We start from the raw sequence: 52,259 nt of genomic DNA, 5'->3' as shown, positions 1-52,259 counted from the left end.
CAAGGCGCCTCTTTTTATTAAGGGTTATTCCCTTAAAAATAGAGTCAACGATGAGCATTATTTGTTCAGGCATCCCCGTAGGGCCGGTTTAGCAACGCTTTATGTTACGTTATTGATTTCGACAATAGAATAACTATTTTCTTCAATCAATGCCTTACCTAAAGGCATTGCTAATTCCAGCTGAATCCTGCATCTTGAAGTAACATGGGTATATATAGTCACAGCGTTTGTCACCACAAAAGTGGATATCCTCATGCTGCAGTAACTTGTCCAAATAAAAGCTAATCGTTTGAGCTAAACCGTTACTGGCATTACTTTGATAAACGGTCAGTAGCATAACTAACCAATTTTCCATATAAGTAACCTGAACTCTGGATAAGCAGCACTTGCTCAATATTCCCCTTTATCCGATTCTCAGCGTTAACACGTCGATAAATAACCCGTTATTCATAAACGTGTTGCCTTGATAATCGAATAAATTGAAACATTGATAGTGTATATTGCTACTTAATCTTGTATATTTTGTTGTTAACAACCGTAAGTCGTTGTTTTTACTTAACCATCAAATACTCATTATCCAGAATTCAGGTTAAGTAACCTCTTTTGATGTGGCTAGGCACATAATTATGTTCTCCCTAGAGCACATCACTGTTGGTACTACTTGCTAGTAAGGTATGCCAAATAACAGCCTTGGCATTAGCATTTAAACATTTGCAGTCACCGCAGTGTAGTAAACCTGAATCGAGTAAATGAGTAAGTAGATTAGTTGATATCTCTACTTGTACTTTATCGGCATTATTAACAGCTATAGTGTTCATATCTATCCCCCCATGTTTATATTAAGCATAAACAAAGAAACCAATCAATGCAAATGATAATCATTATCATTTATCGGTTTTGCTTAAACTGATTGAAAGTAAATGTTATTTAGTTTTACTAACGCCCCTTAGTCAGTACAATATGGGTAGAAATTGAGCAATAGGGAGCAGTTATGATCGCCGCGGTAAGCGTACAGTCACTTAGTAAATATTATAAAGATGTTTGCGCCGTTGATAAGGTGAGTTTTGACGTATTACAAGGACACTGTTTTGGTCTTTTAGGGCCCAATGGTGCGGGTAAAACCACGACTATTGAAATTATGGAAGGCATTATTAGTGCCTCTTCAGGGCAAGTGCTTTATCAAGGTCAGCTGGTTGATAGCCAAATATCTCAACAAATAGGTATTCAATTTCAAAATACCGCCTTACAAGACTTTTTAACCGTTAAAGAAACCCTTAATTTATTTGCTGCTTTTTATCAAAATACTGTCGCGCAAGAGCAATTAATCGAATTGTGTGATTTAAAAGATTTTATCGATCGCGATAATCGCTTGTTGTCGGGGGGGCAGAGGCAACGATTACTACTGGCGTTAGCCTTGATCAACGATCCTAAAATTATCTTTCTTGATGAGCCAACGACCGGTTTAGATCCTCATGCCAGACGTAACTTTTGGCAATTGATCACAAATATTAAAGCGCAAAATAAAACCATTATTTTGACGACTCATTATATGGACGAAGCTGAACAGCTTTGTGACGATATCGTTATCATGGATAAAGGCAAGATAATTGCTGCAGGTACTCCACATCAATTACTTGCCAAACACTTCGACGATATTTTTATCTACCTTCCCCAAGCACAGGTCCCTCATGAACTGGTAAGCGAGTATGGCTGGACTAAATTAGCTGATCGCATTGAAATTACCAGTAAAAACGTTGAAAAAACGCTAAGGCTGTTGATGGCACAGGGGGTTTCTCTTGATGGCTTGCATGTTAAGTCAGCTAACCTCGATGATTTGTTTTTGAAACTTACCGGTCACTCACTACAGGCCTAGCTAATAGAGCACTATTACACTTTAGGAAAGCTTATGAATTTTAATCGTTTTTTTGCTGTTTTTAAAGCGCGGAATATTGAGTTTTTCCGTGATAAGTCATCACTTGGCTGGAACTTGTTATTCCCGGTTTTATTATTAGTAGGCTTTTCATTTATTTTTTCGGGTGACGGTCGACCAGCCTATAAAGTGGGTTTGCTTATTCAACCAGAGCAAAGACAAAACTCGGCTCAATCAGCACTGACTCAATTACGTTATATTGATTTTATTGACTATAGCGATGTGGCTTTAGCGAAAGAAAAACTTAGCCGCCATAGTCTTGATTTGTTAATAGACTATAACACTCAGCGTTATTGGGTAAATGAAGAGTCATCAAAAAGCTATTTAGTTGAAAAAATATTCCTTGGCCAGCAATCAGGTTTTACTCGCTTAGCAAGTAGCGGCATAAGTATTCGTTATATTGATTGGGTCTTACCGGGTGTTTTAGCGATGAATATGATGTTTAGCTGCCTATTTGGTGTTGGTTTTGTCATTGTGCGCTATCGGAAAAACTCAGTATTAAAACGGTTGAAAGCAACGCCGCTATCGGCTTTTGAATTTGTATCCGCACAATTGTTGTCACGTTTATTTATCGTGATGTTTATGTCAACGGTGGTCTATAGTGGCTGTAATGTCTTTTTTGATTTTTATATGCTGGGCAGTTATATCGATTTATTTATTATTGGCGTATTAGGCGCTTTGTGCTTAATTAGTCTCGGACTACTGGTGGCAAGTCGTAGTAAAAGTGAAGAGCTTATTGGTGGCTTATTGAATTTAACGTCTTGGCCTATGATGATGCTTTCTGGCGTTTGGTTCAGTTTAGAAGGGGCGCCTGATGCGCTGAAGACCTTAGCTGACTTTCTGCCACTGACCCATTTAGTTGCTGGCGCCAGAGCGGTAATTACCGAAGGAGCATCGCTCAGTGATATTAGTTTTCATGTTAATGCCTTACTGGCGATGACTAGTGTATTTTTACTGCTCGGGGCATATTTATTTAGTTGGAATACTGAACGTTAAATTATGGAACCTTAAGAGTAGCGCTTGAGTCGGCTAATTCATTTTTAAATAAAAATTGAACTGATGCTGTTGTTGTGTAGTATTATTGAATAAACAAGCAAGTAGCGTAAATCCGTTTGGTAGCTTAAGCCAAAGAGAACCATTGGCTGAGTACTTATCAAACCAGTATACTTGCATTGAATTATATCGTTGTAATAGTAACTACAATGGCATTTATCCCCTTATTTTAAGAGACCTATTATGGCAGTAGTGATTAGTGGAACCGGGTTGTTCACTCCAACACAGAGTATCTCAAATGATGAGTTAGTACACTGTTTTAACCAATATGTAGAGAAATTTAACCTTAGCCATAGTCAAGATATCGAAGATGGCAAGGTCACCGCGTTATCTCCTTCAGACAGTAGCTTTATTGAAAAAGCCTCGGGCATTAAAAGTCGTTATGTCATGGCGAAAGAAGATATTTTAAATGTTGATGTTATGGCGCCGCGCTTTACTGAACGCAGTAATGACCAGCTTTCCATGCAGGCTGAAATAGGAGTTGCCGCGGCTAAAGATGCTATGCAGGCAGCCAATAAAACACCGGCAGATATTGACCTGATAATCGTTGCCTGTGCATACACCCAACGCTCATATCCGGCGATGGCCATTGAAATACAAAAAGCTCTTGGTTGTGGTGGTTGGGGTTTTGATATGTTAGTGGCATGCTCTGCCGCAACGTTTGGCATTATCAATGCGGCCAATGCCATTCGTAGCGGCACAGCAAAAACAGTGTTGGTGATCAACCCTGAGATCTTATCACCACAAATTAATTATCGTGATCGTGATAGTCATTTTATCTTTGGTGATGTGGCTACAGCGTCTATTATTGAAGACGAAAGTACCGCCAATGGTGAGCACGTTTTTAAAATATTGAGTGAAAAACCCATCACCAATTTTTCCAATAATATCCGCAGTAATATTGGTTATATGAATCACTGCAGTCCTGATAAGGTTGATGATGTTGATAAGTATTTTATCCAACAAGGGCGTAAGGTTTTTAAAGAAGTTTTACCTATGGTATCTAACTTAATAATTAGTGAAATGGAAAAGCTTAACCTTGGCTCGGATGATATTAAGCGGCTTTATTTGCACCAAGCGAATATTAATATGAATAATTTTATTGTTAAAAAAGTCCTTGGTCGAGAAGCCCTTAGCAGTGAAGCGCCTATTATTTTGGATGAATACGCCAATACTAGCTCAGCTGGCTGTATCATAGCTTTGCACAAAAACAAGCAAGGCTTGGTCGCCGGAGATAAGAGTATATTATGTTCCTTTGGTGCGGGTTATTCTGCCTGTTGCTTAATACTGGAATATCTATAAATAATTAGTATCTGCGCCTTATGACACAGTCTAGCTTTTGGCAAAAACACACTGAGACCGGAGACTTTGCTGAATTATGCAATGGTCTTTATCAGCGAGAAATCGGCCTTATTGCTAAGGGTGATTATGCCAATGCTCAGGCTGTGCAGGCGCGTTTACAAAGTTTGCCTTATTACATTAATAGAACTGCACATGCCATGATAGAAGTTATCTATCAAGGGCTGTCGCCATTGCAACTGGACAGTCAAAATGCTACTTGGTCGGCAAAACAAAATACAAAAATACCTTTATCTGGTCAAGAAACGCCGCAAGAGCGTGCTAAGGTTTTTACCTGGTACTTACAAGAAGATATTAGTGTTGGGCTAGCTGTGCCGGTGTTGCTGGTTGATCATATTATTATTGATTGCATTGATCGCATCGATGTCGATAAGCAAAGGTTACGTACCAATGTTGCTGGCTGGTTTTCGTTAACCGCTTTCAATAGCGCGAATGAAGACAAGGGCGTCGGTAAACAGCTACTTAAGCCGAATAAAAAAATAATGGTCTCCGCTTGCGCAGGTCATTATTGGCAAAGAAATAGCAGGCAAGTTCCTATTATTCCTAGCTTGCGAGAATTACTATTATCTTGCTCTATTAACTGGAAAAACTTCAAAAAACCCTTGGCTATTTAACTCTGCCCTTAGTTAGGTATAATAACGGTAAAATTCTCTACTTTTTATATCTTATTTTAGGTTGTTATGCGCGTATTTACCGCTATTTTACTGATAATATTAGTTTTACTGCAATACCGACTTTGGTTCGGTAAAAATAGTGTGCCTGATTATCTGCTCTTGAAAGAAAATCTAGTCCGCCAGCAAAGTGCTAATGAAAAGCTACAGCAACGCAATAAATTACTTTATGCCGATACTGACGATTTGAAGTTAGGGCTTGAGGCCATAGAAGAGCGAGCTCGAAACGACTTGGGTATGATCAAAGTAAATGAAACTTTTTTCCGGCTAATACCGACAGAAAGTGGCAGTCGTCATGTAAGTAATAATATCAATGACAAGGTGATTCATTAATGGTAAAAATACAACAGTTTGTTGTCATTGTCCCTGCAGCTGGTGTAGGTAAACGAATGCAAGCCAATTGCCCCAAACAATATCTACGTATAAATAATAAAACAATTCTTAGCCATACTGTGATGCGGCTGTTAAGCCATCCGTTGATCACCCAGGTTATTATTGCTTTAAGTGAAAACGATGAATATTTTAGTGAATCCGATTTAGCTGACCATAAAGATATTATTCGGGTCAAAGGTGGCGCTGAGCGGGTAGATTCTGTGCTCAGTGGTTTACAAGCGGTTGATGGACAAAAATATCCTTGGGTGTTGGTCCATGATGCAGCGCGTCCCTGTGTTAGTCACCAGGATATTGATAAACTCATCAATGAATGTCAAAAAAATGATTGTGGTGGGATTTTGGCGACAGCTGTTCGAGATACCATGAAACGAGGTATTGCTACAGCAGGTGGTATGTGTACGATTGAAAACACCGTCGATAGAGAGCAATTATGGCATGCTTTAACACCACAACTTTATAAAACAGAAGAATTAACTCATGCCATAGAGCAAGCAATGGCACTTGGTCTGCCAATCACCGATGAAGCCTCAGCAATGGAACATGCACATCATAAAAGCCTAATCGTTGTTGGCAGTAGTGAAAATATAAAAATAACTCACCCTAATGATTTAGCATTAGCTGAATTTTATTTAAATAAGCAAAGAGCTAGATAAAGGACGACACAATGCGAATAGGTCATGGTTTTGATGTACATAAATTTGGCGGTCAAGGGCCTCTAGTGCTCGGTGGGGTGAAAATTCCCTTTGAACAGGGCTTTATTGCTCACTCAGATGGCGATGTCGCTATTCATGCTCTGTGTGATGCCATCTTAGGGGCATTATGCTTGGCTGATATTGGCAATCACTTTCCGGACACCGATGGCCAGTATAAAAATATTTCCAGCAGAATTCTCTTACGTCATGTGGTGGCGTTAATGACAGCTAAGGGTTTTCAACTAGGTAATGCCGATATTACCATTGTTGCTCAAGCACCCAAAATGGCGCCTCATTTATTCGCTATGCGTACCTGTTTAAGTGAAGACCTACAAACAAGTATTGGACAAGTTAATGTTAAAGCGACCACGACAGAAAAGTTGGGCTATACCGGACGAAAAGAAGGTATTTCAGTACATGCTGTGGTTTTATTGATGCCAATAGAGCAAGCACAGCCTCCTGTTGAGAACGAACAAGATATTTAGTTGGCTTTATGCCTTTTCAGCGAACTCATTACCACATTAGAAGAAGATTGATAACATGTTGACAGAACACGCCTACTTGTACGGAAAACCAGAATCGAGAGGTTTATTGCGTAGCCAAATAACAGACTTTAAAGTTTTTGAACAATTACCTTTTTTACCCTGTGGTGAAGGGGAACATTTATTTGTTCATCTTCGAAAAACAGGGGCTAATACCTTATTTGTCGCTCGAGAACTCGCTAAATATTTTCAAGTGAAAGAGCAACTTGTTTCCTATGCGGGCTTAAAAGATCGTTTTGCGGTTACAGAGCAGTGGTTTGGTGTGCATGTTCCGGGTAAAAAATCCTATAATTTAGACGACTTACGTATTGAAGGCGTTGAGATCCTGTCCTACCAGCGACACAATAAGAAATTACGCACAGGTGCATTAACAGGCAATCGCTTTGAATTGATTTTACGTGAGGTGAGCGCTATCAAAGCCTTGACAAAACGATGGCAAAAAATTGTTGAACAGGGTGTGCCAAATTATTTTGGCGAACAACGTTTTGGTATTGGTGGCGGTAATATAGAGCGTGCTTTAGCTTTATTTTCAGGTCAAAAAGTAAAAGATAAAAAAAAGCGTGGTATGTATTTGTCAGCAGCCCGCTCTCATATATTTAATGCTGTGCTGAATGAGCGTATAGAGCAACAATGTTTTGATAAAGTGGCGGTTGGTGACGTATTAATGTTAGCCGGTACTCAATCAGTTTTTCATCTTGATGAGCTGGATAACACGATAAAACAGCGTTTTGTTGATAAAGATATTGATATCACCGCACCTATGTGGGGCGCTGGTGAACTGATGACTAGCAATGAGCCGCTGCTCCTTGAGCAAAAAATAGCCCAAGAAAATGATGAGTTATGCCAAGGACTGCCACGTTTTGGTTTAAAACAAGAACGTCGACGTATTCGCTTAACTGTCAGTGAAACAGCGATTGAATTGTTGTCAGCAGAAGAGGCAACGAGCACAGTAAAAATTAGCTTCTTTTTACCTGCTGGCTGTTATGCTACCACCATTTTACGTGAGCTATTGAACTACCAAGATATGACCGCGCGCATTGATAAAAGAGAAAATAGTGCTAAGCCGGTAGCTGCAACGCCAGATAATAAGTAATGGATAGGAGTAAGATGAAAATATTATTGAGTAATGATGATGGTGTACATGCCTTAGGCATCAAGGTGCTTTATGAGGAACTGGCTAAGCACTTTATCGTTAATGTGGTTGCCCCAGATAGAAACTGTAGCGGTGCCAGCAATTCTTTAACATTACTGAACCCTTTACGAACCCAGCAGTTAGACAATGGTTTTACCTCGGTAAATGGCACACCAACAGATTCAGTGCACTTAGGGCTTAGTCAGCTTTATACCGATTGTGATTTAGTGGTTGCCGGCATCAATAAAGGCGCCAACTTAGGTGATGATACTCTGTATTCCGGCACTGTGGCGGCAGCAACTGAAGGGCGTCATATGGGCATGCCGGCTATTGCAGTATCCTTAGCCGGTAAAAACGAGCAGTATTACCAAACGGCGGCGATTGTTACCGCGAAAATAATCCAACGTCTGCGTACCCATCCATTACCAGCAGACCAAATTTTAAATATCAATGTGCCTGACATTCCTTTGACTGAGCTTAAAGGTATACAGGTAACACGTTTGGGGCACCGACACAAAGCTGAAGGTATGCAAAAAATGCAAGACCCATGGCAGCGAGATATTTATTGGTATGGCTTGTTAGGCGAGGAGTTAGACGGTGGCGAGGGAACAGATTTTCATGCGGTAGCTAATGGTTATGCTTCGGTGACGCCGCTCACCGTAGATATGACTGCTTACGCCAGTATTGAAAATATTAAAAGTTGGCTCACTGAGCTTAACTTATCAGCTTAAATCGAGATGTATTTTTATGATGTCTAGTCGTATAGGCGGAAAATCAAAACGCAGCGGTGAATTGCTGGCGAAAAAGTTACAAAGTGAAGGCATCAGTAATACTGCCGTTTTACAGGCTATTGCTCAATCACCGCGGCATATTTTTGTGCCTGAGATATTGGCACATAAAGCCTATGACAATACCGCCCTACCTATTGGTCAAGGGCAAACTATCTCACAACCTTATATCGTTGCTAAAATGTCTGAGTTATTACTGGCAGCAGGACGACCGAAATCTATATTGGAAATAGGTACAGGCTCGGGTTATCAAACCTCTATTTTAGCTCAGCTAACGGATAAGGTTTTTTCAGTTGAGCGAATTAAAGCCTTACAGTGGCAAGCTAAGCAGTGCTTGCGGGCAATGGATTTACATAATGTCGCGATGAAGCATGGTGATGGCTGGCAAGGCTGGCAGAGTAAGGGGCCATTTGAGGCGATTATAGTGACGGCGGCTCCTGCGAGTGTACCACCAGCATTACTAAGTCAACTTGCTGATGGTGGACGCTTAATAATCCCTGTAGGCGAACAAAGTCAAATTTTAAAAATAATCACCCGAGATGGTGATACTTTCAACGAAGAGCAAGTAGAAGCAGTGCGCTTCGTACCTTTAGTACCCGGAGATTTATTGTAGTGAAAATATTTTCTAGTCTTTATCAGTGGACTTTACGTTGGGCTGAACACAAGTTTGCACCACGAGTCTTAGCTGTACTTACCTTTGCAGAGTCCATCTTTTTCCCTATCCCACCGGATGTGTTACTTGCTCCTATGGTTTTAGCTAAGCCGCACAAGGCTTGGTATTTTGCCAGTTTAACCACCATCGCGTCTATTTTGGGCGGCGCTGTTGGCTATTGGCTTGGCTATTTAATGTTTGAACCTTGGATCCAACCGCTAGTAACAGAGTTTGGTTACCAAGACAGGTTTAATACCGCTATTAATTGGTTTAGTGAATGGGGTGTTTGGGTGGTATTTATTGCCGGCTTCTCGCCTATACCTTATAAACTATTCACCGTCAGTGCTGGCTTTTTACATATGGCTTTTTTACCTTTCTTTATTGCTTCAGCAATAGGACGAGGCTTACGTTTTTTCATGGTTGCTGGTCTAATAAAGTGGGGCGGCAATGCCATGGAGCAGAAAATACGTCAATGGGTTGATGTCCTAGGTTGGGGCTTTGTCGGTGCCATAGTCGTTGGCTATTTTGCTTTACGCTAAAGTGGGTTTTTATTCCATAATATGTATATGAATAATCAGCTGATCCGGTTGCTAAAGCAAAGGGAACTTCGTCAATGGGAGTATTTGTGAGTGTTTTTCGTACAGTAAAATACACATTTGCTTACTTTATATTTGCTATGACAATTTTTTCTTGTAGTAGCAGGAATACACCTGCGCCAGTCTCAAATATACACAGTACTAATATCTTAGGTGAACGTAACAGAGCTACGATAAAATCTACGCAATACACTGTAAAGAAAGGCGAAACTCTTTACTCCATCGCTTGGCGAGCAGACTCTGATGTGAGAAGAATAGCTCAGCTAAATAATATATATTCACCCTATCGAATCTACCCAGGACAAAAATTATTTTTAGTGGCACAAAACCTTAAAAAAACAACGAAAGTAAGCAAGGGTAAGGTGCCGAATAAAAAATGGACTAAAAGCTCTACCGCTAAGCAGGAATATAGTCAAAAAAATACGCTTGCATCTACCAAAAAGCAGGCGTATGGTGAAAATGTAAGCACTCGGAAATCATACCAAAACAGTACTTTACCAAGGGTTGATTTTTCACAAAAAATCAGTCGTTGGCAATGGCCCGTTAAAGGCAAAGTTGTTAAGTTGTTTTCTAATAGTGCTCAAGGTAATAAAGGCATTGATATTACTGGCCGCCGAGGCACTATAATTAAATCTTCGGCACAAGGTAAAGTGGTATACGCAGGGAACGCTCTTCGGGGCTACGGTAAACTCATTATTATAAAACATAACGATGACTACCTGAGTGCTTATGCCCACAACGACCGTATTCTCGTTAAAGAGCAACAACGCATTAACATAGGAGATGTTATTGCCACCATGGGAGATACGGATACCAACAAAGTAATGCTTCATTTTGAAATACGCTTTCGAGGAAAGTCGGTCAATCCTTTAAAATATTTACCAAAAAAATAATGTTATAAAATAATAGCAATAAATAATAAGTCTTAAGATAAATACTAAAAAAAACTGGAGTTACCGTGAATATTTAAATATTAAAACAAGCTTTGCCAATCTGGGAGAATAGCATGGTCAAATTACAAGAAGAACAAAGTACTGTAGAATCAAAGGAAGACGTATCATCTAATTTAGATGCGACGCAGATTTATTTAAGCGAAATTGGTTTTTCACCATTGTTAACCGCTGAAGAAGAAGTATATTTCTCACGTTTAGCCCTTAAAGGGGATGAGCCATCACGAAAACGTATGATAGAAAGTAATCTACGTTTAGTGGTTAAAATTGCCAGACGTTATAATAATCGGGGACTGCCCTTATTAGACTTAATCGAGGAAGGTAATTTGGGTTTAATTAGGGCGGTGGAAAAATTTGACCCGGAACGAGGCTTTCGCTTCTCAACCTATGCCACATGGTGGATACGCCAAACCATTGAACGGGCAATAATGAATCAAACCCGGACCATTCGATTACCCATACATGTTGTTAAAGAACTTAATATTTATTTGCGTGCATCACGTGAATTAATTCAAAAGCTTGATCATGATCCCACCGCAGAAGACATAGCCACTCACCTTGATAAACCGGTTGCTGATGTCAATAAAATGTTGCGGTTAAATGAGCGTATTGCCTCTGTCGATACACCTTTTGCTGGGGACTCTGATAAAGCACTACTTGATGTGATTGCGGATGAAAAAAGCGCTGGTCCAGAAGGTGACCTGCAGTCTGAAGATATGAGTAATAATATTATTCATTGGCTAAATGAGCTTAATACTAAGCAAAGAGAAGTGTTAGCAAGGCGTTTTGGTTTACTTGGCTATGAAGCCGCAACCTTAGAAGATGTAGGTTGTGAAATAGGCTTAACTCGTGAGCGTGTTCGCCAAATTCAAGTAGAAGCATTAAAACGATTACGTGATATTTTATCACAGCAAAATTTATCAATCGAAGCTATTTTTCAGGCCTAAGTAAAATCATAGTGGTAGTTAAGTAGTTAACATAGCCGAAGCCTAACAATAGCAGCAAGACGTTTAAAGCAGCAATATTCATTGCTGCTTTTTTGTTTATTAAATCGCATATGTACCGGTACTTATTGCAAAAATTCAGCTCTTATACTTTACTTAATTGACCTAGTATAAAAAGTGATCAATTAGAGGTGTGAGTTGAGCTTTAAGTTAGTCAAACCTTTCATGTATTACTTTATGCTTATGCTACTTTTAGTGTGGCAAACTGCTCATGCTAATTTAGCCTATAGCAGCTTTTTATCCCCCCAATATCATGTGCAAAGCCCGTTGGGATCTTTGCAGATTGAAAACCTGACCATCTTCACCATGTTTCAAGACCATCAGGGTTTTATTTGGTTGGGCACATCTGACGGGGTATTACGCTATGATGGCTATGAGTTTAAAAGTACCAGTAAAGACTTTGAGCAGTTAGAGGTTCGGTCTATCATCCAAGACGATAATAAAGATCTATGGTTTGGCACCCGTAATAAAGGCCTAGTAAAACTGGCCAGTAGCAATCAAAAAATAACACTATTTCAGCATGATAAAAATAATCCCCATAGTTTGAGTCATAATAATATTCGCAAACTGTTACTTTCCAAACAAGGGGAACTCTATATTGCCACCTCGGGTGGCGGTCTAAATAAATTCAATGCCGATAAAGATAATTTTCAGCGAATACCTTTAGGGGATAGCCAAAATTATTCAACATTATATTTACGTGATTTGGTCGAAAGTAACCAGGGTGATCTATGGATAGCCACTCGAGATTTCGGGGTAATAAAATTGCATAAGCGCACAGGCAAGGTAACTTATTATCAAACGAGTGCCACAGATAGCAGTACGCTGTCGAGTAATATGATTCAATCTTTGTCATTTGATGACAGCAACCATAAATTATGGGTTGGTACCTGGGGTGGCGGCTTAAATTTACTGGATATAAATACTGGTAAGGTGAGACGACTCTACCTCGACAGCGGCGATAAAAGAAAAGTTGGACCACAAACTATTGTTACTATGATGAGGGACAGAGAAAATATTTTATGGTTAGGTACACTTAATGGCGTTGTTTATTTTGATCTGACGGCAGAAAAGTTTTCTTATTTGAAAGACGAGTACCCAGATTTTTCTACGCTGGGGCATGCGGCTTATTATGCTTTGATGTGCGATGAATATGGTAGTATCTGGTTAGGTAGTTGGCGTGGTAAATTGCATTTTCTTGCTTTAGACGACCATAACTTTCATTTGGAAAATTTAACGCCATACTTTCCCGGCAGCAGGCATGAGAAATCGATATCATCGATTCTTACTGACAACTCAGGTGATATATGGCTGGGCACCGAAGCAAGCGGCGTGCTCCATCTAGATGCGAATATGCAACTGATTAAGCATTTTCAACACCACAAAACTGAAAAAAATTCTCTCTCGGATAATGCAATAACCACTATTAAGCAGCAAAAAAATGGTGATATTTGGATTGGCACTAGCAATGGTGGCCTAAATAAATACCAAAAAGAATCAGATGATTTTATTACTTTTACCCTAATTAATAAACATGGCGGTAGTAGCTCAAGCAATTATATCAGTGAAATATTTGAATTTAATGACAAGCTACTTATTGGTACTGCTAAAGGCTTATATGAATTTAATTTATCGAAAAAAGAAGTAACCCATGTAAATTTAGTTGGCAGGAGACAAACCGACTCGAGTAATGGCTCTGTTGATGCGATTTTTCTCGATAGCCGTTTAAGATTGTGGTTAGCGACGACTGAAGGGATATATTTAAAAACAAGTGATAGGCCATTTGAACTTGTCTTTAGCTTTAACGAGCAGCTGCCAGCGCGCAGTGTTCGTTTCTCTACTGTAAGCAAAATAGCCGAAGATGATCGGCAGAATATTTGGTTCGCCACCAATACCGGCTTATGGAAAATTGATCAAATTGAAAAGAATACCCATGGCTATACAGTATTAGTACTACACCAGCATTTATCAACTACCTTAGCTGGACTGCAAAAAGATAACGCCGGCATGTTTTGGTTAGCAAGTAATCATAATTTATATCGATTTTCACCAATTAGCTACCAACTTGAGACTTTTAGTCTATTAAATGGCATAAAGGGCAGTTTTAATATTGCGGCTCATGCGCTAGCGAGCAATAACTACTTATATTTTGGTTCAAACTATGGGCTACTATCATTTGACCCTACGAAAATTGAAGTAAAAAACCATCCAGTTAAAGTCACCATTGTTGATCTGCTACTAGCCAATAAGTCAGTACAGGCTAAGGAAAATAGTAATATTCTCACTAAACCTATTTATCAAACTCAACATTTAACACTTCAGCATAATGAAAATATAATTTCATTTGATATCTCTGCCTTGGATTATAGGCAAGCGAATAAGATTATTTATCAACATAGGTTACTTGGTTTTGATGAGGCTTGGGTAGAAAGCTCCGCTAAAAATAGGCGTATAACGTATACCAATTTAAACCCGGGGCAGTACACTTTATCAATTCGGGGAGCCTATAGCTTTAAGCCAATATGGGGCGAAAGCACTGACTTAGCTATCACGATATTACCACCTCTTTGGTGGGCATGGTGGGCGAAATTAATATATGCATTTATCGCATTATTGTTACTTAAAATTAGCTATAACTTACATAAACATAGAATTCTTTTTATCGCTTATGAGCAAGCGGCCTTAACCGATTCATTAACGGGTTTGAAGAATAGGCGCTTTTTAGAAAGTACCATCGATCAAGATATTTCTCAATCGATGCGCTTGAAAAAAGATAATACCCCCAATGCTGATGTGACTTTCTTTTTCGCGGACATTGATTTTTTTAAAGAGGTAAATGATAAATACGGCCATGAATCTGGTGATATGGTGTTGAAACAATTTGCCACTTTACTACAAGATGTTTTTCGCTCTTCTGATCATATTATTCGCTGGGGGGGAGAAGAGTTCTTAATCGTTTCACGTTTTACTCAAGCGAATAAAGCCCAAGAGATGGCCGAGCGTTTACGAACTAAAGTGAGTAATAAGTCTTTTGAAATAGCCAATGGTGAAAAAATCACTAAAACAGTGTCCATTGGTTTTACCACCATCCCCTTTGATCGCGCGGCAACTTGTCGCTTAAGTTGTTCACAACTCATTGAGGTAGCAGATAAAGCGCTTTATCATGTTAAAGATAATGGCCGAGATGGTTGGGCAGGTATTTCAGCAGGTGAAAATTTTGACTTGAGAAATTTTGAACATATTGGTGATTTTAATCTAATTGATAAAGTGGATAGTGGCGAGATTATCTTAGTGAGTAAGTTACTTCACCGCGAATGAAGATAAAATTAGTGGTTAATTTACGACGCTCATATCAACGGATTATTAGCTGATATATAAAAATATCACGTAATTATCAAAGCTTAATTCCAGCAGTAAAACGTAAGCATAACAGCTTAAATTCCGAGCAATAAAACCCCAGTAACGCGAATATTTTTCTATCTAGGTTTAGTTATCAGCAAAAACTAGGCAAAAAGTATATTAATAGACTAAATTGTAATGAAAAATAGCGAATGGTCGTAGAACAAAAAGGCCATTTTGTGCTAATATCGCGCCAGAAAATTTTAACTTAGAGCCAGTGGGTTTTTTTCTTTGGTGGTAACGCTAAAAATTAATTCTTCACTGAAATACACTGAAATTGGTGAATTAAATTTATCTAATTGATATTTATGCATTTACTCCATTTATATGGTTTAAGCGCCGATATTCATTAGATAAACTAACGAACTGATTTTTATACTCCCATCAAAAGTAGTGCAAGTGTTTATGATTACAATAAAAAAAGGCTTGGATGTTCCGGTAAAAGGCGCTCCCCAGCAGGTAATCCATGATGGTCCGTCCATCAAAACCGTTGCAACACTCGGTGAAGAGTTTGTGGGTATGCGTCCAACCATGTTTGTTAAAGTGGGTGATCGTGTTAAAAAAGGTCAAGTGATTTTTGAAGATAAAAAAAATCCTGGCGTTAAATTCACAGCTCAAGCTGCCGGTGTTGTTAAAGAAATTAACCGTGGTGAAAAACGTGTTTTACAATCAGTTGTTATCGATGTTGATGGCTATGATCAAGAAACGTTTACCAGTTACTCAGCCAATAAATTAGGTACTATCGCTCGTGCAGACGTAGTGAAAAACCTAGTCGATTCAGGTTTGTGGACTGCGTTACGAACTCGCCCATTCAGCAAAATTCCTGCCATTGATAGTGAGCCAGCTGCGATTTTTGTTAGCGCCATGGATACTAATCCATTAGCGGCAAATCCTGAAGTCATCATTAATGAACAAAGTGAAGCGTTTAAAAATGGTTTAACCATTTTATCTCGTTTAACGACAGGTAAAGTATTTGTTAGCAAAGCACCTGGGGCAAATATCCCAGTAGATGACAATGCCACAGTGACTGAATTTGCTGGCAAGCACCCTGCAGGTCTTGTCGGTACACATATTCACTTCTTAAAATCAGCGAGTGCCGACAGATTTGTTTGGCATCTTGGTTATCAAGATGTTATCGCCTTTGCCAAATTATTCACTACCGGTGAACTTGACAATAATCGTGTTATTTCACTTGCTGGCCCAGCCGCCACTAACCCACGTCTAGTACGTACGGTGTTAGGTGCAAGTACTGCTGAATTATCAGCGGGTGAAGTCATTGACGGTGAACTACGTGTTGTTTCTGGTTCATTGCTAATGGGCTCTACCGCGACAGCTGTTCACGGTTACTTAGGTCGTTATAACGTACAAGTATCATTAATTCTTGAAGGTCGTGAAAAAGAGTTTATCGGTTACATGTACCCAGGTGCAAATAAATTCTCGGTAACACGCGCATATTTGTCGCACTTGTTCCCAAGTAAATTATTTAACATGACCACTACGACTAACGGTAGCCCACGCGCTATGGTGCCAATTGGCAACTTTGAGCGTGTTATGCCATTAGATATTTTAACTACCTTGTTTTTACGCGATATTTGCTCTGGTGATACCGACGGCGCGCAACAACTAGGTGCCTTAGAGCTAGACGAAGAAGATTTAGCACTGTGTACATTTGTTTGCCCTGGCAAAACAGATTACGGTGTTATTCTTCGTGATTGCCTAACCACAATCGAAAAGGAAGGTTAGTCATGGGCTTGAAAAAGTTTATTGAAGATATTGAACCGCATTTTGAAAAAGGCGGCAAACATGAGAAATGGTTTGCACTTTACGAAGCCGTTGCTACCGGTTTATTTACTCCTGGTTATGTGAACAAAGGTAAAACCCATGTTCGTGATAGCATCGATTTAAAACGTATCATGATCACAGTATGGCTTGCGGTTTTCCCAGCCATGTTCTTTGGTATGTATAACATTGGTTATCAAGCTGTTGACGCATTAGCGGCGGGTTATGCTTTACCACAATCTTGGCAAGTTGATTTATTTACCTTGCTTGGTGGTACACTAACGGCCAGTGCTGATACCTTTAGCATGATGCTCTATGGTGCCTGTTTCTTCCTACCTATCTACGCGGTAACGTTTGCCGTTGGTGGTTTCTGGGAAGTGCTTTTTGCTGCAGTGCGTAAACATGAAGTTAATGAAGGTTTCTTCGTTTCTTCTATTTTATTCGCCCTTATCTTGCCAGCGAGTATTCCATTATGGCAAGTAGCCATTGGTATTACTTTTGGTATAGTTATCGCTAAAGAAATCTTTGGTGGCACAGGTAAAAACTTCTTAAACCCAGCATTAGCAGGTCGTGCATTCTTATTCTTCGCTTACCCAGCACAAATCTCGGGTGATGCAGTATGGGTTGCAGTTGACGGTTTCTCTGGTGCAACTATGTTAAGTGCTTTCAACGCTGCTACTCCAAGTTTAGTTGATTACTCAGTTAACGCTGATTGGTGGAGCGCTTTTTGGGGCTTTATCCCAGGCTCTGTTGGTGAAGTATCAACATTTGCTATCCTTTTAGGTGGTGCATATATCCTTTATAAAGGCCTTGCTTCATGGCGCATCGTTTTAGGTGTCTTTGGTGGCATGGTTGCGACTTCATTACTATTCAATTTAATCGGTAGTGAGTCTAATGCTATGTTTGCTATGCCTTGGCACTGGCATCTAGTTATTGGTGGTTTTGCCTTTGGTATGATGTTTATGGCAACAGACCCAGTGTCTGCTTCATTTACCAATACCGGTAAATACTGGTTTGGCGCTTTAGTTGGCGTGATGGTGGTATTGGTTCGTGTTGTTAACCCTGCATTCCCAGAAGGTATGATGTTAGCTATTTTATTCGCTAACTTGTTCGCACCATTGTTTGACTACTTTGTAGTACAAGGCAATATCAAACGGAGGCTTGCACGCAATGTCTAATACTAAAAAACCCGAAACGGTTGCCGGTACGCTGATCTTTGTTTTAATTATTTGTTTAGTGTGTGCTGCTCTGGTATCAGTGGCGGCAGTGGGCTTGAAACCATTACAAACGGCTAACAAATTACTGGATAAGCAAACTAAAATTCTTGAAGCATCAAATATATTAGCTATTGCTTTAAAGCCAGAAAATATAAAAAATGCGGGTAGCGAAGATAAAAGTATCGTAAGTACTTACAACAAATATGTTGTTGCTAAAATGATTGACCTTGATTCAGGGGCATTTATTGACGGTGATGTTAATGCTTTTGATGAACGTAGCGCGGCGCGTGATGTGACTCAAAGTATTAAACCTAAAAATGATATCGCTGGTATTAACCGTCGTGCTAATAGTGCGGTTGTTTATTTAGTTAACAACGAACAAGGCCAATTAACCACTATCGTCTTACCTATTTTAGGTATGGGCTTATGGGATTTAATGTATGGCTTTGTTGGCTTAGAAGCGGATTTAAATACCGTTAGCAGTGTCATTTACTCTGACCTTAAGGAAACTCCTGGATTAGGCGCTGAAGTGCTGAACCCTAAGTGGAAAGCCTTATGGCCAGGTAAAAAAATGTTTAACGAGCAAGGTGATATTGCCATTAAAATCGTTAAAGGTGGCGCTAAAAAAGGTGACATTCACGGTGTTGATGCTTTATCTGGTGCGACATTAACCAGTAATGGTGTTGAGCATACTTTACATTTTTGGTTAGGTGATGAGGGCTATGGTCCTTTCATCAACAAATTTAAAGACGGAGGGCTTGATTAATGTCTTCAGATACTAAAAAAGTCCTCTTTGGACCTGTTGTTGATAACAATCCTATTGCTTTACAAGTATTAGGGGTTTGTTCTGCGCTTGCTGTTACCAGTTCTATGGCTAATGCGCTAGTAATGTCATTGGCGGTAATGTTAGTTACGGCTTTCTCTAACTTGTTTATTTCGATTATTCGTAAGCAAATACCATCAAGTGTGCGGATTATTGTGCAAATGGCAATTATTGCCTCACTAGTCATTGTGGTTGACCAAGTTTTGAAAGCCTTTTCATATCAATTATCGAAAGAGCTATCAGTATTTATTGGTCTGATCATCACTAACTGTATTGTTATGGGTCGCGCTGAAGCTTTTGCAATGAAAGAAAAGCCAGGTGTGAGTTTCTTAGACGGTATAGGTAATGGTTTAGGTTACGGCGCAGTATTAATGGTTGTTGCTTTTTTCCGTGAATTATTCGGTTTTGGTACTCTGTTCGGTGTTGAGATATTTCAGTTAACACAAAACGGTGGCTGGTATCAAGGTAACGGCTTATTGGTATTACCATTTAGTTCATTCTTCATTATTGGTTTAATCATCTGGGCAATTCGCCAGTGGAAACCTGAACAAGTAGAGAAGGATTAAACCCATGGAACATTATTTAAGTATTTTTATTAAAACCATCTTCATTGAGAATATGGCGCTAAGTTTCTTCTTAGGTATGTGTACCTTCTTAGCTGTGTCTAAGAAGATAAGTACCGCCATTGGCTTAGGTGTTGCAGTAGTCGTGGTATTAGGGTTAGCAGTTCCTGCTAACCAAGTTATCTACCAAGCTATTTTAGCGCCTGGAGCACTTGATAGTCTAATGGGCATAACGGATCCGAAAGAATCAATTGACCTTAGCTTCTTGTCTTTTATTACTTTTATCGGGGTAATTGCTGCCTTAGTACAAATATTGGAAATGATTTTAGATAAATATTTCCCAGCTTTGTATCAAGCACTTGGCATCTTCCTACCTTTAATTACCGTTAACTGTGCCATCTTTGGTGCGGTATCCTTTATGGTTGCGAAAAACCTTACCTTTGGCGAAAGTGTTGTTTATGGCATTGGCTCAGGTGTAGGTTGGATGTTAGCAATCGTATTGATGGCTGGTTTACGCGAAAAGATGAAATACTCTGACGTACCAGACGGTTTAAAAGGTTTAGGCATTACGTTTATCACTGCTGGATTGATGGCCTTTGGCTTCCTTTCTTTCGGTGGTATTTCCCTGTAACTCAAGGTTAATGTTGGTTTAACAGTGAAAGTTGCTGTTAAACCCTTAATAAAATTAAAGGAAAAGTCGATGGAAATTATTCTCGGCATATCAATGTTTACCGCGATAGTATTACTTTTGGTGTTAGTGATTTTATTTGCTAAATCAAAATTAGTTTCTTCAGGTGACATTACAATTAGTATTAATGGCGACCCAAGCAAGTCAGTGACTGCTGCTGCGGGTGGCAAATTGTTAGGCGTATTAGCAGACCAAGGTATTTTTATTCCTTCAGCATGTGGCGGTGGCGGTACTTGTGGTCAATGTCGTGTTGACGTGCATTCAGGTGGTGGTGATATTTTACCTACTGAAGAAGGACATATTACTAAGCGTGAAGCCAAAGCTGGTTGTCGTTTAGCCTGTCAAGTTGCTGTTAAGCAAGACATGGTCATTGAAGTCGAAGATGAAATCTTCGGTGTGCAAAAGTGGGAATGTGAAGTTATCTCTAATGATAACCAAGCAACCTTCATCAAAGAATTAATATTAAAAATTCCTGATGGCGAATCTGTACCGTTTAAAGCCGGTGGTTACATTCAAATTGAAGCCCCAGCCCATCATGTCAAATACAGTGATTTTGACATTGATGAACAGTACCGTGGCGATTGGCAACACTTTGGCTTCTTCGATGTTGAATCAAAAGTTGATGAAGAAACCTTACGTGCTTACTCAATGGCAAGTTACCCAGAAGAAGAAGGCATTATTATGCTGAACGTGCGTATTGCTACGCCGCCTCCGGGTAAGTTACATTTACCAGCGGGTAAAATGTCTTCATACATTTTTAGCCTTAAGCCAGGTGATAAAGTGACTATTTCTGGTCCTTTTGGTGAGTTTTTCGCTAAAGAAACTGATAATGAAATGGTCTTTATTGGTGGTGGTGCTGGTATGGCGCCGATGCGTTCTCATATCTTTGACCAACTTAAGCGCCTTAAGACTAAGCGTAAGATTAGTTTCTGGTACGGTGCACGTTCTAAACGTGAGATGTTTTATGAAGATGATTATAACGGCCTAGCGGCTGAAAATGACAACTTTGTCTGGCATGTTGCCTTGTCTGATCCGCAACCAGATGATAACTGGGATGGCATGACTGGTTTTATTCATAATGTTCTTTTCGAAGAATACTTGAAAGATCACGAAGCGCCAGAAGATTGTGAATACTACATGTGTGGTCCACCAATGATGAATGCTGCTGTTATCGGTATGCTTAAAGATCTTGGTGTAGAAGACGAAAATATAATGCTAGATGACTTTGGTGGCTAATATTTTAACTTAAGCTTGCCTAGTGGCGCTATTTCATCGTTAGATGTACTCACCTATAGTCATAGGCTCCGTGCATCCGCCTTGAATTAGTTCCACTATTCAGCGCTTAACTTTAAATATACTGTTGAAGAGCATTTAAATAAAGACGACTTAGGTCGTCTTTTTATTTTAACAACCGATTAAAGAAAATAGCTTATTTATATCACTATATTTTTCAGCCAAAAATATAGCGATATAAATAATAATTTGGAATCTTTATGAATAAACTTAAACTGCTGTTGTTAACCGTTTTAGCGATAACTTTATCCGCTTGCTTTCCTAGTAATCATTCAAATAAAATAGAGGTGTTACTGCAAGGCCGAACTATGGGCACTACCTATAGTGTTAAAGTAGTGGCGACAGAAGAACAGTTGCTGGCACTGCAATTACAGCAAAAAATTGATGCTGCACTGCAACAAGTTAACCAAGAAATGTCGACTTATCTAGAGAACTCGGAAATATCTCTCTTTAACCAATCGAAATCAACTGACTCTGTCGAAGTGTCGGCAGGTTTTGCTCGGGTACTAAAAGAGTCAATTCGTCTTGGTAAGTTAAGTGGCGGTAAGCTAGATGTTACCGTTGGCCCCTTAGTCAATTTGTGGGGCTTTGGTCCAGAGCAGCGTCCTGAAAAAATACCCAGTGATGAGATATTAGCCGCGACCAAAAAACGGGTTGGGTTACAGTATTTAACGTTAGTGGGCAATCAACTTGCTAAGAAAATACCGGATTTATATATAGATTTATCTACCATAGCGAAAGGCTATGGCGTCGATGTTGTGGCTGAGTTAATTGAAAGTCATGGCTTTACCAACTACCTAGTGGAAATAGGTGGAGAAATGCGTCTAAGAGGCTTTAAGCATACAGGTGAGTTGTGGGCTATTGCCATAGAAAAACCAATTCTCGATCCAAGTGGCAAAGAGCGAGCAATACAGCAAGTCATTATTCCTAAAGATAATGCCGTAGCAACGTCTGGTGATTACCGTAACTACTTTGAAGTCGATGGTCGACGTTTTTCACATATTATTGACCCAGATACCGGTAAACCCATCAATCATAATTTAGTCTCGGTAACGGTAATTCATCCTTCCTCGATGACAGCTGATGGTTTATCAACCACCTTGATGGTGATGGGCATGGAAAAGGGCATGGATTTTGCCGTTGAAAATGATCTGGCGGCATTATTTATTGCTAAGACTGAAAATGGCTTTGAGGAGCGATTTACGGTAAAATTCCGTCAATATTTGAAATAATAATACCATTCTACATAAAGAGCTCTGTAATCAAAGGGCTTTCTTATAGCGTTGAGTATAATACTAGCGACACTTTCTGTTTTTAGAAATAGTGGGCACTGATATTATTTAAAGCAATGACTCTTGTCCCGAGCATTGGCAGTTTTTAGTTAAATTAATTAGAATAAGTTAAGTAAGTTGAGAGCATAAGATTATGATGATTTTCTTTATTACCTTTGGTTTTTTCCTTATGGTAGGAGCTGCGATGGCAGTCGGTTATATTTTTCAGAATAAAACCTTGGCGGGCAGTTGTGGTGGTTTAGCCAGCGTTGGTATTGGCAAAGAGTGTAATTGTGACAATCCGTGTGAAAAGCGACAACAGCGTGAGAAAAAAGCCGCTCTTGAGCTAAACTTGCAAAATAGAATTGATGTTAAGAATTTATAATAATTGCACTTTATATTATTTGATAAGTTACTAAGTAGCATGGTTAATTAGTCAATACTAGTAAGGCTCACCGGTAAGGCCTGACCATGAAAACACTACTAAAAAAGGATAATGAATGACTCATTATCCTTTTTTAATGTTCGCTAACCCTGGTCAGATTAGCAATATATTGTTACTAGCCAATAAACTTAAGTATTTTAGCGACAATTCCTTGGGCATCTAGGCCTAAATCATGGTGCACTTCTTCTTGAGTACCATGTTTAACAAAATGATCAGCAACACCTATATTGAGGATACTCACCGGCTTGCCCTGTGCTAGTAGGTATTCATTAACGCCTGAGCCAGCACCACCGGCAATGGCATTATCTTCAATAGTCACCAGACAGTCATGATTGGCATTGAGCTGATCAATCAGTGTTTCATCTAGTGGTTTGATAAAACGCATATCTACCAGCGTGGCATTAAGCTCTATGGCGGCTTTCTTTGCTTGAACTAACATCGAGCCAAAGCTTAATATGGCAATGCGTCGACCTTTTTGCTCCTTACCTTCTGTACTTGTGCCATTGAGGATGGTTACCCCTTTACCAATTTCTATCGTTTCATCAACACTGGGCAGAGTTGCCCCCGTACCATTGCCACGAGGATAACGGACAACGCTAGGACCATTTAATCTAAAGCCAGTATTAAGCATTAACTGACATTCACGTTCATCTGATGGCGCCATAATGACGGTATTTGGAATACAACGTAAAAAGCTTAAATCAAACACACCCTGATGAGTCGCACCGTCAGCACCGACAATACCAGCACGGTCAACGGCAAACATTACCGGTAAGTTTTGGATGGCAATATCATGTATAAACTGATCATAACCACGTTGTAAGAAAGTTGAGTAAATGGCAACTACTGGCTTTTGTCCACCGATAGCAAGGCCAGCTGCAAAAGTGATTGCATGTTGCTCTGCTATTGCTACATCAAAGTATTGCTCAGGAAAACGTTGGCTAAATTCAACCATACCAGAGCCTTCAGCCATTGCTGGGGTAACAGCGACTAATTTACTGTCCACTTCAGCGGTTTTACATAACCAATCGCCAAATATTTTTGAATAGCTAGGTAAGCTAGGTTTTGCTTTAGGTAAATGGGTATCTTCAGGGTTAAATTTAGGTACCGCATGATACTTGATTGGATCTTGTTCAGCGGCTTGATAACCTTTACCTTTTTTAGTGGCAATATGTAGTATTTGCGGACCTTTAAGGTTACGCATGTTTCTAATAGTGTCAACTAAGCCATTAACGTCATGGCCATCTATTGGACCAATATAATTAAAACCGAGTTCTTCGAAGAAGGTACTTGGCACAATCATGCCTTTTAAGTGCTCTTCAGCGCGACTAGCAAGCTGTTTAATAGGGGGAATATTGCTCAAAATCTTTTTACTGCCCTCACGTAAACCAGCATAAAAACTGCCAGAGAGCATTTTTGCCAAGTGATTATTTAGCGCACCAACATTTTGCGAAATAGACATTTCATTATCATTTAAGATAACCAGCATATCTTTGTTAATGTCGCCAGCATGATTTAACGCTTCAAAAGCCATGCCCGCCGTCATAGCGCCATCACCGATAACGGCTACAGTTTTACGGTTTTTACCTTCTTTCTCTGCTGCGACCGCTAAGCCTAAGGCCGCCGAAATTGAAGTGCTAGAATGGCCAACACTTAAAACGTCATACTCACTTTCTTCACGCCACGGAAAAGGGTGCAAGCCATCTTTTTGTCTGATGGTATGTAATTGGTCACGTCGCCCGGTTAGAATCTTATGAGGATAAGCCTGATGGCCTACATCCCAAATTAAATGATCGAATGGCGTGTTATAAACATAATGTAAGGCAACAGTGAGCTCAATGGTGCCTAGGCCAGATGCAAAGTGGCCACTACTTTTACTCACTGAATTTAGTAAGAAACTGCGCAATTCATCACTGACACGTTTTAATTGCTGTTGCGGTAAATTGCGTAGCTCTTTTGGTGTATTAATTTGGGCAAGTAGTGGGTAGTCAGCAAGGTTTGTAGTCATAGTTTGTCTATTGGTAATAATACGTTATTTTAAAGAGTTGCGCGGCTTAGATACTTAATGGCTGCGCTGCACAATAAAGGTAGCAAAATCTGCTAAAGATTGGGTATTGTAAGGTAATCTAGCCAAAGCTTGAAGCGCTTGTTGTAATAAGTTTTCAGCTTTGTCTTGTGCACCTTGTAAACCAAGCAGTGCTGGGTAGGTACTTTTGTTGGCAGCAAGATCCGAACCTACTGGTTTGCCAAGCTGCTCTTCTGTCGAGGTTAAGTCGATAATATCGTCTTGGACTTGGTAAGCCAAGCCAATAAGCTGGGCGTATTCACTTAATATTTTTTTGTGTTCACTGGTCACTTGTTCACTGCACTCGGCTGGCATCAATACGGCAGCTTGCAATAATGCCCCCGTTTTTAAGGAATGCAAGGTTTCTAATTCACTTAGTGGAATAGCTTTATCTGTTGCGGCTAGATCAAGCGCTTGTCCGCCACACATGCCTTGGTAACCTGAAGCGCGAACTAATTGCTGTATAAGTTTTACTTGCAGCGGAAATTTTGATGGACTGTTATTTGTTGAAAAACTGTGATTGGCCAAAATATCAAAAGCTAAGGTTTGTAAGGCGTCACCGGCTAAAATTGCGCTGGCCTCATCAAAGGCTTTATGACAGGTTGGTTTACCGCGCCTTAAATCATCATTGTCCATTGCCGGTAAATCATCATGTAAAAGTGAATAAGCATGAATACATTCTAAGGCACCCGATATGGCATCAATGTCATGCAGATTGGCATGTAACGCCTCGCCAGTGATATAGGCTAGGTATGGCCGCATACGTTTCCCTCCACTGAGCAAGCCATAACGCATGGCTGCAAGTAACTTTGGATCATTGATGGTTAGGCTATCAAGCTTGGCGGCTAGATAATCATTGATACGTTGTTGGAAATGCTTATATGAAGTCAGTGTGGTCATTAACTTTCGCTCACACTACTATCAAAATCCGTTAATTGGGCCGTGCCGTTTTTTTCGAGTAAAATTTGTACTTTTTGCTCGGCAGCTTGTAATTTTACCTGACTTAATTGGCTAAGATTTAAGCCACGCTCAAAAAGTGCCATTGATTCTTCTAAGCCCAAGTCACCTTGCTCTAAATTCTGTACTATGGTGTCAAGTTCATTTAATGATTCTTCAAAAGAGAGATTTTCTAGTTTCTTTTTAGCCATGATTATTGCTCTAAGCTGCTAGCTGTGAATTAATTGCGGCAAACTTACCTTAGCTTGCTACTTGGGTCAATTGACCCACTGCAATTATTATTGATAAAATATTTTATCATTAGTGTTAAGTTATTGACACTGCGGGCGATAATAGCCTTAAAATATGTTTTTTATTATTAGTGATTTATTCGCTAAGACCATTAGCGAATAGTTTTTACATAATGTACTATTCTTTTATTGAAATCTGGTTTTGGCATAAAGTGTTGGTTGTTTAGGGGAACTCTGTGGATTTAGCTACGTTAATTGGTATTTTAGGCGCTGTCGGTTTATTGGTCATGGCTATGGTGTTAGCGGGTGACATCATGATGTTTCTTGATACCCAGTCAGTGATCATTGTTTTTGGTGGTTCACTTTTTGTGGTGATGTCTAATTATAATATGGGACAGTTTTTCGGTATCGGTAAAATCATACTTAAAGCTTTTATTTTTAAAATAGAAAAACCGGAAGAGTTGATTGAAAAAGCGGTTGATATGGCCGATGCTGCACGTAAAGGCGGATTTTTAGCTTTAGAAGAAGCGGAAATTAGCAATGCTTTTATGCAAAAAGGTGTCGATATGTTGGTCGATGGTCACGATGCCGATGTAGTACGAGCTACTTTACAAAAAGATATTGATTTAACTACCGAACGTCATGAAACTGGCGGCAATATGATGATGGCGCTCGCCGATGTTGCTCCTGCGATGGGCATGATAGGCACCTTAATTGGTTTGGTCGCTATGTTATCAAATATGGATGACCCTAAATCTATCGGACCTGCGATGGCGGTGGCTTTATTAACAACCCTCTATGGTGCCTTTCTCGCCAATGTTATTGCCATACCTATTGCCTCTAAATTAAAACTACGCATGGCCGAAGAAAAAATGAATCAAGAGCTAATACTTGATGCTGTTTTAGGTATTCAAGATGGGCAAAACCCCCGTGTTATCGAAGGCTTATTGAAAAATTATTTAGCTGAAGGTAAACGAAAAGTCGATACTACAGAAGAATAGCGGGAGTAGTCTTATGTTAGGAATGCTTATGTTAAGAGGGATTATGTTAGGAGTGCTTATGTTACGAGGTAATCATGGCTAAGCAAAAATGTAAGTGCCCACCTCCTGGATTACCCGCATGGATGGGCACCTTTGCCGACCTTATGTCACTGTTAATGTGTTTTTTTATTTTGTTATTATCTTTCTCTGAGATGGATGTGCTGAAATTTAAGCAAATTGCTGGCTCGATGAAATTTGCCTTTGGTGTGCAAAATAAAATTGAAGTAAAAGACATTCCTAAAGGTACCAGTATTATTGCGCAAGAGTTTCGCCCAGGAAAACCTGATCCAACGCCTATTGAAGTTATTCAGCAACAAACCATGGAAATGACCCAGCAAATGCTTGAGTTTCAAGCCGGAGATGAAACCTCTGCTGGTGGACGACAAGAGCAACGAGGCACTGAACGTGGTGGTCAAGCACAAAATACCGAAGATGCTATGTCTGCGCAAGCCATACTACAAGCACAAGAAGAAATAGCGCGTGCGGCACAAGAGCAAGTGAATGACTTAGTGAAGAAGATAGCTGAGCAACTTGAGCAACAAATTCAAGATGGTGCCATCGAATTAGAGTCACTAGGTCAGCAGGTGATTATTCGTATTCGTGAAAATGGCTCTTTTCCTTCTGGTTCTGCTTTTTTACAACCTAAATTTAGACCCATTATTGAAGAAATAGGTGCGTTACTTAATACCATACCAGGAGAAATCATGGTCTCGGGTAATACCGATGATCGCGGTGTCGATTCTGAGTTATTTAGCTCAAACTGGGATCTGTCGACTAAACGTGCGGTAGCCATAGCACATGTCTTGATTAAAGTGCCAGGTTTTGATCCTACTCGGCTTGTGGTTGCTGGCTATGCCGATACTCGACCATTAGTACCCAATACCAATGCCCTTAATCGTCGACGTAATCGTCGGGTTGAAATTTCGATCAATCAAGGTAAAGCCAAAGAAACCGATCGAATAAGTATCAGAAAAGAATAGCAAACAGATTTTTAGTGTTAAAACCTTAAAAAAGACTGATAAATAGTGTACAATCCGCGCCATTATTTTTTTGTCTTTTTTAGGTTATAACCGATGAAATTTATCGTAAAGCTTCAAGCCGAGATCACCATTAAATCTCGCCCCGTCCGTAAACGTTTTACTAAAATCTTAGAATCGAACGTTAGGAATGTTTTACGTCGTATTGACGAGCAAGTCACTACACGTATGAACTGGGATAATATTGAAGTCAATACCAAAGACAACTCACCTGAAAACCGTGAACGTTTAGTTGAAGCCCTTAAATGCATTCCGGGCATACCGATTTTTCTAGAAGTTCAACAAACTGATTTTGTTGATGTTCATGATATTTATGAGAAAACGTTGGCGGTTCATGCCAAAAGTATTGAAAACAAAACCTTTTGTGTACGTGTTAAACGGACCGGTAATCACGACTTTAACTCCTTAAAAGTAGAGCAATATGTTGGTGGTGGTTTAAACCAACACGTTGCCAGCGCTAAGGTTAAATTAAAAAACCCTGATGTAACCGTACGTCTTGAAATTAAAAATAAAGACTTATTTATTGTTACTGAACGTCATAAAGGTTTAGGCGGTTTCCCGATTGCAACCCAAGAAGATGTGTTATCACTTATGTCTGGTGGTTTCGATTCAGGTGTTGCCAGTTACCAAATGATTAAAAAAGGTGCACGTACCCACTACTGTTTCTTTAACCTTGGTGGCTCAGCGCACGAAGTGGGTGTTAAACAAGTGAGTTATTATTTATGGAATAAATTTGGCTCCTCGCACAAAGTTAAATTCTTCGCAGTAGATTTTGAACCTGTGATCGCTGAGATATTAGAGAAGGTTGACAATAGCCATATGGGTGTGGTGTTAAAGCGTATGATGATGCGTGCTGCCACTAAAATTGCCGAGCGAGGTAAAATTCAAGCCCTTGTTACCGGTGAAAGTTTAGGCCAGGTTTCCAGTCAAACCTTAACCAACTTAAACGTTATCAACCGTGTCACTGATACGCTAATTTTACGCCCGTTAGGCGCATACGATAAACAAGATATTATTGATATTGCGCGTAAAATAGGCACAGAAGATTTTGCCAAGACTATTCCTGAATACTGTGGTGTTATCTCTAAAAAACCGACGGTAAAAGCGGTACTCGCTAAAGTGATAGAAGAAGAAGGTCACTTTGATTTTGATATTTTAGACAAGGTTATTAGCGAGACACGTGTTTTTGATATTCGAGATATTGGTAAAGAAACCGAAGAAGAAATTCATGCGGTAGATCTTGTTGAGAACATCCCTGATAATGCCGTCGTTGTTGATATCCGTAGTCCAGCAGAAGAAGAAGATAAACCATTAGTGCTAGGTGATATCGAAGTTAAGCATATCCCTTTCTATAAGCTTGCTACGCAGTTTGGCGACTTAGATATGTCGAAAGATTACCTACTTTATTGTGATCACGGGGTGATGAGTAAACTACAAGCGTTGTATTTACTTGATAATGGTTTTAAAAACGTAAAAGTCTATCGCCCTTAATTATCATTCCTTAACGTCATCATGGCAACATTATCTACCTGAGTAATGTTGCTATCTTAGCTTTAATACGTCTTTATAAGGGCTAATTTTTAAAGCTTATTTTTAATGGACAGGTTTAAGGTCTAACACCTGTTGCCACAGTCGAGTATTTTCCGGTGTGGCAACATTATTCTTCTTACCTATACGGTGAATATAACCGTTAATAAAATCAATCTCTGTTGCTCTGCCGCCCAAAACATCACTACGCATTGACGAGCAGTTTCTCGCCGTTGCTTGCGCGACTTTAGCAACCATTTTTTGTAAGTCGGTAAAGGCTAACTCTATACCTTCCGTGTGGCTGACTGCGGTAATTTCAGTTAATATTAAATTTATTTGTCTAGTAAACTTCTGGTTATTTATCTCGCCATTATCAATATTGTTAATGGCCGTGATTGGGTTAATGACACAATTTATTGCCAATTTTAACCATTGTTTTTTTACTATATCTTGATGGAAATTTACCTGGGCTAAGGCGTTGTTTAGCTGGTTGGTCAATTGCGTTTGTTGGTTTGAGCTTAACTCACCTGCAAGTAGCCCAATATCACTTTGGCCAAGTCCTGTATGGGTTATGGCTAAGGGCATACTTCGTAAGCAGCCATGGGTGGTTAACATGGTTAGTATAACTTGCTGACTCGGTAGCAAGTTAACCACCTCGGCAAAAGGTCCCATGCCATTATGAGCAAGAATTACTAGGCAATGAGGATTAATGTCTTGTGCCATTTGCTGTATTGCATCGGCAATATGAAATGACTTTAGGCATAGGATGATAATATCGGCGGAATTTATATCAGCACTTTGACTATAAGTGAGAGGGTGAATTTCAGCGTGCAGTTGTTGATAGGGGGTAAATTGATATTTTGCTGACTTAAGCTCACTGGCACTAAGTTGCTCTTGGTTAGAAGCCAGTAGAGTAACATTGGTATTGGTATGAGCTAAATGATGATACCAAAGTAAACCCATGGCTCCTTGTCCAACGACAACAATATTCGCTAGCGTATTTGTCATAAGTTAATTATTTACCTTTTTCATTCATTAGTAGTGGTTAGTTAGCGTTGCTTAGTTACTTTTTTTTGAAAAAAGATCAGGTAAAGCCATGTTGCTAAAACGAACAAACTAATGCCAATAACGTCAGCAATAAAGTCGCCAAACTCACCACTTCTATAACCGAGAAAAGATTGACCAATTTCAGTTAACGCGCCATAAAACATAAGTAAAGGCACACAAAGGCGCAGAGACAATTTTATAACCGAGTGGCTCACCCAAGTTAAAATAAAAAAACTGATCAGGTGGCCCATGGTATCAATTGCGGGAAACTGGAATATGCGTTTCCTTAAGGTGTCAGGTGAAAATTCATGAGCGAAAAGCAGTAATATTGTGACGATAATCACAGCAATAAAAAAATAAGTATGTTGGCGAGCTTTCACAACGAGCCTGTTAATAATTAAGTAAGTGCCTCGATACTAGCATGGTTTTGCCAGTATTTCTTATTGGCTTTCCCTGTCAGTTATCGTATATATATTTGTTAAGTGCTTTAGTTAAGTGCTTTAGTTAAGTGCTTTAGTTTAGCGCTTTAGTTGCGTGCTTTGGCAGCAAAGGTATAATGGTGGCATTGTGCAAACTTACCCCATATAGAGAATATATTATGCCTTCAATGGATATTGTATCAGAAACTGATTTAGAAGAAGTTCGTAATGCTGTCGACAATGCTAATCGTGAAATTAGTACACGTTTTGACTTTCGTGGTGTTGAGGCAAGTTTTGAGTGGAAAAAGCCCAATGTAACCTTGAAAGCCGAAGGTGATTTTCAATTAAAGCAAATGTGCGACATATTGCGCAGCCAATTAACTAAACGCAATGTTGATGCTAAAGCCATGAGCATTGGTGATGCCAGTGCCACAGGTAAGAACTGGAGTCTACAAGTCACCTTTAAAGAAGGTATTGAACAAGATATGGCGAAAAAAGTAGTCAAGCTTATTAAAGGTGAAAAACTAAAAGTTCAAGCGGCTATCCAAGGTGAACAAGTGCGGGTAACAGGTAAAAAACGTGATGATTTACAAGCGGTAATGCGTTTACTAAAAGCCGCTGAGTTAGAGCAATCTTTTCAGTATACTAACTTTAAAGACTAGTTTTTCTTTCCTACTAGGAAGATAAACAGCTAACTTAATTAGTGTTTTAAAAAAAACCATAACTATTGTTATGGTTTTTTATGTTTGTTTAACCGTGTTAAATTCATTGCAACTAATGGTATAAGCCGACTTATAATGACATGGGGTAATAAACCTTAGCCTATTCAAAAATGAAATCTGCTACTAAAGAGGACAGTTAAGTCATTATTGTTAGTTAAATTTTTAACAATGCCGCCTTCAATAACCCATGTTGGCTGCAGCCATTGCAGGCCAAGGGTAACTTGGTGCGTTATTTCATCTGCTTCTTGCCATCGGCCATTGAGCTCAGTTACTACATATAATTCTGACCCTATACCCCAATCAGGGTAAACTGACGGTGATAAACGATATTGCCAAGAAATATCATATCGACCACTATCTGCACGGCTATTAATACCCGCTTGATAAAGTGCATCAATATCGAATTCATGTCTGCCTTGAAAAAATGTATAAACAAAGCCAGCTTGAACTGCAGGCTCGCGAACATTGTCACTAGCATCACTAGGAACATTATTCATAGGAACAATAGCACCTGCTAACAAGGCTAATCTTGCTGTGCCAGAGAAAAAGTCATCTTGCATTACCGTGTGACGATATAATGCAGATAACTCGCCAAAATGATTTTCATCGTTAGCTGTTATTTTGTAAGGGATGGAAAATAGCAAAGCTTGATCATTGCTTAAGCCGTAGGCCGTACTGGTATGAAAGTTACCGCTGCTGCTACCGGTAATATGCTCATATAAAAACCTTACCACATAGCCATGTTTATCAAGGGGCAAAGCAACAAATGATCTTAAGCCCATACTATGGGCATTGGGCACATTAAGTAACGAAAGTAGGGTAATATTCGCTATGGCAGAGAGGCTAGTTGTTAGCTTCTTCATCTGATATCACCGTGACTTTTATTGGCGTAAATCCAGCATCGAGTATAGCTTGCTTAATCATTGCTATTGAGGGGGATTTTGCCTCAGTTTCTAATTGCACTTTCTTCATTTTCATACTGACCTGTACTTTTGCTACCCCTGCCATTTTATTGAAGGTGCGATTTAAACTATCAACACATAACGCACAGGTCATGCCGTGAATTTCTACTTCTATTGTTTTAGCCTTGACTGCAAAGCTAAAAGATAATGTCAGTGCTAAAGCGGTTAGTAATAAAAATATTTTCATTGTTTAGTTCTCCTTATAGGTCGAGTAAATTTCGCATGGGTAGTAACAGGTAACTGGTGAAAAAGCCAATAAACAAGATCATTGCACTTAGCCAAAATATTTTTTTGTTCAATTGTTTTGATTTTTTACAAAAGGCGGCTAAGTCAGCCTCAGCAGGGCAATGTTGATTAGGACGCCAAATAACCCCAGCTAAAATCAGCAAAATAAATGCCGCTAGGGTTAGGGTCCAGATCTTATGTTCAGCTAAAAAAAATAGCCCTGGAAGGTTGTAGTTTAAACTCGCCACTAGCGCACCAAAGCCCAAGGTGACGAGCAATATAGGTAAGGCACAACAAAGCAATGTGCCACTAGTAATAAAAAGTGTCAGCCACTTTAAATAAGGTTTTTCTAAAATATTAGAGTTTGCCATGTTAACCCTTACCGCTTGAACATGAGCCTGATACTTGGATCGGTGGGCATGGCACTGAACCATAAGAACAAAAGACACAACAATCTCCTTGAAGAGGTTTCAATAATACCTGACAAGCAGTACATTCATAGAACCATTGGCAAGCATTCGTCGGCATTTCCACTAATTTTTTATGGCCACATTCCGGGCAGATTAGTTCTGAGTCGATGGTGATTTTAGTCATAAGCGCTTCCTAGTTTGTTTATGTTAGTATAGAACCTATAGTTACTATAGGTTCAAGGGCTTTTGACATGAATTATGAAAAATATTCTATTGGCCAGCTGGCAAAAAAAACCGCGTGTAAGGTGGAAACGGTGCATTACTATGAAAAAATAGGTTTAATGCCTGAGCCACCGAGAACCGAAGGAGGGCACAGGGTCTATGCCTTACCTCATGTTAAACGCTTGAATTTTATCAGGCGTAGTCGTGCTCTAGGCTTTAGAATTGAGCAAATTAAAGAGCTACTTAAATTTATAGATGAGCCAAACCACTATTGTGGCGAAGTTAAAGCAATGGCAATGCAACAAGCTAGCGTTGTACAAGAGAAAATAGCTGATTTACAGCGTCTGCAATCAGCATTAAATGAAATGATTATTCAATGTTCCACTGGGAATAAACCGGTTGATGACTGTCCTATTGTTGATGCACTCTACACTGAGAACGTAGTAGGACAAGGCTAAGATAATAGTAATATTGATATTCATTATTACTGTTTATAGCCTAGCTTAGCGGTATTTCCACCATAGCATTTACTCAATACCCCCCGATCTAAGGGCTTTTCCAAATAACATTTATTCACAGCCTTAACCTTAGCGTTATTTCAGCGATTAGCTCGGTAACACTTAATACTAGGAGTGAACTAGTTTTCATTATTTATTTAAATAAATTAAGCCCAGGTATTAGGCTATATTTCTATTTCATGCAAATAAAGCTGCACATTTTCTAAGTTAATATGACTTTTTTTATAATAAGTAGGAGAAAGATCAATGGCGTGTTGTAAAAAATATTTTGCCTCTTGATAACGACCATCTAATAATAAAAAATAGCCGATATCATTATACGCCTCAGCTGTAGTCATCACTTGTTTAAAAAGCTGTATTGATTTGTTGTATTGACCTGTTCGTACATAAATCAACCCTAAGTTAAGCTTCGCCCGTTCAAAAGCAGGATTGGCATTAAGGGCTTCTTTATAGTGTTTTTCGGCCAAAACATAATGATGAGTTAGGTAATACGAATAGCCTAAGTTAGTGTGAATAAGGGATAAATCATCGCTGATGGTTAATAGTAGCTTAAATATTTCCCTGGCATATTCATGCTGGCTATCAAGATCATTTAACACCGCATAAACATTGTAAGCTGATAATGGTGAGTCTTGATCGAGTTCGATCAAACCATTTTCAATATTGCCATTTTGTAATCGATTTTGATCTAAATTAACGCTGCGCTCGAGTAGTGTTCTGGCTTTATTCATATTTCTTTGTTCTAGATAATAAATACCTACTTCAGCCAAGGCTGGGATATGGTCAGGATTGATGGTTAATGCTTGCTTAAAAGCCCTAATGGCTAATTCTGGACTATTCAAGCTATTTTGAATTTTGCCAATTTGGCAAAACACATCAACATCGTTTTTATCCAATTCAAGCGCTTGAATATAATAAAAAATAGCCTTTTTGGGATTGTTATTCAGCTCTTCACGTTTTGCCTGTGCTATATTTTGTTGTTTAGATAGCACAATATTGGCGGAGTCTTTGTTTGCATTTGTCTGTTCAAGACTATTAGTGCTAGTACAACCGACACTAGCGAAAGAAAAGCTTAACAGTAAAAAAATTCTAATTAGGTATTTATCACTTAAATATTTCATCACTAAAACGCCTTATCCCAAACATTCATTACTTTCAATACTGCGGGGCCAATGGCAACAATAAAGAAAGAGGGCCAAATACAAAACATCATCGGAAAAATCATTTTTACGCCAAGTTTAGCGGCATTTTCTTCCGCCGCCTGTAAGCGTTTATCCCGATACTCATCGGCATAAACCCGAATAGTTTCAGCGACACCAGTACCAAGCCTCAGGCTTTGTACAATAACTGAATTTAAGCCTCTTATATCTTCTAAGCCAGTTCGGTCACTAAATTCCTGTAATGCTTGCTGCATTGATAAACCGACGCGAACTTTACTGCAAACCAAACCAAGTTCATGGGCTAGGGTCGGGTGGACAAATTCCAGTTCATTTTTAACGCGTTGAAATGCCTCTAATAAGCCTAAACCGGCCTCACAACAGACTATTAATAAATCCAACGCATCGGGGAAAAACTTACGCAGCTCTTTCATGCGCCGATCAGCCAACTTATGCAGTATTAGTGCTGGCAATATATAAGTTAAGCCGATAATAAAGGCGAAAATATATAAGGTAACTAACATAGATATGCCACCAGAAAATTTCATCACCACAATAGCAAGGGTTACGCCAGATAACATCGACATTAATTTCAGGGCATTAAATATTTTTAAAGCATTGGTTGAATGATAGCCCGCATGTATAAGTAATTTTCTGGTGGCTTTATCGCCCGAAAATCGGTTATTAATTAATGGCAGGTATTTAAGTTTATTTAAATTATGCTCCAGCGTAGTGGTGTAATCTTCTTGTTGATGTGTTGCTGATAAGGGCTGTTTTTTAAGCTTGTCTATCTGCGCCTTTACCGGCGAATAAATTCCTGAAAAGAAATAGTAAAATGCCATAGCTAAAGTCACACCAGCGGTGGCTGCGACAATATAAATCACCCATTCAACCATGACTTTGTTATCAGTAAAACTTAGCAACAAACCTTGTATATATTCCATAGTTTATACCTCTATTTGAATCAGTTTTTTTATCCAAAAAATGCCTAACAGCATGCCAGCTCCTCCCCATTTAAGCAGGTTAATACCCGCGGGTGTTGAGGTTAATTCAGCCACATAATTTGGCGACGAGATGTATAAAACGGCAAAGAGTACAAAGGGCATTAACACTAAAACCCAACCGGAAAGACGGCCTTCTGCGGACAAGGTTTTTATCTTTCTTTTGAAGGTGAATCGTTGCCTGATCACTTTCGATAATTTATCAATATTTTCGGCAAGATTACCACCCGTGGATTTTTGAATAGCAACGGCACTGGAAAAAGCCATTGCTGAAGTGCTGGGCACTCGTTTGACAAAATAAAGTAGTGCTGTTTTTGTGTCATTACCAAAATTAATGCGATTAAACATTATCTTAAATTCATCGGCTAAATAACCGTCCATTTCCTCAAAAACCAGCTTAATCGCATCACTAAAAGCATAACCTGCTTGTAAACCTCTTTTTAGTACGTCCATGGCTTCAGGAAATTGCTCTTCAATTTTTTCCATACGAAGCGTGGTATCGCGATTTAATTTGAGATGAAACGCCAGTAAAGTCAGCAAGGCAATTATCAAACTAAATAACCAATCCTTGCTGAAGAAACTAACGGTAATAAAGGCCAAGCTACTCGTGGCTAAGGCGATAGCTAAATATTGATGACCTAATAGTTTTGACCCTGATATTTCCATTTTATAGGTTAAATTTTCAATCAAAGGTAAGGTCTCTAACCAGCGAGTAAAAGGGGGTAAGTGCGCGACTCTACTATTGAGTAATATATTTCTTTCAATGTTTTTGTCTGTTAATGCCAGAGAAAGTAAATGTTTTTTTAGCTGCTTGGTATCAGCCCTTTGAGGACTGTAGACTGAAACGAACAAACTTTGTGCCAATAAAACGACTGCGGCAAAAACTAAAAGTAAAAATATAAGTTGCGGACTCATAATGCCTCCTATTAGAAATTCACTGTTGATTCATCAATGCCAAATAAGCTATAAGGTAAGTCGATCCCCTTAAGGGCTAATTGACGATGAAATTCTGGTATTACTCCCGTGGCTTGGTAACTGCCTATTATATTTCCTTGTTCATCTTTATCCTCTCGTTTGAAAGTGAAAATTTCCGACATGGTAATCACATCCCCTTCCATGCCAGTAACTTCTTGAATACTGGTAATGCGTCGACAACCATCTTCTTGACGTTGTAACTGCACCACCACATCAATGGCAGAAGATATTTGCGCTCTAATATTATGTATAGGCATGTCAAAACCGCCCATACAAATCATATTTTCTAAACGACCTAAGGCATCGCGAGGAGAGTTGGCGTGCAAAGTAGTTAGTGAACCTTCATGACCGGTATTCATCGCCGCCAACATATCTATGGCTTCTGCTCCTCTCACTTCACCAATAACAATTCGGTCAGGACGCATTCTTAAACAATTTTTCACCAGATCTCGTTGTGATATTTCGCCCTTACCTTCGATATTGGCTGGACGTGTTTCTAAACGGACCGTGTGCGGCTGCTGTAATTGTAATTCCGCTGAATCTTCTATGGTGATAATCCGTTCGTCTTCAGGGATGTAACCCGATAAAATATTAAGTAGTGTGGTTTTACCACTACCAGTACCCCCTGAAATCAACACATTAAGCTTACCCTTAACAACCGCTTTGATTAGTTGTCCCATTTCGTAGCTCATAGTGCCGTAGTCAATGAGCTGTTCGGCTGAGAGTTTATCGACAGTAAAACGGCGAATAGATAAAACCGGACCATCAAGGGCTAAGGGAGGAATAATGGCATTGACTCTACTACCATCTTTAAGGCGGGCATCTACCATAGGCGATGATTCATCAACTCGGCGACCGACACTAGAAACAATGCGATCAATAATACTAAGTAGATGTTTATCATCATAAAATTTCACCGCTACTTTTTCTAATTTCCCCTTACGTTCTACATAAATACTGTCATAGCGGTTAACTAAAATATCGGCAATTGTCGGATCTTCTAACAGGGTTTCTAACGGACCAAGCCCTAAAATTTCATCAATAATTAGCTTTATCAATATTTGACGAACGTTTAAACTTATTGGTCGGGTTAATTCATCTAATAAACTACAGCATAACTCGGTAATTTGCGCTTTCGCGATCTTATTCTCCATAGTTTCCAATACGGACAAATCTAACAAGGTTAATATCTTGCCAAAAATTTCTTGCTTAGTTTGCATATCCTCAGCAGTTAAAATACTAAAGGGATCTACTGTTTTTGTATCAAGTAACATTACGCACCTCCGAAAATTTTACTGAAAAAGTTTGGCTTTTCTTTGGGGAACTTAATCGGAAAAGCATTTCTTATAATGGTACAAATTTCTTTATGGATGATTTTGTTCTCGGTCAGTTTTGCTAAAGGCGATCCTAAATCGGTACAAGAACTAGCTAATTGATAATTATTACTGACATAAAAAACACTATCGATAAGCAAGGCTTTTTTTATATCATTAAGGCTAATATGAGTGACTTTTTTGGAATGACGATTAACTATTATTTGAATCATATTCTTGCTGACACCCATTCGTTCCGTTAGTTGTTGAATAAGGGCTTTGGCTTCTCTCAAACTAACAATATTTTGTTGGACAACAATGAGAAACTGGCTAGATAGTGAGACTAAAGGCAAGGTGAGCATATCTAAACCACGAGATAAATCGACTAAAATCAAATCATGATTTAGTTTTATTTTCCATATAAGCTGCTCTAAGTGCTTAAAGTTTTTATTTTGCTCTTGATCAAGTTGAGCGTAGGCTTTACTGGCTAACAAGCTTAAATTATTGCGTTTGGTCATCATAGACTTTATCGCCATGTTATCCAGTTTATCAATTTCATTTAGCGCATCGGTCAAGAAATAATTGGCTTTAAGGTTGAGGGAGTCAGCGAGAGAGCCGTAGTGTAAATCTGCATCAATAAGTACTATTTCATCTGGACAGAGGTTGGCACTAATCTCACCTAAACAAGCGGTAATAAAACTAGCACCTGAGCCTGACTTACCATTAATGATGCTAATAACAGGGGCAACTTTTTTTGTTTTTAAAATATTATTGGCTGATAAGGTTAAGGTATTAAAAAGCTCCTGCTCAATATCGTCAAAAGGAATAATATCTAGTACATGATGATGCATCGCTGTTCGAATAATATCAGCGGCAATACCATCACCTAACAATAATGTAGGCATATGCTCAAGGGCCAATTTTTCAATAACCTGTTGGCAAGTATCATTGTCTTTATTAATGGCTAAGATAACTAATTCAAACTGACTAAATTGCTCTGGTATTTTTTCACTGAATTCAACGTTTAAATTACTTATTAAGTTAAATTGACTAGTAAGCGTAACTTGCATATTAACTTCGCTACAAATAACGAGCACAGCTAAGTGAACTGGTAGGCTTTGCTTCTTTTTGAAAAAGTTATCAGTCACAGTTAACCTTCCATCAGGTAAATCAACAACATTATTGATATTTTTACTATTCATAAGTCTTCCTTAAATAACTGTTCCTTAGCAATATATTCTTATCAACGCTATAACTATGTGGCGTCACTTGGCAAACAATAGCTATATTTTGTTCGTGTTGCACCTAAGCTTTCTCTTGGTAATGTGGTGGCAAAACTAGGTGAGTTAAGCGTTAAAAATAAACCAGGAATGATTAACTGGTGTTGGTAATTAATTATTTCTGCTCTAACAAGTTTTATTTTATCAATATCAGTTACTGGCGAACCATCTAGTTCTAGGTAACTTATTTGTAAATTTGTTATGCCTAGGTTTGGCGCCATCGGTATTTTGTCAAACAGGGCAGCTGCGAGCATAGGATCAAAAGCGGACATTGAACTATGGTCGAAATGACAAACCGTTGCTAATCTGGCGCCGCGCCTTGAGGCTTCGGTGAGTATATTCCACACAAAAAATAACCGTCCTACTTCAAATACTGCAAATAACAGTAAAAAAAATACCGCACCGACAATGGCAAACTCTATGGTATAAACGCCATTTTGTCGGTTTTTTTTAAGTTCTCTACCGCCTCTAAACATGGTTATAAAGCCCTCATGGTATAGGTCGATATCAGCGGAAAGCTTAAATCAATATCATCACCTAAACCGAAAGTAAAAAAAGTGTCAGAAAATATCGGTTGCCAATCATAAGTCACGGTGATGGTGATAAAATCGCCGCTAATACTGAAGCTGATATCATCATCATTAAGATTGGGCAGCAGTAAGTTAGCGTTAGCGTGTTGACCATAGCGTATTAAATTCTTTACTTCGTCCCAAGTAACACCGGATATGCTTATTTCGTCGTTGGTACCAGTTTTAGCCTTAGCCGTTAAATAGCGACTAGCATCTCTGACCGACTTATTCAGGGTATTGTATTGCAACATCAAGCGGCCAAATTCAGCACTGGCAAAAATTAACAGTAATAAAAAGGGCAATACCAGCGTAAATTCGATGGCGGCAAAACCTTGTTGTTTACTTTTATTAGTTATGCTAGCTGCGGTTATCTTGTTTTTGATAGTTATCATACATTACTCCTAAGAATCGGTACTGCCAGGTACATGGTATAACACCATTTTATAAGGGCCTGGCGTATCCACAGGCGCTAAGCTCGGATTACCGCCACCCGGGCAATCATCAATAAACTCCCCTATTACATAAGAAGTCAGGCCTTTATGTTCGACTTTTTGAGTGAGAAAAAAGCAACGAACCCCTAAAAAATTAACCTGTCCCGAACTGTTACATTCGCCAACCACTAGAGGCATAATTCTTCGTCTGTGTGTTGCGTGATCAGCGAAACTAAAATTTTCCTCGTTTGGGGGGGGATTGCTTAACCCCATGGTTGGTACGGTGCAGCCACTTATTTCATTGTCCTCTATATACCAAGCTGCTTGGTATGCTTTATGCTCATATGCAGCAGCTAAAGCATCCTCATTTATTACACCATCCACTTCAATGTCTGCAATAGTAATTATCTCCCCTTGACAAATATTTTCATCTCTGTGGTAAGTTAGTTCTTCTCCTCGGATGTTCCGCTCCCATAGTCCTAAACGAGTGTTAAGCCCTGTAGCTACAGCGTTTACTTTATTACCGGACGCAGTTGTATAATTTACTGTTGCATTAAAGCAAGTATCAATTTGATTTGGCGCGCCAGCCAGGCCTTTGAGAATAACATCGGCGCTGGAACTACCTCCTAGAGCAAGCAATTGAAAGTTACCTGGACCAACGGGTAAGCTGGTATGAGAGCCCAGTTTCATCATATATAACCTATTTTCATCTAAGCCAAAATTCTTCGTATTTGGGGTGCCACAAACCATCATTGGCACTACTTTAGTAAAACAATTCTTTATTGCGGTACTAGGGCCTGCCAAAGCAGTAGCAGAAACGCGTTTATTAAAACTAAAAACATGGGCGAGAAAGTTATCTAAGGTTATTTTCTTTAGTGAAACCTTGACAAATTGAGCGTCAATACTGGGGTCAGTGACGGCACTAAATGGATCCGCTTCGACAGAATACGCTATGGTTAACAAGGCGCTAGTATCGCCATCAAAAGCGATAGCACGGGATAATTCTTGTTGATCGGTATGGGCAAGATTTATTTGTAATAAATTGATAGCGGCAGCCGATGCTTGTGCCTTAGTTGCCCCCTGATCCAGCTCTTTGGCGGCATGTAAGGCGGCAGCATCTACCAGATTTTGCAAGCGGCCTTTATTTAATAATAAATGGCCGCCATCTAAGGCCAAGGATGCCAGCGTTATCAGTGCTAATAAACTGATAACAAAAAGCACCAGTACATTACCTTTTTGACAACCTTGGTCTGTTGTTGGCCTATGTGTATGCGGGAGATATAACATAAGTATTTAACCTACTTAGTGTTCTGTGTCATTTGACGAGATTCTTTCATGCTGTAAACACTGCGTTGATATTTTTTAATGACATGCTGGCCGTAGTTACCATTTAAGGTGGCAATAATGCCATCATTTAGCTCTGCTGCGTTGGGGTTGAGTATTTGCACTTGTTTTATTTGTTGGCTCGATACGGCTAGCTGATAACTAGGTTGCTCGGCACAGCCCAATATCAGTACGCTTGATAAGGCTAACAATGTACTGTTGAGTAAGTTACATTTTTTCATTACTAACTCCTTATTAAATTTTAGGGCTATTAATCGCTTTTAGTTACTTTAAGTTGATGACCATAACGCTGATTAGTGCCGCCATCATTGGTTAAAATAAGCGTGTTATGGTTTGCTGCTTGATTCGGTGATGTCGTTGCTTTTTGGCTGTTTTGCCGGGTCATTGTGCCTAATAGATAAAACTCCATATCGGAGACGGGCACAAAGCCATCGGTAGGTAAGGAAATATCTTTTTTATTAAAGGGTCTGACTAATCGGGGTGTTACCAGAATGACTAATTCCGTTTGACCACTAATATATTCATGGCTACGAAACAACTGTCCTAAAATGGGCAAATCTCCCAAACCTGGTATCTTACTCACACTGTCGCGTAAGGTATCACTTAACAAACCACCGATAGCTATGGTTTGGCCATCAGCAAGTTCCACTGTGGTTTCCGCCGATCTTTTGATAATTGAAGGGACTATTAAGGTTGATGATGAACCTATGGGGGTAACGCCAACGCCATGAGAATTACTTAATTCACTGACTAATATCTTGAGGTTTAAATTGATTTTTCCTGAATCTAATACCGTCGGTACAAAGCTTACGCCGACCCCGAAATTTTTAAATTGTATCGTGGTACCTTTTTCACCAGGTACCGGCACGGGAAATTCCCCACCAGCTAAAAATTCAGCTTTCTGGCCACTTAAGGCGGTAATGTTTGGCTCGGCCAGTATTTTTGCTAAACCATTTTGTTTAGCAACATCTAGGGCAAAGCTAAACTGCATATCGCCATTAATTAAAGAGCCAAAAAAGCCACTGCTAAGGCTGGCCGCCGCCCCTGCTCCAATGCCATTAACCATACCAAGGGTGCCATCTGAGCCTTTAAAGGTTAACGACATATGCGCATTAAATTTACGCGCAATTTCAGTGCTTACTTCTGCGACAGTCACTTCAAGCATGACCTGATGGCCGCCACCAATAGAAATCATATTGAGCACTTTACTTTTTACGTTACCTACCGATGCCGCTTCGGCATAACCACTAGCAAGCTCAACTGCGGTATTCATTTTTGCCAATGACGAGGATTGACCACTGAGTACTAATTGTCCTTGCGATGTTTCCACACCAATATTTTCACCGGGCAGATAATGATATAAGCGTTGGCGCAAACTATGTAAATCATGAGTCACTTCAAGGTTGATAATATCAACCAATTTATCTTCTTCGTCCCATACCATGATATTGGTGGTACCTAACATCTTGCCGACAATATAAAGTTCTTTGGCACGCAATATTAAGATATCCGCTATTTTATCATTACCTATTGAAACTCGGCTGACTGTTTGATTCATAGTTAGATTTCTTGACTTGAAAATGGGCACTTTTAATTCATCGTTTATTAGTTTAGTTGGTCCCCCAGCTAATACGGCCGAACTAATGAATAATTGCACTATTATCAATAAAATAGAGCAGTTGATTAGGGTAATTAGTTTAACGGTTTTACCTTTCATGACTGTATCCTTATTAGCCCAAGAGCCTCAATATATATTCGATTTAATAGCTAAGCGACGGCAGCTTTAAATAGCGATTAAATATCTACCTGCACGGTTTGTTGTCTAACACCTCTGATTAACTCTACTCTCTGCCTTTGGCGGATTTTAGGGGCAGGCTTAGGTGTAATATCAGCAACAACATCCACTTTTGGCTCTGCTGCTGGTTTTTCACTGGCAATAACTACCGGTTCGTCATCAATTGGATTACGTAAGGCAAGTTGTAAATAACCACTTCTGCGGGCACTCATTAGTATTTCTGCTTGGGTTAAATCAACCTCAACGGTGATCGCGCGTACCAGTTGCGGTTTGTTTTCACCGCTTGAGGCACGTTGATCAACCGCCAGTATATTGATATTGGAAAGAATCACTTCGGTTGTGGGCTTGCCATCTTGCTGGTAAGTATTGAGAATATCTACTCGGTTGCCCGGTAATAAAAAACCAGCAACACCAACAACATCATTCACTCGAATGGTTATCGCGCGCATATTTTCGCCGATCAAACTGGCTAAATAACTGCCATCACCTTGTTTTGCCAACCGTTCTTGTCTAACAATATCGCCAAGGTAAAATTGGTTTTTAGCGACTTTGCCGATAGCCTCAGCTAAACTTTGCACCGCTTTATCTGGTGCCATTGATTTTGGAAACACTTTTAAACTGAGATGTTTAGCGGTTAAAATAGTGCCGGTTGGAATACTTACTGCGGCCATAACAATATTGACTTGTGCTTCGGTTAATTCTTTCTGGCTATCATTTAGCCAATTTTTGGCAATTAATACAGCGCCAACACCAAAAACCAATGACATGGTAATAAAAATAATAGTGTTTTTATTCATTACTCACTCCTTAATTTATTTGACTCATTATGATGGTTAGGCTTATCTGGGGTCGAGTTATCTGAGCTATGCACAAAGTAATGTTGCCAGGCAAAACAGATAAGCGCCTGGGTAACTACAGGTGCTAATTGATTAAATTTGATTTGATCACAAACTATGCTTAATAAATCACGCGGCAAGCAGGGTAAAAAATCTTTCTGATCGACATAGTGACGCTGCTCAACCAAGTAATTGAAAATGTCATTTTCGCAAGTAAGTTGATAGTCCGCACAGGTTTTAAACCATAACTTTTTATAGAGTTCCACAGATAAGGCTTCAAACTTAATTTTGTAACCTAAGCGACGTAAGAAGGCTTCATCCACCAAGTCTTGTGGCGCTAGATTGGTTGAAAAAAGTAAAATGAGTTCGAAAGGAATTTCAAAATGTAAACCGTTGGGTAAGGACAAAAAATCTCGGCGTTCTTCTAACGGAATGATCCAGCGGTTAAATAGCGCTATCGGGCTAATTTTTTGCCGTCCTAAGTCATCTAATAATAAAATACCGTTATTGGCTTTTAATTGCAGTGGCGCTTTATAAGTATGATTAGTAGCATCAAAATTAACTTCCAACATATCAGCCGTCAATTCGCCCCCGGTGACTAATAACGGCCGTTGGCATAAATGCCAGCGGGGATCATAACCCTGTGTTAAGGATACTAATGTGGCAGCGTCGTTATGCTGTTTTACTCCTTTGGTGCTTAATATATGTAATTGTGGATCGTAAAGCTGAATAATAATATTATTCACTTCTATAGCGGCTGGTATTAAGACATCATCACCAAAGAGTAGATTCAAATGTCGACAGAGGTAACTTTTACCTACCCCAGGAGCCCCATAAATTAAAATAGGTTTAGTGGAATTTAATGCTGGACCTATGGTGGCCATTAACTCGGCTGAAAACATCAAGTTACTAAAGCGTTGTTGCAACAACTCTTTTACTATGATGGTATTGCGGCTGGTTTGTTTCAGACAAATATCACTGTATTGTGATAAAGGCACAGGTGCTATACCTAGGTAACCGCCTTGGTTAAAGGCTTTTTCTGCCTCTGTAGCGCCTAATTCACTAAGCGCGTAACGCATTTGACCACTTTTGCTCGATTGACGATTTTCCAACCAGTTAATCGTTTTGGCATGATCTAATAAATTTTGAATAATGCCACCACTTAAGGCCATTTTTTCTACTAACAGGCGTACACTGACCACATGTTCAACTAACATATGTTTAATTAATAGTTGTAATAGTAACTGTTCGGACAGGCCGGTTTCGGCAATGGTACTTGGCCGTTTTGCCATAGCCGCTAAGGCCTGTTCATCTTGAGGAATAACTAGTGATGGTGAATTATCGCTAAGTACGGAGGGACTATCTCCTTGACTGCTTTCTTTATTGCATTCTTTATTGTTTTCTGGGTTGTTTTTTTTGCTGTTTTTCCGGCCACTTTTAAGTAATAAGGACAGACCATGTTTAGGTGGAATTGGGTATTGTGTCTGAGGTAATGAGTCACGGGTGGAGCTAGCGACACTCTCTGAGACCTTGCCAGATAAATTTTCGGATATCGTGTTAGAAGCATTGCCAGAGACACTTTCAACTGTATTAGCAGCTGCGCTATTACTTGCACTATCACCAGCACTATTAGCTAAGTTGCCCGCTTGATTAGTCCGATCGAAAGGTGATGAGTCCATGGTAATTCCTATAACATTATTTAGTTATTTCTTGTCTGTGCCTGTTAAGTGTTTTTACTGCTAAGGGTAAGTACTTAGTAAATGTTACTGACCTTATTAGCCATTTTATTAGCTACGACTAAGCAGAACCGCAATTTTCGGTGCTATGTCAGCGGTTATTACTGCCGTTATTACTGCCGTTATTTCAGCGGCTATTTCTGGGCCTATCTCAGGACTCAGGTAACACGCGAACAACCAACCTAACGCTAAAGCGGGGGCGTAGGGCACCAAGACCGCTGACTGTTTTTCACTTTTGTTGATAAAAGCTTGGCTGGTCATCTTAAGCAGACCTGACCAACCGACCTTATAAATCGCTAAGAAAAAACTGGTAAAAATGCCAAAAATAATGCCATAGACCACAGACCAAAATAATAAGGTTGGCCCCGAAAACGCACCTACGGCTATCATTAACTTGACATCACCAGCGCCTAAATAACGAAAATAAAACGCCGGTAATAACAAGGCCATTGCTAACCCTGCTCCCAGTAATGCTTGCCCTAAGCCATACCATTGGTTGCTATAAGCTTGCAAGGCAAGGGCAGCTAGTAGCCCAGCCAAACAAAGCTTATTGGGTATACGTTGATAGCGCAGATCAAAATATAAAGCGCTAAGCAACAATAGTAAGGTTATCAACAGCATTAGCATTTCTAGGAGCAGCTTGCAGCTGTTGTAGTTACAGTCCCATCATTAGCAGTGGTGGATGTTGCTGCAGTATAACTTTTCCCTTCGGCGGCACAAGCTAGGGTATTAATTTGTCCGGTAGCACTCTCGCCTAAAGTTAGAAAGGCGCCGACCATACCACCAACCACTAAACCACCGGCAATGGCATATTCAACCGCGGTCAAACCACTTTCATCTGCAATAAAATCTTTAAGAAAACTTTTCATAGATTGAGTTAATTTATTCATTAGATGCTCCAAAACCATTAATGTTTATGCTTGATTGCAAAGCATGAGCTAACAAATGCACTTGGTCTATCCTCTAGCTGCTGCTAGGACGAAGGTACTATTCAGGTACTTAACAGAAGGTAAGTACCGACTAGTTAATGACAAAGGCAGTTGCAAGCAATCCTTTGCTGTTTTACTCAATACAGTCAATTAAACTTAATACGGTTTATCAATATCGGTTAAGACTATCGTTTAAGACTTTCCGTTTAAGATATAAATTGAGCGTACTAATAAAGTTAGTCGGTTTTATTTGATGTCGCTAACATCAGATTGCTATCTATTGCACCCAGTTGCGAGTTGGTAAGGAAGCGCGAACAAGTTCCCGCCTACGGGTAATTATAATATGCTGGCGGTGACAGCGCAGCTTCTCTGCTGCTGCGTTGCAGATAAAGAAGCGCATGGATAATGCGTAGGCGGGATTTTAATCGCGCATGGGTAAGGAAGCGAACAAGTTCCCGCCTACGGGTAATTATAATATGCTGGCGGTGATGGTGACGTTAACAGCGGTATCTTGTTGATAAATATCGGCCAACCACTGTATTTTACCCGTAGGGCTTAACCAAACAGTTTGATAAGTGAGGTAAACCGCAATGCTTTGCGCTAGTTTGATGTGCTGGGTTTTTTTCACCGCGAGTGCATTTCTTACTTGCCGTTGTTTGTTTTTAGGCTCATTAGTCATAAATTTTTCAACCAGTAAATTGGCGTATTGTAAACGTACACAACCATGACTTAGCGCCCGATATTTTTTCGAAAAAAGATGTTTTGCTGGGGTATCATGTAAATAGACTGAATGAAAGTTTTTTATATTAAAACGGTATTTTCCCAAAGCATTTTTTTTTCCTGCTACCTGTATTAATTTGTACTCTCCCAAAGCGGCCTTTATTGAGCGGGAATCATTAAAAACAGGTCGAAGCACTTGCTTAGCACCATAGCCTTTTGCCAATTTAAAGTTTTGCCGTCTTAGTGAGCCTGGGTTGCGAGAATTCTCGACTAATAACTCTTTATGAATAATATTATAGGTTGGTGTCCATTGTGGATTGATGGTGACACTGCTCACTTTAGTGACCATTATCGGGGTAGGGTGCTGATTATCACCAACAATCACTTTCATCGATAATGTTTCTTGCTGGTTTTCAATAAAGTATAAACGATAGGCGGGAATATTAACCAGTATATAACGTGATGGTGGTTTACTGGGTAATGATAACCAACGCCATAAATTGATTTGCATGATTTTAAGGCGTTTCTCTGGCTTGGTATTAAGTGCTTTAATTGTTTTCGCCGTTAACTTGCCATTGGCGGTTAAACCATGTCGAGCTTGAAATTTTTTAAGGGCGCTAATGACTTCTGGATCAAAAATATGCCGCCGATAGTGGGAGTACTGTGCTGTGCTAAGATCGGCTAAAGCAACTAAAATACTGCGCAGCTTAATAACATCTTTATGTCCTTGACCTAACCTTAAGGATAATTTTTCATCAATTACTGGCCAAGGCGTTTCTGTTAATTTACGGTAATGGGTAATTGCCATGCGCAGACGTATCACTTGATCAAATTGTGGTAATAACTGCTCAACATAACGGGCAAGCTGATTATTTTTTACTGCTTTAAGGATGTCTGCACGGGGTTTTTCTTGCGGCTTAAACTGATAACCATTAAATAAAGTAGCAATAGTAAATAATTGCTGAGTGAGCAGTTGATCAATTTTTTTACCCTGCGGACCCGCTAAGTTATTGATATCATCAAAAGCTAACGGGTGAATACCGAGATCATTCAGTAAGCTTAATAATGACAGCCCTGATAAATTGAGTTTATCATGTTCAAGCCATAAATAATTTTTACTATGATGAGCTATCAACTGCTGATAGTTAAGCTGCTTATCTTGAGCTAATAGCCCTACTGGTAAAACCATTACTGAGGAGTTATCCAAAAAGTTTTCAGTAAATACAAAAGCTTGCACTGTTTTTGCCATCGTATTGCTTAACAATAAAAAATATAAAAGAATCATGATTGATTTCACTTTATCTCCTTGGTTTTTTCGTTATGCAACTGGCTTTTACTTAAGTCGATAGCTATCAATTAAGAGCACTAAGGCGACGATTTTTTGCTTGCTGTATTTTCGTTATTGGCAATAATTCCATTCTTAATTTTTGATATCGCTGATATAAGCAGCTGAGCTCTATGCCTAGTTCCTTTTTGATATATGCGGTTGGTGTTAGACCAAGATGCTCTTTAAAGCTGCGGCAAAAGTGTGATGGATTTGAGAAACCAACAGCAAAAGAAACATTGGTGACAGAAGAATTTTCTTGACGTAAGAGGTACTCACTCTCTTCCAAGCGTCGACATAAAATATATTGGCAATAACCAACACCACATAAATCTTTAAACATATGACTAATACGACTAGGGCTTAAATATAAACTATTCGATGCTTGTTTTAGTGACGGGGCATCGAAAAAATGTTGCTCGATTAATTCAAACAGTCCCTCTAAAGGATGACTTATTAGCTCTTCTATGGCGGGCATAAAATCACTTGTTATTGACTCTTGTTCAAAACAATCAATATCAGTGGTTTCGTTAAGTTCAACTAACAGGTTAGTCAAGGCTTGGTTATTCATCGGCAGATGGAACACATCTTTAACACCGAGTTTCAGCGCATGATGCAGCATAGGTATTGAGATGCAAGCGGACAAAATATAAAGTGATTTTTTTGAAAAATCACGACTGATAGTTTCTATATTATAACAGTGAAGTTCAGAATGGCAGTCCATTACATAAGCAATGGCACCTAAAGAGCCATTGAGCTTTTTTATATGCTCAAGAGAAGGTATGATTTTGAAGGCAAGTTTATCATCTAGTCTATGACAAACCTCGTTGAGGCTGTTTTTGTTATGTCCGATAACACCAAAGTATTCTTTCGCTTTGAGAATAGCCATACTCATCCTTAAATATCCGAGTGATTGATAACCTAATACAGACAAAGAACTAGTTGAACAATAGTTTAAAAATATGCATTTATCACACCTTTTTGTAATATATTAACCAATACAATTAGTTATAATCTCAATAAAAAATTCTTAAGTAAAACTGTTAAAAATTACGACACTTTTTCATCGATATTGTAATTGTGATTCGCAAATTGCAGATGAAATTAAGAAAAAGGCTCTTGCTATTTTAGTCTAGCTAATACATTTATCGGGTGACCTTGCTGCAAGATTATAGTTTCTCAGTATAGGAACTTGTTGTTAAAACTGTTATCTTCACACGGAAATAGCCCCTAAAAATGACCTTTTCCTGTGCAGATAACTTTTTTTGAACGTTTTGAACAAATACCCGCAAGTGATTGGCACCGGCTAAATACTTCCTCGTGCCCGTTGGTCAGTTATGAGTTTTTTAAGGCGTTAGAAGCTAGTCAGTCGGTATCTGGTGCGCGCGGTTGGCAACCACATCATATGGTTATTGAAAATGATGGTATAATTGACGGCATTATGCCTTTGTATCTAAAGCAAAATTCTTGGGGCGAATATGTCTTTGACTGGGATTGGGCCAAAGCATATGAGGATAACAATCTTGCTTATTACCCTAAACTCGTCGGCACTATTCCTTTTACTCCAGTTACTAGCAACAAACTATGGTCAAATAAGCTAAATTTAGCTGATCTTTTTTCATCATTAATTAGCCATTGTCACCAGCACGAAATAAACAGTTGGCACATATTGTATTGCCCTGAAATTGATAGTGAGGTAACGCCAACCGAAAAAGGTAAAAGTACGACCATGGCTAAATTACCTGAAGATGTTTATCTGCGTCATACGGTACAGTTTCACTGGTTTAACCGCGGTTATGCAAGTTTTGATGACTTTCTTGCCACATTCACCTCACGTAAACGCAAAAATACCCGTAAAGAAAGAGCATCGATAAAGCAGCAGGGCATTAACATTAGGCAAGTTCGAGGGCCAGATATTACGGCGAGCGATATTGATTTCTTCTATTTAACCTACCAACTTACTTATTTAAAACAAGGCCATCAGCCTCACCTTAACTTTGATTTTTTTAAGCACATATTCACTCACTTAGCGGCTAATGTTCTGCTTATTATTGCCAGTCATAATGATAAAGATGTGGCTTGTGCTTTATTTTTTTATGATGATAGCCATCTTTATGGTCGATATTGGGGCTGTAAAACAGCCTTTAACAACTTACATTTTGAGCTCTGTTATTACCAAGGCATAGCCTTTTGCATCGAACATAATTTACAATGTTTTAACCCTGGCA

General features: G+C 39.3%; 55 protein-coding genes (1 of these 55 cut by a window edge). 28 read left to right on the top strand and 27 right to left on the bottom strand.

All coding sequences use genetic code 11. The features are described from left to right. Positions 1 to 154: 154 nt before the first annotated feature. Entirely contained in the window at positions 155 to 355 is a 201-nt protein-coding gene (locus tag MTCD1_RS02575; RefSeq protein ID WP_058026436.1) for a hypothetical protein, read from the bottom strand. 280 nt (positions 356 to 635) lie between these two features. After that, positions 636 to 818 carry a hypothetical protein gene (locus MTCD1_RS02570; RefSeq protein WP_057179922.1) on the bottom strand — a complete coding sequence of 61 codons (183 nt, stop codon included), beginning with the start codon at positions 816 to 818 and terminating at the stop codon, positions 636 to 638. Between the two features lie 173 nt (positions 819 to 991). Here MTCD1_RS02570 and MTCD1_RS02565 point away from each other — a divergent pair, with 173 nt between their 5' ends. The 22 genes from MTCD1_RS02565 (at position 992) to nqrM (ending at position 23,180) form a co-directional block, all read left to right on the top strand. Then, positions 992 to 1,873 carry an ABC transporter ATP-binding protein gene (locus tag MTCD1_RS02565; protein ID WP_057179923.1) on the top strand — a complete coding sequence of 294 codons (882 nt, stop codon included), beginning with the start codon at positions 992 to 994 and terminating at the stop codon, positions 1,871 to 1,873. A 33-nt stretch (positions 1,874 to 1,906) separates the two neighbouring features. Continuing rightward, positions 1,907 to 2,926: an ABC transporter permease gene (locus MTCD1_RS02560; RefSeq protein ID WP_057179924.1), complete on the top strand. Its 1,020-nt coding sequence runs from the start codon at positions 1,907 to 1,909 to the stop codon at positions 2,924 to 2,926. A 240-nt stretch (positions 2,927 to 3,166) separates the two neighbouring features. Then, positions 3,167 to 4,285, top strand: coding sequence for a beta-ketoacyl-ACP synthase III (locus tag MTCD1_RS02555; RefSeq protein ID WP_057179925.1), 1,119 nt, complete (start codon positions 3,167 to 3,169; stop codon positions 4,283 to 4,285). A 20-nt stretch (positions 4,286 to 4,305) separates the two neighbouring features. After that, complete coding sequence (locus MTCD1_RS02550; RefSeq protein ID WP_057179926.1) at positions 4,306 to 4,956, top strand: hypothetical protein; 651 nt, start codon at positions 4,306 to 4,308, stop codon at positions 4,954 to 4,956. Between the two features lie 66 nt (positions 4,957 to 5,022). Further along, on the top strand, positions 5,023 to 5,346 hold the full coding sequence (ftsB, locus tag MTCD1_RS02545; RefSeq protein WP_057179927.1) for a cell division protein FtsB: 324 nt from the start codon (positions 5,023 to 5,025) through the stop codon (positions 5,344 to 5,346). Beyond that, complete coding sequence (gene ispD / locus MTCD1_RS02540) at positions 5,346 to 6,059, top strand: 2-C-methyl-D-erythritol 4-phosphate cytidylyltransferase (RefSeq protein WP_057179928.1); 714 nt, start codon at positions 5,346 to 5,348, stop codon at positions 6,057 to 6,059. Before ftsB ends, ispD begins: the two co-directional genes overlap by 1 nt. Positions 6,060 to 6,070: 11 nt before the next feature. Next, positions 6,071 to 6,583, top strand: a complete 513-nt coding sequence (ispF, locus tag MTCD1_RS02535) for a 2-C-methyl-D-erythritol 2,4-cyclodiphosphate synthase (protein WP_057179929.1) — start codon at positions 6,071 to 6,073, stop codon at positions 6,581 to 6,583. 55 nt (positions 6,584 to 6,638) lie between these two features. After that, a complete protein-coding gene (gene truD, locus MTCD1_RS02530) occupies positions 6,639 to 7,733 on the top strand; it encodes a tRNA pseudouridine(13) synthase TruD (RefSeq protein WP_057179930.1) in 1,095 nt (364 codons plus the stop codon). A 14-nt stretch (positions 7,734 to 7,747) separates the two neighbouring features. Then, a complete protein-coding gene (gene surE / locus MTCD1_RS02525; protein WP_057179931.1) occupies positions 7,748 to 8,503 on the top strand; it encodes a 5'/3'-nucleotidase SurE in 756 nt (251 codons plus the stop codon). A 19-nt stretch (positions 8,504 to 8,522) separates the two neighbouring features. Further along, entirely contained in the window at positions 8,523 to 9,173 is a 651-nt protein-coding gene (locus MTCD1_RS02520; protein ID WP_057180325.1) for a protein-L-isoaspartate(D-aspartate) O-methyltransferase, read from the top strand. After that, on the top strand, positions 9,173 to 9,751 hold the full coding sequence (locus tag MTCD1_RS02515; RefSeq protein WP_057179932.1) for a YqaA family protein: 579 nt from the start codon (positions 9,173 to 9,175) through the stop codon (positions 9,749 to 9,751). Before MTCD1_RS02520 ends, MTCD1_RS02515 begins: the two co-directional genes overlap by 1 nt. A gap of 86 nt (positions 9,752 to 9,837) precedes the next feature. Beyond that, complete coding sequence (locus MTCD1_RS02510) at positions 9,838 to 10,701, top strand: peptidoglycan DD-metalloendopeptidase family protein (RefSeq protein WP_057180326.1); 864 nt, start codon at positions 9,838 to 9,840, stop codon at positions 10,699 to 10,701. Positions 10,702 to 10,814: 113 nt separating this feature from the next. Beyond that, a complete protein-coding gene (gene rpoS, locus MTCD1_RS02505; RefSeq protein WP_088568896.1) occupies positions 10,815 to 11,705 on the top strand; it encodes an RNA polymerase sigma factor RpoS in 891 nt (296 codons plus the stop codon). Positions 11,706 to 11,939: 234 nt separating this feature from the next. Further along, the gene (locus tag MTCD1_RS02500) at positions 11,940 to 15,080 is read left to right on the top strand and encodes a ligand-binding sensor domain-containing protein (RefSeq protein ID WP_159459895.1); all 3,141 of its coding nucleotides are present in this window, start codon (positions 11,940 to 11,942) and stop codon (positions 15,078 to 15,080) included. Between the two features lie 486 nt (positions 15,081 to 15,566). Further along, positions 15,567 to 16,904: a Na(+)-translocating NADH-quinone reductase subunit A gene (locus MTCD1_RS02495; protein ID WP_057179935.1), complete on the top strand. Its 1,338-nt coding sequence runs from the start codon at positions 15,567 to 15,569 to the stop codon at positions 16,902 to 16,904. A gap of 2 nt (positions 16,905 to 16,906) precedes the next feature. Next, positions 16,907 to 18,118: an NADH:ubiquinone reductase (Na(+)-transporting) subunit B gene (locus MTCD1_RS02490; protein WP_057179936.1), complete on the top strand. Its 1,212-nt coding sequence runs from the start codon at positions 16,907 to 16,909 to the stop codon at positions 18,116 to 18,118. After that, the gene (locus MTCD1_RS02485) at positions 18,111 to 18,923 is read left to right on the top strand and encodes a Na(+)-translocating NADH-quinone reductase subunit C (protein ID WP_057179937.1); all 813 of its coding nucleotides are present in this window, start codon (positions 18,111 to 18,113) and stop codon (positions 18,921 to 18,923) included. Before MTCD1_RS02490 ends, MTCD1_RS02485 begins: the two co-directional genes overlap by 8 nt. Continuing rightward, complete coding sequence (locus MTCD1_RS02480) at positions 18,923 to 19,546, top strand: NADH:ubiquinone reductase (Na(+)-transporting) subunit D (protein WP_057179938.1); 624 nt, start codon at positions 18,923 to 18,925, stop codon at positions 19,544 to 19,546. Before MTCD1_RS02485 ends, MTCD1_RS02480 begins: the two co-directional genes overlap by 1 nt. Positions 19,547 to 19,550: 4 nt before the next feature. Further along, positions 19,551 to 20,174 (top strand): NADH:ubiquinone reductase (Na(+)-transporting) subunit E, encoded by a 624-nt coding sequence (gene nqrE / locus MTCD1_RS02475; protein WP_057179939.1) that lies wholly within the window; start codon positions 19,551 to 19,553, stop codon positions 20,172 to 20,174. 69 nt (positions 20,175 to 20,243) lie between these two features. Next, entirely contained in the window at positions 20,244 to 21,467 is a 1,224-nt protein-coding gene (nqrF, locus tag MTCD1_RS02470; RefSeq protein WP_057179940.1) for an NADH:ubiquinone reductase (Na(+)-transporting) subunit F, read from the top strand. A gap of 257 nt (positions 21,468 to 21,724) precedes the next feature. Continuing rightward, positions 21,725 to 22,756 carry an FAD:protein FMN transferase gene (locus tag MTCD1_RS02465; protein ID WP_082606425.1) on the top strand — a complete coding sequence of 344 codons (1,032 nt, stop codon included), beginning with the start codon at positions 21,725 to 21,727 and terminating at the stop codon, positions 22,754 to 22,756. 193 nt (positions 22,757 to 22,949) lie between these two features. Beyond that, entirely contained in the window at positions 22,950 to 23,180 is a 231-nt protein-coding gene (nqrM, locus tag MTCD1_RS02460; RefSeq protein WP_057179941.1) for a (Na+)-NQR maturation NqrM, read from the top strand. Between the two features lie 175 nt (positions 23,181 to 23,355). On the opposite strand, the gene dxs is transcribed toward nqrM, so the two are convergent. The 3 genes from dxs to MTCD1_RS02445 are packed head-to-tail and all read right to left on the bottom strand — an operon-like array spanning position 23,356 to position 26,453. Further along, positions 23,356 to 25,248 (bottom strand): 1-deoxy-D-xylulose-5-phosphate synthase, encoded by a 1,893-nt coding sequence (dxs, locus tag MTCD1_RS02455; protein WP_057179942.1) that lies wholly within the window; start codon positions 25,246 to 25,248, stop codon positions 23,356 to 23,358. A gap of 54 nt (positions 25,249 to 25,302) precedes the next feature. Then, positions 25,303 to 26,205 (bottom strand): polyprenyl synthetase family protein, encoded by a 903-nt coding sequence (locus tag MTCD1_RS02450; protein WP_057179943.1) that lies wholly within the window; start codon positions 26,203 to 26,205, stop codon positions 25,303 to 25,305. Further along, complete coding sequence (locus MTCD1_RS02445) at positions 26,205 to 26,453, bottom strand: exodeoxyribonuclease VII small subunit (RefSeq protein WP_057179944.1); 249 nt, start codon at positions 26,451 to 26,453, stop codon at positions 26,205 to 26,207. Before MTCD1_RS02445 ends, MTCD1_RS02450 begins: the two co-directional genes overlap by 1 nt. Positions 26,454 to 26,728: 275 nt before the next feature. On the opposite strand from MTCD1_RS02445, the gene pomA reads away from it, so the two are divergent. The 3 genes from pomA to thiI all read left to right on the top strand — a co-directional run bounded on the left by pomA (position 26,729) and on the right by thiI (position 30,060). Next, entirely contained in the window at positions 26,729 to 27,493 is a 765-nt protein-coding gene (pomA, locus tag MTCD1_RS02440) for a flagellar motor protein PomA (RefSeq protein WP_057179945.1), read from the top strand. Positions 27,494 to 27,567: 74 nt separating this feature from the next. Beyond that, positions 27,568 to 28,512 carry a flagellar motor protein MotB gene (locus tag MTCD1_RS02435; protein ID WP_057179946.1) on the top strand — a complete coding sequence of 315 codons (945 nt, stop codon included), beginning with the start codon at positions 27,568 to 27,570 and terminating at the stop codon, positions 28,510 to 28,512. A gap of 93 nt (positions 28,513 to 28,605) precedes the next feature. Beyond that, entirely contained in the window at positions 28,606 to 30,060 is a 1,455-nt protein-coding gene (gene thiI, locus MTCD1_RS02430; protein WP_057179947.1) for a tRNA uracil 4-sulfurtransferase ThiI, read from the top strand. 102 nt (positions 30,061 to 30,162) lie between these two features. On the opposite strand, the gene MTCD1_RS02425 is transcribed toward thiI, so the two are convergent. Next, positions 30,163 to 31,104, bottom strand: coding sequence for a ketopantoate reductase family protein (locus MTCD1_RS02425; protein WP_082606426.1), 942 nt, complete (start codon positions 31,102 to 31,104; stop codon positions 30,163 to 30,165). Positions 31,105 to 31,145: 41 nt separating this feature from the next. Continuing rightward, entirely contained in the window at positions 31,146 to 31,523 is a 378-nt protein-coding gene (locus tag MTCD1_RS02420) for a VanZ family protein (RefSeq protein WP_057179948.1), read from the bottom strand. A gap of 218 nt (positions 31,524 to 31,741) precedes the next feature. Between MTCD1_RS02420 and MTCD1_RS02415 the strand changes: the two genes are divergently transcribed. Next, positions 31,742 to 32,224 carry a YajQ family cyclic di-GMP-binding protein gene (locus tag MTCD1_RS02415; RefSeq protein WP_057179949.1) on the top strand — a complete coding sequence of 161 codons (483 nt, stop codon included), beginning with the start codon at positions 31,742 to 31,744 and terminating at the stop codon, positions 32,222 to 32,224. A gap of 164 nt (positions 32,225 to 32,388) precedes the next feature. Here the strand turns inward: MTCD1_RS02415 and MTCD1_RS02410 are convergent, their stop codons facing one another. Genes MTCD1_RS02410 through MTCD1_RS02395 form a run of 4 tightly spaced genes read right to left on the bottom strand, consistent with a single transcriptional unit; the run spans position 32,389 to position 34,065 of the window. Then, positions 32,389 to 33,147: a hypothetical protein gene (locus tag MTCD1_RS02410; protein WP_057179950.1), complete on the bottom strand. Its 759-nt coding sequence runs from the start codon at positions 33,145 to 33,147 to the stop codon at positions 32,389 to 32,391. Then, the gene (locus tag MTCD1_RS02405) at positions 33,128 to 33,433 is read right to left on the bottom strand and encodes a heavy-metal-associated domain-containing protein (RefSeq protein WP_057179951.1); all 306 of its coding nucleotides are present in this window, start codon (positions 33,431 to 33,433) and stop codon (positions 33,128 to 33,130) included. The genes MTCD1_RS02410 and MTCD1_RS02405 overlap by 20 nt, the downstream gene beginning before the upstream one ends. 13 nt (positions 33,434 to 33,446) lie before the next feature. After that, positions 33,447 to 33,842 (bottom strand): hypothetical protein, encoded by a 396-nt coding sequence (locus MTCD1_RS02400; RefSeq protein WP_057179952.1) that lies wholly within the window; start codon positions 33,840 to 33,842, stop codon positions 33,447 to 33,449. A gap of 1 nt (position 33,843) precedes the next feature. After that, on the bottom strand, positions 33,844 to 34,065 hold the full coding sequence (locus MTCD1_RS02395) for a GDCCVxC domain-containing (seleno)protein (RefSeq protein WP_082606427.1): 222 nt from the start codon (positions 34,063 to 34,065) through the stop codon (positions 33,844 to 33,846). A gap of 67 nt (positions 34,066 to 34,132) precedes the next feature. On the opposite strand from MTCD1_RS02395, the gene MTCD1_RS02390 reads away from it, so the two are divergent. Next, positions 34,133 to 34,561 (top strand): MerR family transcriptional regulator, encoded by a 429-nt coding sequence (locus tag MTCD1_RS02390; protein ID WP_057179953.1) that lies wholly within the window; start codon positions 34,133 to 34,135, stop codon positions 34,559 to 34,561. 224 nt (positions 34,562 to 34,785) lie between these two features. Here the strand turns inward: MTCD1_RS02390 and MTCD1_RS02385 are convergent, their stop codons facing one another. The 16 genes from MTCD1_RS02385 to MTCD1_RS02310 all read right to left on the bottom strand — a co-directional run bounded on the left by MTCD1_RS02385 (position 34,786) and on the right by MTCD1_RS02310 (position 50,920). Next, positions 34,786 to 35,742: a tetratricopeptide repeat protein gene (locus MTCD1_RS02385; protein ID WP_057179954.1), complete on the bottom strand. Its 957-nt coding sequence runs from the start codon at positions 35,740 to 35,742 to the stop codon at positions 34,786 to 34,788. Between the two features lie 2 nt (positions 35,743 to 35,744). Further along, on the bottom strand, positions 35,745 to 36,722 hold the full coding sequence (locus tag MTCD1_RS02380) for a type II secretion system F family protein (RefSeq protein ID WP_057179955.1): 978 nt from the start codon (positions 36,720 to 36,722) through the stop codon (positions 35,745 to 35,747). Between the two features lie 3 nt (positions 36,723 to 36,725). Then, positions 36,726 to 37,694 (bottom strand): type II secretion system F family protein, encoded by a 969-nt coding sequence (locus tag MTCD1_RS02375; RefSeq protein ID WP_197410251.1) that lies wholly within the window; start codon positions 37,692 to 37,694, stop codon positions 36,726 to 36,728. An 11-nt stretch (positions 37,695 to 37,705) separates the two neighbouring features. Beyond that, positions 37,706 to 39,028, bottom strand: a complete 1,323-nt coding sequence (locus MTCD1_RS02370) for a TadA family conjugal transfer-associated ATPase (RefSeq protein WP_057179957.1) — start codon at positions 39,026 to 39,028, stop codon at positions 37,706 to 37,708. Continuing rightward, a complete protein-coding gene (locus tag MTCD1_RS02365) occupies positions 39,028 to 40,269 on the bottom strand; it encodes a CpaE/TadZ family protein (protein ID WP_088568895.1) in 1,242 nt (413 codons plus the stop codon). The genes MTCD1_RS02370 and MTCD1_RS02365 overlap by 1 nt, the downstream gene beginning before the upstream one ends. Positions 40,270 to 40,322: 53 nt before the next feature. Then, entirely contained in the window at positions 40,323 to 40,823 is a 501-nt protein-coding gene (locus MTCD1_RS02360; RefSeq protein ID WP_057179958.1) for a TadE/TadG family type IV pilus assembly protein, read from the bottom strand. Between the two features lie 2 nt (positions 40,824 to 40,825). Next, positions 40,826 to 41,308, bottom strand: coding sequence for a TadE/TadG family type IV pilus assembly protein (locus MTCD1_RS02355; protein WP_057179959.1), 483 nt, complete (start codon positions 41,306 to 41,308; stop codon positions 40,826 to 40,828). Between the two features lie 9 nt (positions 41,309 to 41,317). Next, a complete protein-coding gene (locus MTCD1_RS02350; protein ID WP_057179960.1) occupies positions 41,318 to 42,634 on the bottom strand; it encodes a TadE/TadG family type IV pilus assembly protein in 1,317 nt (438 codons plus the stop codon). An 11-nt stretch (positions 42,635 to 42,645) separates the two neighbouring features. Beyond that, complete coding sequence (locus tag MTCD1_RS02345; RefSeq protein WP_057179961.1) at positions 42,646 to 42,912, bottom strand: hypothetical protein; 267 nt, start codon at positions 42,910 to 42,912, stop codon at positions 42,646 to 42,648. A 29-nt stretch (positions 42,913 to 42,941) separates the two neighbouring features. Then, positions 42,942 to 44,408 (bottom strand): type II and III secretion system protein family protein, encoded by a 1,467-nt coding sequence (locus MTCD1_RS02340; RefSeq protein ID WP_057179962.1) that lies wholly within the window; start codon positions 44,406 to 44,408, stop codon positions 42,942 to 42,944. Between the two features lie 77 nt (positions 44,409 to 44,485). Continuing rightward, positions 44,486 to 45,283 (bottom strand): Flp pilus assembly protein CpaB, encoded by a 798-nt coding sequence (gene cpaB, locus MTCD1_RS02335; protein WP_057179963.1) that lies wholly within the window; start codon positions 45,281 to 45,283, stop codon positions 44,486 to 44,488. Continuing rightward, positions 45,283 to 47,001 (bottom strand): DUF8689 domain-containing protein, encoded by a 1,719-nt coding sequence (locus MTCD1_RS02330; RefSeq protein WP_088568894.1) that lies wholly within the window; start codon positions 46,999 to 47,001, stop codon positions 45,283 to 45,285. The genes cpaB and MTCD1_RS02330 overlap by 1 nt, the downstream gene beginning before the upstream one ends. A gap of 108 nt (positions 47,002 to 47,109) precedes the next feature. Next, entirely contained in the window at positions 47,110 to 47,679 is a 570-nt protein-coding gene (locus tag MTCD1_RS02325) for an A24 family peptidase (protein ID WP_159459894.1), read from the bottom strand. Between the two features lie 8 nt (positions 47,680 to 47,687). Continuing rightward, positions 47,688 to 47,948, bottom strand: a complete 261-nt coding sequence (locus MTCD1_RS02320) for a Flp family type IVb pilin (RefSeq protein ID WP_057179965.1) — start codon at positions 47,946 to 47,948, stop codon at positions 47,688 to 47,690. Positions 47,949 to 48,456: 508 nt separating this feature from the next. After that, positions 48,457 to 50,004 (bottom strand): L,D-transpeptidase family protein, encoded by a 1,548-nt coding sequence (locus MTCD1_RS02315; RefSeq protein ID WP_057179966.1) that lies wholly within the window; start codon positions 50,002 to 50,004, stop codon positions 48,457 to 48,459. A 55-nt stretch (positions 50,005 to 50,059) separates the two neighbouring features. Then, positions 50,060 to 50,920, bottom strand: coding sequence for a helix-turn-helix transcriptional regulator (locus MTCD1_RS02310; RefSeq protein WP_057179967.1), 861 nt, complete (start codon positions 50,918 to 50,920; stop codon positions 50,060 to 50,062). Positions 50,921 to 51,280: 360 nt separating this feature from the next. Between MTCD1_RS02310 and MTCD1_RS02305 the strand changes: the two genes are divergently transcribed. After that, positions 51,281 to 52,259, top strand: partial view of a GNAT family N-acetyltransferase gene (locus tag MTCD1_RS02305; RefSeq protein WP_057179968.1) — the 5' portion only. 179 nt of this gene lie beyond the right edge of the window; the window shows 979 of its 1,158 coding nt (coding positions 1-979); it begins with the start codon at positions 51,281 to 51,283; its stop codon lies beyond the right edge, outside the window.

This window comes from Colwellia marinimaniae (assembly GCF_002207865.1).
GTDB classification, from domain to species: Bacteria; Pseudomonadota; Gammaproteobacteria; order Enterobacterales; family Alteromonadaceae; genus Colwellia; species Colwellia marinimaniae.
Note: the sequence above shows the minus strand (reverse complement) of the source record. Positions and strands in the feature narration are given on the sequence as shown.

Excerpts from the sequence above, each read along its gene's own strand:
- MTCD1_RS02325 (WP_159459894.1), bottom strand. The coding sequence starts at position 47,679 with ATGCTGTTGATAACCTTACTATTGTTGCTTAGCGCTTTATATTTTGAT.
- MTCD1_RS02385 (WP_057179954.1), bottom strand. The coding sequence starts at position 35,742 with ATGAAATATTTAAGTGATAAATACCTAATTAGAATTTTTTTACTGTTA.
- MTCD1_RS02570 (WP_057179922.1), bottom strand. The coding sequence starts at position 818 with ATGAACACTATAGCTGTTAATAATGCCGATAAAGTACAAGTAGAGATA.
- MTCD1_RS02405 (WP_057179951.1), bottom strand. The coding sequence starts at position 33,433 with ATGAAAATATTTTTATTACTAACCGCTTTAGCACTGACATTATCTTTT.
- MTCD1_RS02375 (WP_197410251.1), bottom strand. The coding sequence starts at position 37,694 with ATGAGTCCGCAACTTATATTTTTACTTTTAGTTTTTGCCGCAGTCGTT.
- MTCD1_RS02340 (WP_057179962.1), bottom strand. The coding sequence starts at position 44,408 with ATGAAAGGTAAAACCGTTAAACTAATTACCCTAATCAACTGCTCTATT.
- rpoS (WP_088568896.1), top strand. The coding sequence starts at position 10,815 with ATGGTCAAATTACAAGAAGAACAAAGTACTGTAGAATCAAAGGAAGAC.
- MTCD1_RS02310 (WP_057179967.1), bottom strand. The coding sequence starts at position 50,920 with ATGGCTATTCTCAAAGCGAAAGAATACTTTGGTGTTATCGGACATAAC.
- MTCD1_RS02390 (WP_057179953.1), top strand. The coding sequence starts at position 34,133 with ATGAATTATGAAAAATATTCTATTGGCCAGCTGGCAAAAAAAACCGCG.
- MTCD1_RS02435 (WP_057179946.1), top strand. The coding sequence starts at position 27,568 with ATGGCTAAGCAAAAATGTAAGTGCCCACCTCCTGGATTACCCGCATGG.
- MTCD1_RS02350 (WP_057179960.1), bottom strand. The coding sequence starts at position 42,634 with ATGTTATATCTCCCGCATACACATAGGCCAACAACAGACCAAGGTTGT.
- ispD (WP_057179928.1), top strand. The coding sequence starts at position 5,346 with ATGGTAAAAATACAACAGTTTGTTGTCATTGTCCCTGCAGCTGGTGTA.
- ftsB (WP_057179927.1), top strand. The coding sequence starts at position 5,023 with ATGCGCGTATTTACCGCTATTTTACTGATAATATTAGTTTTACTGCAA.
- MTCD1_RS02395 (WP_082606427.1), bottom strand. The coding sequence starts at position 34,065 with ATGACTAAAATCACCATCGACTCAGAACTAATCTGCCCGGAATGTGGC.
- MTCD1_RS02380 (WP_057179955.1), bottom strand. The coding sequence starts at position 36,722 with ATGGAATATATACAAGGTTTGTTGCTAAGTTTTACTGATAACAAAGTC.
- MTCD1_RS02560 (WP_057179924.1), top strand. The coding sequence starts at position 1,907 with ATGAATTTTAATCGTTTTTTTGCTGTTTTTAAAGCGCGGAATATTGAG.
- nqrF (WP_057179940.1), top strand. The coding sequence starts at position 20,244 with ATGGAAATTATTCTCGGCATATCAATGTTTACCGCGATAGTATTACTT.
- MTCD1_RS02485 (WP_057179937.1), top strand. The coding sequence starts at position 18,111 with ATGTCTAATACTAAAAAACCCGAAACGGTTGCCGGTACGCTGATCTTT.
- MTCD1_RS02575 (WP_058026436.1), bottom strand. The coding sequence starts at position 355 with ATGGAAAATTGGTTAGTTATGCTACTGACCGTTTATCAAAGTAATGCC.
- MTCD1_RS02490 (WP_057179936.1), top strand. The coding sequence starts at position 16,907 with ATGGGCTTGAAAAAGTTTATTGAAGATATTGAACCGCATTTTGAAAAA.
- surE (WP_057179931.1), top strand. The coding sequence starts at position 7,748 with ATGAAAATATTATTGAGTAATGATGATGGTGTACATGCCTTAGGCATC.
- MTCD1_RS02445 (WP_057179944.1), bottom strand. The coding sequence starts at position 26,453 with ATGGCTAAAAAGAAACTAGAAAATCTCTCTTTTGAAGAATCATTAAAT.
- MTCD1_RS02480 (WP_057179938.1), top strand. The coding sequence starts at position 18,923 with ATGTCTTCAGATACTAAAAAAGTCCTCTTTGGACCTGTTGTTGATAAC.
- truD (WP_057179930.1), top strand. The coding sequence starts at position 6,639 with ATGTTGACAGAACACGCCTACTTGTACGGAAAACCAGAATCGAGAGGT.
- dxs (WP_057179942.1), bottom strand. The coding sequence starts at position 25,248 with ATGACTACAAACCTTGCTGACTACCCACTACTTGCCCAAATTAATACA.
- MTCD1_RS02495 (WP_057179935.1), top strand. The coding sequence starts at position 15,567 with ATGATTACAATAAAAAAAGGCTTGGATGTTCCGGTAAAAGGCGCTCCC.
- nqrE (WP_057179939.1), top strand. The coding sequence starts at position 19,551 with ATGGAACATTATTTAAGTATTTTTATTAAAACCATCTTCATTGAGAAT.
- MTCD1_RS02555 (WP_057179925.1), top strand. The coding sequence starts at position 3,167 with ATGGCAGTAGTGATTAGTGGAACCGGGTTGTTCACTCCAACACAGAGT.
- thiI (WP_057179947.1), top strand. The coding sequence starts at position 28,606 with ATGAAATTTATCGTAAAGCTTCAAGCCGAGATCACCATTAAATCTCGC.
- MTCD1_RS02320 (WP_057179965.1), bottom strand. The coding sequence starts at position 47,948 with ATGAATAAATTAACTCAATCTATGAAAAGTTTTCTTAAAGATTTTATT.
- MTCD1_RS02355 (WP_057179959.1), bottom strand. The coding sequence starts at position 41,308 with ATGATAACTATCAAAAACAAGATAACCGCAGCTAGCATAACTAATAAA.
- MTCD1_RS02500 (WP_159459895.1), top strand. The coding sequence starts at position 11,940 with ATGCTTATGCTACTTTTAGTGTGGCAAACTGCTCATGCTAATTTAGCC.
- MTCD1_RS02425 (WP_082606426.1), bottom strand. The coding sequence starts at position 31,104 with ATGACAAATACGCTAGCGAATATTGTTGTCGTTGGACAAGGAGCCATG.
- MTCD1_RS02565 (WP_057179923.1), top strand. The coding sequence starts at position 992 with ATGATCGCCGCGGTAAGCGTACAGTCACTTAGTAAATATTATAAAGAT.
- MTCD1_RS02410 (WP_057179950.1), bottom strand. The coding sequence starts at position 33,147 with ATGAAGAAGCTAACAACTAGCCTCTCTGCCATAGCGAATATTACCCTA.
- MTCD1_RS02365 (WP_088568895.1), bottom strand. The coding sequence starts at position 40,269 with ATGAATAGTAAAAATATCAATAATGTTGTTGATTTACCTGATGGAAGG.
- MTCD1_RS02360 (WP_057179958.1), bottom strand. The coding sequence starts at position 40,823 with ATGTTTAGAGGCGGTAGAGAACTTAAAAAAAACCGACAAAATGGCGTT.
- MTCD1_RS02450 (WP_057179943.1), bottom strand. The coding sequence starts at position 26,205 with ATGACCACACTGACTTCATATAAGCATTTCCAACAACGTATCAATGAT.
- nqrM (WP_057179941.1), top strand. The coding sequence starts at position 22,950 with ATGATGATTTTCTTTATTACCTTTGGTTTTTTCCTTATGGTAGGAGCT.
- MTCD1_RS02550 (WP_057179926.1), top strand. The coding sequence starts at position 4,306 with ATGACACAGTCTAGCTTTTGGCAAAAACACACTGAGACCGGAGACTTT.
- MTCD1_RS02400 (WP_057179952.1), bottom strand. The coding sequence starts at position 33,842 with ATGGCAAACTCTAATATTTTAGAAAAACCTTATTTAAAGTGGCTGACA.
- MTCD1_RS02370 (WP_057179957.1), bottom strand. The coding sequence starts at position 39,028 with ATGTTACTTGATACAAAAACAGTAGATCCCTTTAGTATTTTAACTGCT.
- MTCD1_RS02465 (WP_082606425.1), top strand. The coding sequence starts at position 21,725 with ATGAATAAACTTAAACTGCTGTTGTTAACCGTTTTAGCGATAACTTTA.
- ispF (WP_057179929.1), top strand. The coding sequence starts at position 6,071 with ATGCGAATAGGTCATGGTTTTGATGTACATAAATTTGGCGGTCAAGGG.
- MTCD1_RS02415 (WP_057179949.1), top strand. The coding sequence starts at position 31,742 with ATGCCTTCAATGGATATTGTATCAGAAACTGATTTAGAAGAAGTTCGT.
- MTCD1_RS02520 (WP_057180325.1), top strand. The coding sequence starts at position 8,523 with ATGTCTAGTCGTATAGGCGGAAAATCAAAACGCAGCGGTGAATTGCTG.
- MTCD1_RS02330 (WP_088568894.1), bottom strand. The coding sequence starts at position 47,001 with ATGGACTCATCACCTTTCGATCGGACTAATCAAGCGGGCAACTTAGCT.
- MTCD1_RS02345 (WP_057179961.1), bottom strand. The coding sequence starts at position 42,912 with ATGAAAAAATGTAACTTACTCAACAGTACATTGTTAGCCTTATCAAGC.
- cpaB (WP_057179963.1), bottom strand. The coding sequence starts at position 45,283 with ATGAATAAAAACACTATTATTTTTATTACCATGTCATTGGTTTTTGGT.